The organism is Rhizobium leguminosarum (genome assembly GCF_010668065.1).
GTDB lineage: Bacteria > Pseudomonadota > Alphaproteobacteria > Rhizobiales > Rhizobiaceae > Rhizobium > Rhizobium leguminosarum_S.
On sequence record NZ_WUEN01000011.1, the window covers coordinates 1 to 57,671 of the forward strand.

The following is a 57,671-nucleotide window of genomic DNA, read 5'->3' on the forward strand; positions in this document are numbered from 1 at the left end:
CATTCTGTTGGCTCAAACGGAGTCGGATGGTCGACCGGCCGGCGCGCGTCGTAGCCCAGTTCTACGGCCAAGCCGGCCGGTCGATCAGCCGGCCCGTTTCAGCCAACCCGAAGGGCCGGGCATCTTTCCGTCAGGGCAAAGGCGATCGGCTCGGACGTACCAAGGGGTATGCCCGTCGCCAATCGCCTTTGCCCTGACGAAAACCTGCTCCGGCAGAATGCTTCAAGCTAACCCGGAAAGGCTCTAAGGCCTGCCGAGAGGCGGTCCGGGCGTTCTTTGCCCGGGCCGCCTTCAGCATTTGCAAGGAAAAACACATGAATTCCTTTGTTTCCACCACGGCGATCGAGGCAGAGCCGCAAACGGCGACCGAAGAGGTGGTGAGGCTTACCGGTGTGAAGCGGCGGTTCGGAGCCACTGCAGCCCTCGACGGCGTTTCGCTGACGGTGCAGAGAGGCGAGATCCTCGGCATCATCGGCCGCAGCGGCGCCGGCAAATCGACGCTGATCCGCTGCCTGAACGGCCTGGAACGCGCCGATAGCGGCGAGATCCTCATCGAAGGCCGAGATATCACCGGACTTTCAGAACAGGAATTACAGCCGCTGCGGCGCCGCATCGGCATGATCTTCCAGCATTTCAATCTGCTTTCTGCCAAAACCGTCGAAGAAAACGTCGCGCTGCCTCTGAAGATCGAGGGTCTTGCAAAGAGCGAGCGCCTGAAACGGGCGCACGAGCTGCTCGAACTCGTCGGCCTTGCCGACAAAGCGAAGGCTTATCCCGTATCGCTATCCGGCGGCCAGAAACAACGCGTCGGCATTGCCCGGGCGCTGGCGGCACGCCCGGCACTGCTGTTGTCCGACGAGGCGACATCGGCGCTCGATCCGGAAACGACCCGGTCGATCCTGGCATTGCTGAAGGACATCAACCGTAAGCTCGGACTGACCATTCTGCTCATCACCCACGAGATGGAAGTGGTACGCGGCATTGCCGATCGCGTCGCGGTCATCGATGCCGGGCGGATCGTCGAGGAAGGGCAGGTCTGGTCGGTCTTCGCCAATCCGCAGGCTGAAATCACCGGGAGCCTGCTTGGCGGTATCCGCCCGCAGCTTCCTGAGCATATCGCCGGCCGGCTGTCGGCGACGGCGGGCAGCGAAGCGATCCTCAGCGTCGATCTCGCCGGGCCACAGGCGCAGGGCGCGCTATTTGCCGAACTCTCGGCAGCATTGCCGCATTCCTTCCGCCTCGTCCATGGCGGCATCGACCATATCCAGAACCAGCCGGTGGCGCGGTTCTTCATCGCCGTTCCCGCGCGCGACCCCGCGCTTGCCGGAAAAGTCGAACAATTCCTGACGGCCCGGTCCGCCCGGGTGGAGGTGCTTGGTTATGACACCGATCATGCTTGAACTGCTTATTCGCTCCCTTTGGGAGACGGTCCTGATGACCCTCGCCTCGGGATTGATCTCGCTCGTCGCCGGCCTGCCGCTCGGCCTTGCTCTGGTCGCGACAGCGCGCGGCGGCATCGCCGAAAACCTCTGGATCAATCGCATGCTCGGGTCAGTCATCAACGGTTTCCGCTCGGTGCCTTTCATCATCCTGCTGGTGGCGCTGATCCCGCTGACGCGGCTGATCGTCGGCACCGCGCTCGGCACCTGGGCGGCCATCGTGCCGCTCGCCATCGCTGCAACGCCCTACTACGCCCGCATCGCCGAAGTATCGCTGCGCGAGGTCGACCGCGGGCTGATCGACGCCGTGCGCGCCATGGGCGGCAACCGCTGGACGATCATCCGCGAGGTGCTGGTGCCTGAAGCGCTGCCGGGCATCGTCGCCGGTTTCACCGTCACGCTGGTAACGCTGATCGGCGCCTCGGCCATGGCCGGCGCGATCGGCGCCGGCGGCCTCGGCGACCTCGCCATCCGCTATGGCTATCAACGTTTTGAAACCAGTGTGATGATCGCGGTGGTGGCCGTCCTCATCGTGCTCGTCTGCGGTATCCAGTGGCTTGGCGACCGGCTGGTCGCCAGGTTGGACCACCGATAAGTCAGCGCCGGAACTGGGCAGCGGGATGAGCGGCGGGCAACCTGCCGTTCCCGCCGCCGAAAAGCTTCTGCCGCAAGGGTCCTGCAGCATAGTCCGCCTTGAAGACGCCGCGCTCCTGCAGCACCGGGACGACCAAGTCGACAAAATCGCGCAGGCTTTCCGGCGCCACTGTCCGCGCCAGATTGAAGCCGTCGATGCCACCCTCGTCGATCCATGCCGTGAGATGATCGGCGATCTGTTCCGGCGAACCCACTATCGGCTTCATCCGGCTGCCGAGCACCATCTGGTCGATGATGTTACGCAGCGTCACCGGCTTTGGCGCCTGTTTCGTGATGGCCGCAAGCGCCGACTGATTGGCGTTGGTCGAGCTCTGGTCGATGACGTCGTCCAATCCATACTTCGAAAAGTCGATGCCTGTCGAAGCGGAGTAATGCGCAAGCGAAGCCTCAACGCTCGCATGGCGGCGATAGTCCTCCAGTCTGTCCCGTGCTTCCTTCTCCGTCCGCCCGACGACGACGGTGATCAGGCTCAGGATCTTCAATGCGTCGGCGCCGCGGCCGAATTCCTTCGCCTTGGCCCGCAGCGCATCGATGGTCGGCTTGGCCGCCTTGGGATTCGGGCCGGCAATGAAGACGCATTCGGCGTGACGTGCGGCGAAATCCTGCCCGCGTGCGGAGGCGCCGGCCTGGAAGAGCAGGGGCGTGCGCTGCGGCGAGGGCTCGGAAAGATGGATGCCTTCCATCCGGTAATATTTGCCGTCGTGACGGACAGAGCGCACTTTGGAGGGATCAGCATAGACGCCTCCCGCCTTGTCATGCAGCACCGCATCGTCGTCCCAACTCCCTTCCCAGAGCTTGTAGAGAATTTCGAGATATTCTTCGGCTGCGTCGTAACGCGCATCATGTTCCGGCAGCTTGTCGAAACCCATGCTGCGAGCCGCACTATCGAGATAACCGGTGACGATGTTCCAGCCGATCCGTCCCTTGGTCAGGTGGTCGAGCGTCGACAAGCGCCGCGCCAGCAGGAAGGGTGGCTCATAGGTCGTGTTGACGGTCACGCCGAAACCCAGATGTTTGGTGACATAGGCCATCGCCGAAATCGGGATCATCGGATCATTGACCGGGATCTGCGCGCCCGTCTCGATCACCGGCGACGGGCTACCCCTGTAGACATCGTAGACACCGACGATGTCGGCCAGGAAAATGCCGTCCAGCTTGCCGCGTTCGGCGGTCTTGGCAAACTCCGTCCAGTAGTCGAGATCGGTATAGTGCGCTGAGCGGTCGCGCGGATGCGTCCACAGACCGTGGTTGATGTGCCCGACACAGTTCATGTCGAAGGCATAGATCTGCATTGTCTTCATTAGGCGGGTCCCAAAGTCGGCAATAGAAATCAAGGATTTGCCGCATTAATTATCCAAAAGCATGATGCCGAAAAGTGTGAGCGGTTTTCGGACGACATCATGCTCTAACTATATAATGTAGAACAGGATTCAGATTTTGGGCCAGCTTCGGCCTAAAATCGTCCTGTTCGGGCTCTATCGCACGATGAGCCTGTGAAATGGTAGGGTGGGGATGAAAAAAGCCGGAGGAACCACATGACGAAGAAGACGCTGTCGGATTGGGCGGAGCTTGCGCAAAAGGAGCTGCGCACCTCGCCCGAAACGCTGACCTGGCAGACGCCGGAAGGCATTGCCGTCAAGCCGCTCTATACGGCCGAGGATCTCGACGGCGCCGGGCACCTTGGTTCGCTTCCTGGTTTTTCGCCTTTCACCCGCGGCCCGCGCGCGACGATGTATGCCGGCCGGCCTTGGACGATCCGCCAATATGCCGGCTTCTCGACGGCAGAGGAATCGAACGCCTTTTATCGCCGCAATCTCGCCGCCGGCCAAAAGGGCCTGTCGGTCGCCTTCGATCTTGCCACCCACCGTGGTTATGACAGCGACCATCCGCGCGTCGAGGGCGATGTCGGCAAGGCGGGCGTGGCAATCGACAGCGTCGAAGACATGAAGATCCTGTTCGACGGCATTCCGCTCGGCGAAATGTCGGTGTCGATGACCATGAACGGCGCCGTCATCCCGATCCTTGCCTCCTTCATCGTGGCCGGCGAGGAGCAGGGCGTTCCACGGACCGAGCTCTCGGGGACCATCCAAAACGACATCCTCAAGGAATTCATGGTCCGCAACACCTATATCTATCCGCCCGAACCATCGATGCGGATCGTTGCCGACATCATCGAATATACGGCCAAGGAGATGCCGAAATTCAACTCGATCTCGATCTCCGGCTATCACATGCAGGAAGCCGGCGCGACGCTGGTGCAGGAACTTGCCTTCACGCTGGCCGACGGTCGCGAATATGTCAGGGCGGCGATCGCCAAGGGCCTCAATGTCGATGATTTCGCCGGCAGGCTCTCCTTCTTCTTTGCGATCGGCATGAACTTCTTCATGGAGGCGGCCAAGCTTCGCGCCGCCCGGCTGCTCTGGACCCGCATCATGGAGGAGTTCGAGCCGAAGAAGGCTTCCTCGCTGATGCTGCGCACCCATTGCCAGACCTCCGGCGTCTCGCTGCAGGAACAGGATCCCTATAACAACATCATCCGCACCGCTTTCGAGGCCATGTCGGCCGTGCTCGGCGGCACGCAGTCGCTGCATACCAACTCCTTCGACGAGGCAATCGCGCTGCCGACGGAATTTTCCGCCCGCATCGCCCGCAACACGCAGTTGATCCTGAGCCACGAAACCGGCGTCACCAAGGTGGTCGATCCGCTGGCGGGCTCCTATTACGTCGAGAGCCTGACGAAGGAGCTTTCTGACAAAGCCTGGGCGTTGATCGAGGAGGTGGAAGCACTCGGCGGCATGACGAAGGCCGTCAATGACGGCCTGCCGAAACGGCTGATCGAGGAAGCGGCCGCACGCCGCCAGGCAGCCGTCGACAAGGGCGAAGAGGTCATCGTCGGCGTCAACCGCTACCGGCTCGACAACGAGCAGCCGATCGACATTCTGGAGATCGACAATAGCGCGGTGCGCAAAGCGCAGATCAGACGCATCGAGGAAACCAAGCGGCGGCGCGATGGCGGAGCCGTGCGCGAGACCCTGGCGGCCCTGGCGGAGATCGCACAGAGCGGCGAGGGCAACCTGCTGGAAGCTGCCATCGCGGCGGCGCGGGCCCGCGCCACCGTCGGCGAGATATCGGATGTCATGCGCGATGCCTTCGGCGATCATGCCGCAACCCCTGTGGTGATCAAGGGCGTCTATGGCCAAGCGTATGAAAATGAGCCCGAGCTCGCCGTGCTCAAGACTCGCATGACGGAGGTGACGGAAGCCATGGGGCACCGGCCGAAGATCATGGTCGCCAAGCTCGGTCAGGACGGACACGACCGAGGCGCCAAGGTGATCGCCTCGGCCTTCGGCGATATCGGCTTCGACGTGCTCGCCGGTCCCCTGTTCCAGACACCGGAGGAAGCTGCCGGTGTCGCGCTCAGCGAAAAGGTCAACGTCGTCGGCGTCTCGTCGCTGGCGGCCGGCCACAGGACGCTGCTACCGCAACTGATCGACAGGCTGAGGGAACAGGGCGGTGGCGATATCATCGTCGTCTGCGGCGGCGTCATCCCGCGGCAGGACTATGAATTCCTGCATGAACACGGCGTTGCAGCCGTATTCGGCCCGGGGACAAACGTTCTCGAGGCGGCAAACTCCGTCCTCGATCTGCTGCAGGGCAGGCGGCGAAACCAGTAGTTTAGAGCAGTCCGCGCTTTGCCAGATTGCTCATCAGCGCCGAAATGCCGAAGGTCCAGGGCGGGCATTCGGTGGAAAGGCGCACGGTGTTGACGAGGGCGCCGAGGCCTGCCGAGGAAATCTCGACGACATCGCCGATCTTGTGGGTGAAGCCTTGCTTCGGCGCGTCGCGGTCCTGCGTCGGCGCAAACAGCGTGCCGAGGAAAAGCATGAAACCGTCAGGATATTGATGATGGGCGCCGACCGTCTGCTTGACGAGATCGGTCGGGTCGCGGCTGATCTGTGACATCGAACTCTTGCCATGCAGCACGAAACCGTCCTGGCCGGTGACTTTTAGGTCGAGTTCGGCCTTGCGTACGTCATCCAGGCTGTAATCGGCTTCGAACAGGCGGATGAAAGGACCGATCGAGCAGGAGGCGTTGTTATCCTTGGCCTTGCCGAGCAACAGTGCCGAGCGGCCCTCGACGTCGCGCAGATTGACGTCGTTGCCGAGCGTCGCGCCCTTGATTTCGCCGCGGCTATTGACCGCGAGCACGACTTCCGGCTCGGGATTGTTCCAGGTCGAGATCGGATGCAGGCCGACATCGGCACCCCAGCCGACGGAGGAGAGCACCGGCGCCTTGGTGAAGACTTCGGCATCAGGCCCGATGCCCACCTCGAGATATTGCGACCACATGCCCTCGTCGATCAATGCCTGCTTGACCTTGGCGGCCTCCGGCGAACCGGCCTTCAGATTGGTGAGGCTGCCGCCGATCAGCGTGCTAACACGCTCGCGGATCGATGCGGCGCGTTCCGGACTGCCGGCGGCCTTCTCCTCAATGACGCGCTCGATCATCGACTGCGCAAAGGTAACGCCGCAGGCCTTGACTGCCTGCAGGTCGACGGGCGCAAGGAGATAAGGGCGCGTTTGATCCGGAGCTCCGGTACTGTTAGCGGCGATGTCCGCCAGCGAGCCGATCGCCTTGCCACTTGCGGCACGGACGAAGGCGGCGGCATCCTGCAGCTCGAGCAGGGCGCTCAGCGTCGGCGCCTCGCGCGACGTGATGTCGACCAGCATACCCTCGCGTAACATCACAATGCTCGGTCCCTGCACTTCGGGATTCCAGATGCGACCGACAAAAAGACCATCCGAAGCGGCGACATCGAGCAGAGGTTGAGACATGGTGATCTTCCGTCACAGGCGAGCGGGGAGCGCTCTTCAAAACATTGCGGGGTGTTGCCGCCCTCCAGCCCGGCGGCAGCCGAAATCGATCACATTCACGGAGAAGGGGCAAGATGCGTCGGGGAAAAAGACTTTCGCCTGATCGGCTCGGGCGGCTGACTTCCTCGGAAATCCAATTGCAAAAGCTCACAAAATAACTATTTAGATACAAAATAACTGTTATATTTCAGATATTTAAATACAGGCTGTGACGATTTTGCCCTTCATCTCGCCTTGACAGGAGCCGGCTTTCGTTATCTGTTTTGCCCAACATGGAGGAGGCTGGCATCAGCCGGCCACACGAAAATCCCAGGAGGATATTGCAGCGATGTTGAGATTTGCCGTCGTCGGAATCGACCATGGGCACACGTTCGATCACGTGAAGGGATTGCTGGCCGCAGGTGGCGAGTTCGTCGGCTATTGCCCGCAGACCTCGGTGCCGGCGTTGCGCGAGGCCTTCGAGAAGACCTATCCTGACGCGCCGCAGATCGACAGGCAAAAGCTGTTCGACGATCCGTCGATCGATGTCATCTGCATTTCCGCGATTCCGCGTGATCGTGCCGGGCTTGCCATCCGCGCAATGAGGTCGGGCAAGGATGTGATGACCGACAAGCCGGGCGTGACGACCTTCGCCCAACTCGAGGACGTCAGGCGTACCGTTGCCGAGACCGGCAAGATCTTCTCGATCTGCTTTTCCGAGCGCCACTGCGTCCGCTCCGCCGTCAAGGCCGGCAAGCTCGTCGCTGAAGGCGCGATCGGCAAGGTGATCCAGACGCTCGGCGTCGGTCCACACCGGCTGCAACTGCCGACCCGGCCGGACTGGTTCTTCGATCCCGAAGCCTTCGGCGGCATCATCGTCGATATCGCTTCGCACCAGGTCGACCAGTTCCTGTTTTATACCGGCTCGACCACAGGCGAGGTCATCGCAAGCTCGATCGGCAATTTCGGCATGCCCGACAAGCCCGCTTTCGAGGATTTCGGCGAGGTGCTTCTGCGCTCCGACAAGGCGGCGGGCTATGTGCGAGTCGACTGGTTCACGCCGGAGGCGCTGCCGACCTGGGGTGACGGGCGCCTGACCATCCTCGGCACCGAAGGCTACATCGAACTGCGCAAATATATCGATATCGCCGGCCGGCCGGGCAAGGATCACCTCTTCCTGGTCAACGGCAAGGAAATGACCCATATCGATTGCAGTGGCGAAAAACTCGACTATTTCGACGCTTTCACCGCCGACGTCGGCAACCGCACACAGACGGCGATGACCCAGGATCACGTTTTTGAAGTCTGCCGTCTTTCGCTCGAAGCCCAGGCGAAAGCCGCGCGCATCGGCGCTCGCTGAGGAGGAAATCATGACCAGGAAATTGCGCGTCGGCGTCATCGGCGCAGGCATCGCTGCGCGGCATCTGGCCGGCTTCGGTTGGAACAAGGAGCTTTTCGAAGTTCCCGTGCTCTGCTCGCTCGATGAGGAGCGCGGCAGAGCGCTGTGCGAGGAGTTCGGCATTGCCGAATACACGCAGGATGCGGATTCGCTGTTTGCCCGCGACGATCTCGACATCATCGACATTTCGACGCCGCCGAGTTCGCATTTCGAACTGTGCCGCAAAGGTATCGAGTCAGGCAAGCACGTGATCTGCGAGAAGCCGCTCTTCGGCTCGATCGCCGAGGTCGACGAGATGGGGCGCATCCTTGCCCGCTTCCCCAGCAAGAAGCTGATGCCGATCTTCCAGTATCGCTATGGTTCCGGCCTGCAGAAGCTGAAGCTGCTGATCGAACGTGGCCTAGCCGGCAAGCCGTTCCTGACCACGATCGAAACCCATTGGTGGCGCGGGCCGGATTATTATGCCGTGCCGTGGCGCGGCAAATGGGCGAGCGAACTCGGCGGTGGCCTTCTCGGCCACGCCATCCACGCCCATGACATGCTGAACTATGTGCATGGCCCCTGCGCCGAGGTGTTTTCCTATGGGGCGACGCTGGTCAATCCGATCGAGGTCGAGGATACGGCAGCCCTTTCGGTGAAGATGCAGAATGGCTCGCTGGCGACGCTGTCGATGACGCTGGGTTCGCGCAAGGAGATCTCGCGGTTGCGCTTCTGCTTCAACGACCTCGTCGCCGAAAGCATCATCGAACCCTACACGATGGGCCGTGATCCGTGGACGTTCGTCGCCGGGACAGAGGAACATCAGGCGCGGATCGACGAAGTGCTCGCCGCCCATGTGCCTGGCGAGGATGGCTACACCCGTCAGTTCGAGCTCTTCCATAAGGCGATCGTCGAAGACACCGACCCACCGGTGACGCTGCAGGATGCCCGCAATTCGCTGGAACTGGTAACGGCCGCTTATTTCTCGCAGCGAACCGGACAACCGACGCCGATGCCGATCGCCGCCGATCATCCGCTCTATCGCTCCTGGCTTCCGGCAGGGGAATGGCGGGCTGCGGCCACGGTCTGAACCGGGAAGGGCTCTCCGATGCTGAAATCCTTCGAGCATGTCGGCATGACGGTCGGCGACATGGACCGCACCGTCGATTTCTACTGTGGCCTGCTCGGCCTCAGCCTCGTGCTGCGCAAGACGATGGCGAATGGCATGCAGGTCGCGTTCCTCGATGCAGGCGGCGGCATGCTGGAGGTCTTTGCGCCGCCCGGCGGCGCTTCCAGGGCGGTCGACGTGCCTGAAGATACGGCCGGCGTCCGGCACCTCACCTTCTATTTCGACAATGTCGACGAGGCCTTCGCCCGCCTTGAACAGGCGGGCGTCGAGATCAAGGAGCCGCCGCGCTTCGCCGTCCACTCCGAGATGCTGAACAAGATCGCCTTCGTTCGCGATCCCGACGGCATCATCGTCGAGCTTGCCGAACGCTCTCAGAGCCGCCAGGGCTGACACAGGTGCTGCCGATCGCTTCGCTGCGGGCGGTCAGACCGTCCCGCAGCAGATCGATCAGGCGCCGGATGAGTTTTGCCGCCATGCAAGACTCTCCTCAGCTCGCCAGCTTGGCGCTGATATAGTTGCGCCAGCCGCCAAGCGCGGTGATTTCATCGGCACCTTTCACCGCATGGGCCTCGCAGACGAAGCCGGAGACGCTGGAACCGTCTTCGAGCGTGAGCTTACCGATGCCGAGCGGTGCCGGAATCTTCTGGACGAACCTGCCGAAAGCATCGGCCGGCAGTGCCCAGACCTCGACCTCCAGCCCCTGACCCTTATGGCCGGGTTCGCGCAGCAGTCCCGGTTTCGGCGGCGTGGTATTGGGCAGAACGAAGAGGCGATAATCGCCGGCCGTGCGGCAGGTCTTGACCAGACGCCCGCCGGAGCCTGCCAATTCGTGATTGAGCGGCATGCCGGTCAGATGCGCACCAACGACCGCGATTTCGATGAAACCGTCATCGCCAGGCGCAATGCGGCTCGCTTCCGGTATTGCCGCCTGCCGGTCGATGCCCATGCCGGAACCTGCTGCGCGATGCAGCGCATCGGCAAGTGGTGCCAGCGCATCGTCGGTGAAGGCAGGCGCGATGACGGTGACGCCGCCCGGCAAGCCGCCCTTGCCGAAGCCGGCCGGAACGGCGATCGCCGCGCAATCGAGCAGGTTGACGAAATTGGTGTAGCGACCGAGGCGGCCGTTGAGCACGACGGGATTGGCCAGCATGTCGGCGACCGTGTAGGTGGTGGGCGCGGTCGGCAGCAGAAGCACGTCCGCCTTTTCCCATTCGGCTTCGGTCTTGCGGCGCAGCTCCTCCAGCCGGTATCGGCCGTTAAAGGCCTCGACCGCGGTCTTGCCCTTGGCGCCTTCGATAATCCCTCTGACCGTCGGGTCGAAATCGGCGGCGTTGGTGGCGAGGAAGGTTTCGACCGCCGCCAGACGTTCGGCGACCCACGGCCCGTCATAGAGAAGGGCGGCCGCCTCGCGGAATGGCGCGTAATCGAAAGGCACGATGGTGGCGCCGAGCCCTCTGGCCCGCTCGATCGTCTGGTCGTAGAGCGCCTCCACCTCCTTGTCGCCGAAGAACTCCCGCTCGGCGTCAGTCAGGACGCCGATGCGCAAGCCCGACACAGGCAGGTTCGCCGGCTTGGCGCGACGCGAGAACGGATCGGCGGCATCGAAGCCTTCGGCGACCTTGCGGATCGCAACACCGTCGCCGACGGTCGCAGCAAAGATCGTGATGCAATCGACGCTCTTGCAGGCCGGTATGGCGCCGGTATTCGGCAGGAGACCCGGCGTCGGCTTGATGCCGACCAGATTGTTGAAGGCAGCCGGCACCCGGCCGGAACCCGCCGTATCGGTGCCGAGTGCGAAGGCCGCCAGGCCTGAAGCAACCGTGACTGATGATCCGGAACTCGATCCGCCGGAGATATAGGCCGCATCGAATACCGAACGCGGCGCGCCATAGGGCGAGCGCGTGCCGTTGAGGCCGGTCGCGAACTGGTCGAGATTGGTCTTGCCGATGATGATGGCGCCGGCCGCCTTCAACCGGGCAACGACGGTGGAGTCCGCTTCCGGCCGATACGCATAGGCCGGGCAGGCGGCAGTCGTCGGCAGGCCGGCGGCATCGATATTGTCTTTGACAGCGAAGGGAACGCCCCAGAGCGGCAGGCTGTTTGCCTCAGGCGCGCGTGCCATCAGCGCTCTCGCGGCAGCGCGCAGCTCGTCATCCGGCACCGGCGTGATGAAGATTGCCGGATCTTTCGAGGCGGCACGCCGCGCGATCACCTCTTCGAGGGCGTCGAGCGGCGTCAGGCCGGATTGATAGGCGGCGCGAAGGCTTGAGAGATCGAGGATGGTCGGCAGCATGTCAGCATTCCTCCAGAACGACGATGATATCGCCGGCTTTGACGTTTCTTCCCGGCCCGGCGCGCAGGTCGCGGACGCGGCCTGCCGCATGGGCGGTGACGTTGATTTCCATTTTCATCGATTCGATGATGGCGAGTGTATCGCCGGCCGCAACCGAGGCGCCCGGCTCGACCAGCAATTTCCAGATATTGCCGGGCACGGCGCTGGCAACACCGAAGCAGCCGTCGGGAATATCCCCATCCGGGCTTTCGCCCGTGCCTTCATCAGTGACGAAGCTGTCCAGCCCGGCTTCCTTCCAACGCCGGCGTTCGGCATCGAAGGCGGCCTGCTGTGTCGCTTTGAAGCGGCCGATCGAGGCCGAATTCGCCTGCAATTCTTTCTCATAGGCGGCATAGGAGAATTCCGTCTCCTCGATCCTGATCGGATAGCCCCCATGCGGAAAGGCGTCGCGCGCCTCCGTCAATTCCTGGTTACTAACAGGGAAGAAACGGATCTGGTCAAAGAAGTTCAGCAGCCAGGGTTTGCCCCTGGCAAAGGCGGGTGTCTCCCGCCAGGTGTTCCAGACCTGGATGGTGCGGCCGAAGAGCTGGTAGCCGCCCGGTCCTTCCATGCCGTAGATGCACATATAGGCGCCGCCGATGCCGACGGCATTCTCCGGCGTCCAGGTGCGGGCGGGATTATACTTCGTCGTGACCAGGCGATGGCGCGGATCAACAGGGGTCGCAACCGGCGCGCCGAGATAAACATCGCCGAGACCGAGCACCAGGTAGCTGGCATCAAAGACGATATCGCGGACGGCCTGTTCGTCGGGAAGACCGTTGATGCGGCGGATGAACTCGATGTTCGATGGGCACCAGGGTGCGTTCGGGCGAACGAGTTCCTGATATTTGCGCATCGCAAGCTCCGCATCCGGATCGCTCCAGGAAAGCGGCAGATGCACGATGCGGCTGGGCACCGTGACCTCCTGTGCCGCCGGCAGCGTCGCCTCGATCTCGGAGAGCAGCCCCAGCAGGCGCTTTCGCGTCAGCTGCGTGCCGTCATAATGGATCTGCAGCGAACGGATGCCGGGGGTAAGGTCGACGATGCCCGGAAGGCGAGCCTCGACAACGGCCTGCATCAGCAGATGCACCCGCAGTCGGAGCGCGATATCAAGCGTCATCGGCCCGTATTCGACGAGCAGGTTGTCGTCGCCTTGGCGGCGATAGACGACCGAAACCGGTCCGTCCTCGCTGGTGCCGACGATCGGCGAACCCGTCTCTTCCGCAACCCGCCGCACCGCTGGACCAGCGACCGGGTCTTCCGGCCGCGCCATGGCATGAAAACGGATGCGGTCGCCGGGCTTGAACTGACCCATCTTCCACTGCTCGTCGCGGGCAATCACCGCCGGGCAGACGAAGCCGCCAAGGCTCGGGCCGTCAGGGCCGAGGATGATCGGCATGTCGCCGGTGAAATCGATCGCCCCGATCGCATAGGCATTGTCGTGCAGGTTGGAAGGGTGCAGCCCCGCCTCGCCGCCGTCGCTACGTGCCCATTGCGGGGCCGGGCCGATCAGGCGCACACCGGTGCGGGCGCTGTTGAAATGCACCTCGTAAGCCGTCGAAAACAGCGTTTCGATATCGCCATCCTCGAAAAAATCAGGCGCGCCGTGCGGGCCGTAGACGACGCCGACATCCCATTCGCGCGTCAAGGTGGCCGGCTCCGTTGCGGGCGTCGCCGGTTCAGCCGGTACTTGGCGGGCAAAGTGCAGCACATGCCCTGTCTTCAGGGTGCCGGTGGCGTTGCCGCCGAATTGGCCAAGGCCGAAGGTCGCGCGCGAGCCGAGCACAACGGGAGCGGCAAAACCACCGGCGACCGCGAGGTAGGCGCGCTGCCCCGGTCCTTCGATCGTACCGATCGACAGAACCTGACCGGCACGGATCAATACCGGGGTGTCATGCGGCAATCTTGCGCCGTCGCATGTCATAGGCATCCGGGCGCCGGCAAGCGCGATCGTCTGGTCGGCATAGAACCGCAATGTCGGACCGGAAACGGTCAGTTCCAGCGCAGCCGTCGCATCGTCATTGCCGACCAGCCGGTTGGCATGGCGGAAGGAGCGTTCGTCCATCGGACCACTCGGCGGCACACCGACATGCCAGAGGCCGAGCCGGCCCGGCAGTTCCTGCATGCTCGACTGGGCGCCGGGCGCGAGAACCTCAACGACATCGGGAACGAAGGCGAAGTCGCGTAGAGCCGTCGTTGCCACCTTGGCGCTGGCCAGCAATTCGGAAGCGGCGATCGTTCTCAGATAATCGAGATTGGTATCGATGCCTGATATCGACGTTTCGGCGAGCGCTGTCTTCAGCTTCTCGATTGCCGCCGGCCGGTCTTCCGCCGCCACGATCAGCTTGGCAAGCATCGGGTCATAGAAGGGCGTGACCTCGGTTCCCGTCTCGATCCAGCCGTCGACGCGGGCACTTTCCGGAAAAATCACCTCGGTCAAAAGGCCGGCGCTCGGTCGGAAATCGGCATGCGGCATCTCGGCATAGATCCGCATCTCGATCGCCGCACCTTTCGGTGTCAGGCTTCTGGCGCCCGAGAGCACGTCTTCGCCGGCCGCCTGCCGGATCATCCATTCGACGAGATCGATACCGAAGACGGCTTCCGTGACGGGATGCTCGACCTGCAGGCGGGTATTAACCTCGAGGAAATAGAATTCCTCGCGCAGGGGATCATAGATAAATTCGACAGTGCCGGCCGATTCATAGGAGACCGAGCTTCCCAAATCGACCGCCGCCTTGTGCAGCCGCGCCCTTGTCTCCGCAGAAAGGCCCGGCGCAGGCGTCTCTTCGACGACCTTCTGGTTTCGGCGCTGCAGCGAGCAGTCGCGTTCGCCAAGCGCGATGACGCCGCCCTTGCCGTCGCCGAAGATCTGCACCTCGACATGGCGGGCTTCGGCAACGAAGCGCTCGATATAGACGCGCGCATCGCCGAAGCTGGCCCGCGCCGTCCGCTGCACGCTTTCGAAAGAGGCCTTGAGGCTTGCCGCATCGGCGCAGAGCTGCATGCCGATGCCGCCGCCGCCGGCCGTGCTTTTCAGCATGATGGGATAACCGACGGTCTCTGCGGCAGAAAGCGCCTCGTCGACGCTCTGTAAGAGATCGGTGCCGGGCAGCAGCGGCACGCCGCTCGCCTTTGCCAGTTCGCGCGCCGTGTGCTTCAGGCCGAAGGCCGACAGATGTTCCGGCCGTGGGCCGATGAAGGCGATACCCTCGGCGGCGAGCCGCTCGGCAAAGCCGATATTCTCGGACAGGAACCCGTAGCCCGGATGTACGGCCTGGGCTCCCGTCGCCTTGCAGGCGGCGATGACGGCATCGACGTTGAGATAGCTTTCGGCAGCGGGCGCCGGTCCGAGGCGGATGGCCTCGTCGGCGGTCAGCGCCGGCATCGAGAACCGGTCGGCATCGGAATAGACGGCGACCGAGGCGATGCCCATCCTCTTCAATGTCCGGATAACCCGGACGGCGATTTCGCCGCGATTGGCGATAAGGACCTTGGTGAACATCGATCAGTCCTCGCCGTCCCAAATCAGCACCCGGATCGGCGTCGGATCGAAGCCGTTGCAGGGATTGTTGATCTGCGGGCAATTGGAGATGACGCAGAGCACGTCCATTTCCGCCACCAGCTCGACATAGTCGCCGGGCGCGGAAATGCCGTCGACGATGGTCATCTCGCCATTCGGCTTGATCGGCACGTTCATGAAGAAATTGATGTTCGGCACGATGTCGCGCTTGCTCATGCCGTGTTTGGTCACTTCGATCACGAAGTTGTCGCGGCAGGCATGCAGGTATTTGGTGCCGTGGCCAAAGCGCACCGTGTTGCTCTCGCAGGAGCAGGCGCCGGCGGATGTATCGTGCCGGCCGCAGCTGTCGGCCGTCATGACCAGCATGACATTGCCTTCGTTCGAGATGATCTTCGTGCCGGTGCCGATATAGGCGCCACCCTGCGCCCGCATCGTATCCTGGTTGGAATAACGCTCGGCAAAGTCGTCGGCACGATAAAACAGCGTGTCGATCGCCTGCTGGCCGTAACTATCCTCGATGCGGATGGTCTGGCCCTTGCGCACGATGCCGGACCATGGCGCTTCGGCCGGGATGAAATGATCCTGCACGGCGTTTTCGAGGCTGTGCGAAGCTGAAGTCTTGATGAAATCGGTCATCGTCATTCTCCTCAGGCCAGCATCGAGGCGTTGTTCTCGAAGCCGCGAAGGGCTTCGGCGGTTGCCGTGTGCGAGAGGTCGTCGGCTGCGGGCGCGGCTGCGTGAAAGCGCGTGACGATGACCGGCTTCGGCGCATAGACCGGATCGGGATCGAGCGGATGCGGGCAATTGGAGAAGCCGACGATCATGTCCATCTCGGCGCGCAGCTCGGCATAGTCGCCGCTGTTGGAGAGCTTGCCGCGCCAGTGGAAGCCGCCGTCATCGTCGACGCGGACGGGAGCGAAAAGATTGAGAATCGCAGGAATGTCGCGTCGTTCGAGACCAAGCTTGCCGGCGACGAGCACGAGATTGTCGCGGGTGTTGCGGGTCCTCGCGCCAGGATATTTTGCGGCGTTCGAAGCTGCCGTCGAGCCGCCCATCAGGCAGTCATGGGCGCCGGAACTATCCTCGATCAGCGAAAACATCACCCGGCCCATATCCGAGAAGATGACGCGGCCCTTGCCGAGGCCGGTCGTCCACTGCACCTTGACCGTATCGACGAGATTGAGCCGTTCACTCGTGTCGGCAGCGTTCCAGGCAACCAGCGCCACGGTCGATCCGCCCTCGCCCTGGTCGATGCGGAGAGCCTCGCCGCGCTTCAGCGCGGTCGACCAGTACCAGCCGCCGGGGATGGTTTCCTGATGGATGATCGCGGCAGCATCGACGGCAGGGGCGGGAAGGGGGCTCGGCGCCGGCAGGGCCTTCGGGGCAAATTCCAGCCCCTTCTTCTGATGTTCCTCGTAGCGCTGCCGGTTGGCAGCGATCTCCTCGGGCGAACGTCTGACATGCATCATGGTTTTTCTCCTGACGGACTGGAAGCCGGGTCGTCCCGGCGAAGGCCCAGAGAAATGACCGGGCCGTCCCGGTCGGGGCTGAAGATGGAGGGCGCGCCGGCAAGCCTGGGCGGCCAGATCGAAATATCCTTGGTGATCGTCGCGCCGTAGCGCTCCTTTTCCTCCGGGCGGTCACGCTTGCGCTCAAAAGCGACGACGCGCGTCGCCAGCGTGAAGGCCTCGCGCATGTCGTGCGTCACCATGACGACGGTCATCTGTGTTTCGTGCCAGAGCCGCTTCATCAAGGTGTGGATCTCGGCGCGGATGCCGGGATCGAGTGCGCCGAAGGGCTCGTCGAGCAGCAGCACCTTCGGCTTCATGATCAGGGCCTGCGCCAGCGCCAGGCGCTGCTGCATGCCGCCTGATAGTTGTGCTGGATATTTGTCCTCGGCGCCGGAAAGGCCGACTTCGGCAATCAGCCGCCGGGCTTCGTCGATGGCGCTGCGGCGGGCGGCGCCGAAAAGCTTGGCCTTGTAGCGGGACGCCGAGAGTTCCCGTCCGAGCAGCACATTTCCGAGTACGGTCAGATGCGGGAAGACGGAGTAGCGTTGGAAGACGACGCCGCGATCCGGCCCCGGCTCCTGCGGCAGGGCTCGCCCGTCGAGCAGGATCGTTCCTCGCGTCGGCCGCTCCTGGCCGAGCAGCATACGCAGGAACGTCGACTTGCCGCAGCCGGATGGGCCGACGAGAGCGACGAAGGCGCGCGAAGCGACCGTCAGCGACACGTCTTCGAGGACGATCTGGTCGCCATACTCTTTCCAGACCCTTTCGATCACCAGCTCGCTCATGCCTGCTTCTCCAGCTCAGACCAGGGGAAGACAGCAATGCGAATGCGATCGAGGATATAATTCATGATCACGGCGAGCAGCGTGATCCAGACGACATAGGGAAAGATGATGTCCATCGAGAGATAACGGCGGACGAGGAAGATGCGGTAGCCGAGGCCGGAATCCGACGAGATCGCCTCGGCCGCGATCAGGAACAGCCAGGCCGGACCGAGCTGAAGCCTGAGGCAGGTGATCAGCCGCGGCAGGATCTGCGGCAGCACGACGCGAAGGCCGATCTGCCAGGAAGAGCCGCCGAGCGTTTCAGCCTTGACGATCTGCTCGCGCGGTAGTTCCAGCGCCTTCAGCGCAAGGTCGCGGATCATCGTCGGCGCAACGCCGATGACGATAAGCGCGATCTTCGAGGCTTCGCCAAGCCCCATGACGATGAAGAGGATCGGCAGCAGCGCCAGCGGCGGCACCATCGAGATGACGGCGACGAAGGGCGAGAGCAGGGCTCTCAGATAGGGCAACATGCCGATCAGCATGCCGATGACGAGCGCGGTAAGCGTCGAGATGCCGAGGCCGGCAAACAGCCGGACCAGGCTCGCCCCGGTATCGGACCAGAGCAGATATTGTCCGGTGCGCGGATCGGCGATGAAGGCAAAGCGGTCGATCGCATCGGCAAAACCGGCAAGACCGGGCAGCAGCTTGTCGTTGGCGTTTTCCGCCAGCCGTGCTGCCGAGCCGAACGTGTAGGCAACGATCAGCAGCACGAAGGGCAGCAGCGTCAAGGCAAGCAGCGCGCCCCGGCTCGGCCTCGTGTTGATCCAGCGCATGAGGAAAGCTCCGCTGATGAAGAGTGGGCGGCGCGGTCAGGACCGCACCGCTGCTTTGACATCGCTCAGAGCGAACCGTCGGCGGCTGCCTTCATGTAGGTCTCGGTGAAGCGCAGCTTGACGTTGCCGCTATCGCCGAGGACCTTGCCATCCGGCATTTCGATGCCGATGACGTCAGCAGACGGCGCACCATTGCCGAGCAGGCCCTTCTCGAACAGGAAGTTGCGGACGAGATCCATCGTTTTCGGCAGGCCGTCCGAGGCTGTGAAGGCAACGGCATCGACCGGCTTGTCGAACAGCTTGGTGACGGCAAGCTGGGACTCGTAGCCCTTGAGATCGGTGCCCGATGCCTGGCCCATCGCCTCGCGGGCGGCCTTGCCGTCGGCGCTGTCGGCGGTCAGCAGCGCCGCAGTTTCATACCAGATGCCGGCGAGCGCCTTGCCGAAATTCGGATTGTCCTTCAGCACGCCTGTGTTGGCGACCATCAGGTCGATGATCTCGCCCGGCACCTGCGAGCTGTCGAAGACCTTCTTGGCCGTGGGATCTTCGAGAATGGTCGAGACCAGCGGATTCCAGGTGACGACGGCGGTGACATCTGCCGTCTTGTAGGCGGCAACCATATCGGCGTCGGAGGTGTTGACCACCTTGACGTCGCGCTCGGTCAGCTTGATGCTTTCGAGCGCGCGGGCCAGCAGATAATGCGAGACGGAAAATTCGACGAGATTGACGTTCTGCCCCTTGATGTCGGCAAGGCTCGCCTTGTCCTTCAGGATGACCGCATCATTGCCGTTCGAGAAGTCGCCGACGATGACGGCTGTCGTATCGACGCCGCCGGCGGCCGGGATCGACAGGCCGTCCATATTGGTGAGCGTCACGGCGTCGAAGGCGCCGGCCGTGTACTGGTTCATCGATTCGACGTAGTCGTTGAACTGGGTGACCTCGATCTTGATGCCGTATTTGTCGGCCCATTTCTTGACGATGCCGTGATCAGCAGCATAACCCCAGGGCATCCAGCCGACATAGATCGACCAGGCGACCTTGAAATCGGTCTTCTGTTCGGCCTTGGCGATGGAGCCGAGCCCGAGCGCCAGGGACGCCGTCAGTGCGGTCATCGATAGAATCTTCGAAAAAGTCTGCATTGAAATTCCCCTTTTGCTTTTCTTCAAAAGGGATCGGCAATGACCATCGTGCCGCCAATCCCTTGGCTTACGAGGTCTCCCGGGCTTTTGTCCCGCCGTGCACCCGGCAGGATGTCTCCCCTGCCGGTGGCAGCTCTCGGACCAGCCACGTCTTGCGACGCCGGAACCCTAGCCACCAACTCTGCAACTATCGAAGCAAAGTGCGTGCCAAATTATAAATCATTGATTTTATTGAGAGTGAGATGGCATCAATTCCCTGGCAAATGCAATAGTGCATGCACTTGCACAGAAAATGTGCGCATTCTGCCGCCACCTTAGGCGTTGGTTTTTTTGCCCAGTGAAAAAGCAGCAGGCACACCACGCAGAACGCCGCGTTGCAACTCTATCTGAGCTAGTTCCGGAAGGCCCCGGCCGGGACCGTCGTCACCAGCCGGATATCACGGCGGAAGTCCGACGGCGACATGCCGGCGATATGGCGGAAGGATTTGTTGAAGGCGCTGATCGAGCCGAAGCCGCTGTCCATCGCCACCTGCAGCACGTTGGCGCCCTCGCTCATCAGCATCGCCTGGGCGCGCGACAGCCGCAGCAGCGTCACGTATTTGCTGAGCGTCATGCCGGTCGATCGCTTGAACAGGTTCATCGCATATTTCGGATGTAGGTCGGCGGCGCGGGCGATATCGACCGAATCGATGTCATGCAGGAAATTGGCGGCGATGAAATCACACATGCGCGCCACGCTGCGCGAGGAATGCGGGTGCGGGTGATCGCCTTCGAGACTGATGACGGCCTGCGACGTCATCGAATAGGGTTCGAGCGCGATCCGTTCGATGCGCAGCAGCAGCTCGTCTACAGCATGCTGGGCCTTGGCGGCATCGCCGGAGTTGGCGTAGCGGAACCAGCGGGTGAAGTTTTCGTTGTCGGCGGCATCCGTTGCCGAGGTCAGTAGCGTCTCACCCTTCATAAGCCGGCTGGAAACGCTGATCGGCAGGCGCAGCCGAAAGAAATAGACGAGCGGCAGATGGGCGCCGGCATAGAGCGAATCGTCTGAGGATTCGTCCATCTGATGCGGCTGACCACCCCAGAAGAGGCACATTTCGCCGGCGTTCAGCCGGAATTCGTGATCGCTCATCCGGTAGTGCACGGTGCCGCGCATCACGTAGTTGACTTCGACCTGCGCGTGCCAGTGTGGCATGGCCATAACAGGCGGATGGGCATGAAACATCTGCAGCGCTGTCGGCAAACCCTCGATGCTGCTCGCGCCGGGCTGATAGATTGCACGTGTGCCGACCTTACTTTCCGCCAAATTCATGTTCCCTTTTTAGGAGACACCCGCTCCCTTACAGATAGTCTAACCGGGTTCGTGAAAGATCGGCAATTGAAAAGGGAGGATTTTCAATGCGCTTCAAATTTCTCGCTGCGACCGCAGCTGTCGCAGTGCTTGCTTCCGGCTCCGCATACGCGCAGTCGGCCAATCTCACCATCTGGAGCTGGAATGTCGCCGCGTCGGCATTGAAGTCCACGCTTCCAGGCTTCAACAAACAGTTTCCCGATATCAAGATCACCGTCGAGGATCTTGGCAACAGTCAGGTCTTCGATAAGACGCTGGCTGCCTGCGCCGCTGGCGGCGACGGCTTGCCCGACATCGTCACCATCGAAAACTTCGAGGCCGAGATCTTCTGGAGCCGTTTCCCGGATTGCTTCGCCAATCTGAAGGAGCTCGGTTACACGGCCGACATTCAGGCGAAATTCCCTGAATTCAAGCGCACCGAGCTTGAGGTCGGCGACGTCGCCTATGCCATGCCGTGGGATTCCGGCCCTGTCGCCGTCTTCTATCGCCGCGATTTCTACGAAAAGGCCGGCGTCGACCCGAGCACGATCAATACCTGGGACGACTTTATTGCCGCCGGCAAGAAGATTTCCGCCGCCAACCCCGGCACCGTGATGGCGCAGGCGGACTTCAATGGCGACAGCGAATGGTTTCGCATGATCGCCAATGAACAGGGCTGCGGCTATTACTCGGCCGACGGCCAGAATATCACCATCAACCAGCCGGCCTGCGTTTCCTCACTGCAAAAGGTGAAGGAAATGAAGGATGCCGGCACGCTGACGGCGGCCAATTGGGACGAAAAGATCCAGGCCAATACCGCCGGCAAGGCCGCGAGCCAGCTGTATGGCGGTTGGTACGAGGGCACCGTCCGCTCGACCTCGCCCGATCTCAAGGGCAAGTGGGGCGTCTACAAAATGCCGAGCCTGACGGCCGATGGCCCGCATGCCGCCAATCTCGGCGGTTCGTCGCTCGCTATTTCGGCGACCTCCGCAAATAAGGAAGCCGCCTGGAAATTCGTCAACTACGCCCTCGGCACGAATGAGGGTCAGGTTACGATGCTGAAGGAATTCGGTCTGGTGCCATCGTTGCTCTCGGCCGTACAAGATCCCTTCGTCAACGAACCGCAGCCTTATTGGGGCGGTCAGAAGGTCTGGGCCGATATCCTGGCGACGCTGCCGAAGATCGTGCCGAGCCGCGGCACCGCCTTCCAGAGCGATGCCGAAGCCATCTTCAAGGCGACGCAGACGAAGTTCTTCTCCGGCGGCTATCCCGATGCGAAGGCGGCTCTTGACGATGCCGCCAACCAGATCGCTTCGGCGACCGGCCTTCCGATCGCGCAATGAATGACGATGCCGGGCGCTTCAGGCGCCCGGCTTTCCCCCGGCTTGCAAAGCGGCCGGTCATTCGTTTGTGAGGAGGAGGCTTGATGCCGTTCAGAACCCGGAGCGCTTATGCGTTCCTCGCCCCTTATCTGCTGATCTTTGCCACCTTCTGGGTCTGGCCGATCATCAATTCGTTCCTGATTTCCTTTCAGAACACCCGCATCAACCCGTGGAAATATAGTTTCCAGGCCAATTGGGGCCGGCTCTTCTACGACCCGGCCTTCTACAATGCCCTCTACAACACGCTGATCATCCTGGTGATCCAGGTGCCTGTCATGATCGCGCTTGCGACCGTTATGGCCGTCATGCTCAATTCGCCGCTGCTGAAAGCGCGGCCGCTCTTCCGCTTTGCCTTCTTTGCGCCTGTCGTCGTCGGCGAGGTCGCCTATGCCGCCGTCTTCCGGCTGATGTTCAGCCTCGATTTCGGCATCATCAACAAGCTGATCTCGGCCGTCGGTCTCAGCCCGGTCTCCTGGTTCGACAATGCCAATGCCGCCATGGCGCTGATCATCCTCGCCGTCACATGGCGCTGGGCAGGCTACAACGCCATCATCATTCTCGCCGGCCTGCAGTCGATTCCCGATGATGTCTACGAGGCGGCGACGCTCGACCGGGTGAGCAAGGTCCAGCAGTTCTTCCACATCACCCTGCCGCTCCTGAAACCGATCATCCTATTTTGCGTGGTGCTCTCGGTGATCGGCACCATGCAGCTCTTCACCGAGCCCTTCTTGATCACCAATCGCGGCGGTCCCGGCGGCGGCACCGAGACCCTCGGCCTGCTGCTTTATCGCCAGGGCTTCACCTCGCTGAACTTCGGCTATGCCTCGGCGATCGCCTATACGATGGCTGCCCTTGCCGTGTCGATCTCGCTTCTCAATCTCTGGGTCGGGAGGGATCCGAAATGAAATCCAAATCCCAATCGCTTCTGCTGCGCCAGATCGCGTTGCACGCTGCACTGGCGCCCCTTGCTCTCATCTGGTTGTTTCCGCTCTGGATGATGTTTGTCTTCTCGACCATGCCCGACAACGGCATCTTCAGCCCTGACATCGTGCTCTGGCCATCGACCAACTTCGTCGAGAATTTCAAAAACCTGCAGGCCGATACCGATTTCATCGGGGCAATGGTGATCTCCATCGGCGTGGCGCTGATCTATACAGTGCTCTCGGTACTGCTGACTTCGATGGCCGGCTGGGCACTGGCACGTTACCGTTTCGTCGGCCGCTCCGTCGTCATCGCCATCATTCTCGGCACGATCACGCTTCCCTTCTCCGTGGTCGTCATCCCGCAATTCATCATGGTGGCGCGCGAGTTCAAGCTGGCAAACACCTGGGTAGCTCTGATCGTGCCGCCGCTGTTCAATTCGCTCGGCGTGCTGTTCATGCGGCAATCCTTCTCGATGATGCCGGGCGAGCTCTTCGATGCGGCCCGGGTCGAGGGCGTCAAGGAATGGCAGATCTTCCTGCGCATCGCCTTGCCGCTGGCGCGCCCGACCATGGCGGCATTGGCGATCATTCTCTTCCTGCACTCGTGGAACAATTACCTCTGGCCGCTGCTGATCAATTCCAGACCGGGGATGATGACGGCGCCTGTGGCATTGGGAACGCTTATCGGCCTCACCAAGGTCTCCTGGGGCGGCATCATGGCCGGCGCGGTACTGCTGACGGCGCCGATCCTCGTCATCTTCGTGGCTCTTCAGCGCCATTTCATCGCCGGCATCGCGGCCGGCGCAATTAAATAATCGGGAGGCTGCATGGCAGAGCTTTCACTCAGCAACATCGTCAAGCGCTTCGGCGGCTTTGAGATCATCCACGGCGCCAATCTGGAGGTGAAGGACGGCGAATTCGTTGTCTTCGTCGGCCCCTCCGGCTGCGGCAAGTCCACGCTGCTCAGGATGATCGCCGGCCTCGAGGACATTACGTCAGGCGAGCTTCAGATTGGCGGCAGGGTCGTTAACGACGTCGAGCCGGCCGATCGCGGCATTGCCATGGTCTTCCAGTCCTATGCGCTCTATCCGCACCTGACCGTCGAGGAAAATTTGAGCTTCGGCCTACGCATGAACGGCAATCCGAAGGCCGACACCGAGCGGCGCGTGCGCCATGTCGCCGAGATCCTGCAGATCACTGAGTTGATGAAGCGCCGGCCGAAGCAGCTTTCTGGCGGCCAGCGCCAGCGTGTCGCGATCGGCCGCGCCATCGTCCGCGAACCACAGGTCTTCCTGTTCGACGAACCTTTGTCGAACCTCGATGCGGAACTGCGCGTGCAGATGCGCGTCGAAATCTCCAGGCTGCACAAACAGCTCGGCACGACGATGATCTACGTCACCCACGACCAGACGGAAGCGATGACGCTCGCCGACAGGATCGTCGTGCTGCGCGCCGGCAATATCGAGCAGATCGGCGCACCGCTCGACCTCTATGACGATCCCGCCAATCAGTTCGTCGCCGGCTTCGTCGGCTCGCCGAAGATGAATTTCCTCAAGGCCGTGGTGGTCGAGACGCAGCCGGGCAGGGCGGTGATCGCGCTGGAAAGTGACGCCAATACCCGTCTGACGCTGCCGGTCGCCGATCCCATCGAAGCCGGCGCAAAAGTGACGCTCGGCATCCGTCCCGAACATTTCGTCGATGCGGGCACCGGCGATGCCGACCTCACCGTCACCATCGACGTCGCCGAACATCTCGGCAATACAAGTTACATCTACGCCACCATTGGCCCCGAGCAACTGATCATCGAGCGGCCGGAATCGCGCGTCGCCGGCAATCGCGAAACGCTGACGGTCGGCCTTCCCGCCAACCGCACATTCCTTTTCGACGGCGCCGGTAAACGGCTTCGCTGAACCAAATCCCAGGACAGAAAGACGAAAGAGGATTTTCCATGACTTCAGATCAACCGATCCGCTGGGGCATCATCGGCCCCGGCACCATCGCCCGCACCTTTGCAGACGGCGTCGCTCATTCACGCACGGGGAAGCTGGTGGCAATTGCCACCCGCAATCCGGCAAAGCCGGGCCTTGCCGACGGGTTCCCCGGCGCCCGCATCGTCGATGGTTACGAGGCGCTGCTCTCCGACAAGGAGATCGATGCGATCTATATCGCCGTCCCTCACACCGGCCACGCCGAATGGGCAATCAAGGCGGCACGCGCCGGCAAGCACATCCTGGTGGAAAAGCCGATCGCGCTCTCGGCCTATGATGCCGAAGCGGTTTATTACGAGGCGAAAAAAGCCGGCGTCTTCGCCGGGGAAGCTTTCATGTACCGCGTGCATCCGCAGACGGAGAAGCTGGTCGAACTCGTCAAAAGCGGCGTCATCGGCACCGTTCGCATCATCCGCTCGAGCTTCGGCTTCAACATGGGCAGCTACAAGCCGGAACACCGGCTTTTCGCTAACGACACCGCCGGCGGCGGCATTCTCGATGTCGGCGGTTATCCGGTCTCGATGGCCAGACTGATATCAGGCGCCGCGGAGGGCAAGGCCTTCCTCGAACCGGAGAAGGTCTCGGGCGTCGCCCATCTCGGCCAGAGTGGCGTCGACGAATGGGCATCTGCCGTGCTCAAATTCCCGAACGAGATCATCGCCGAAGTCTCCTGCTCGATCATGGCGCAGCAGGACAATGTGCTGCGCATCATCGGCTCCGAGGGCCGAATCGAGGTCCAGGACTTCTGGTTTGCCTCCGGTCACAAGGGCGGCGTCGGCAAGATCGAGATCGTCAAGGGCGGCAAGCAGGAGACCGTCGAACTCAGGGAGGATCGCTGGCTCTATTCCTTCGAGGCGGATGCGGCAGGCGATGCCATCCGCGCCGGCAAGACCGAATTCAGCTCTCCCGGCATGAGCTGGGCAGATTCGATCGGAAACCTGCGTGTGCTCGACCAGTGGCGCGCCTCGGTCGGCCTCGAATACGGCGTTGAAAAAGCCAGCAAACGCACGACAAACATTGCCGGCGGCGCGATCGCGCGCGGCAACAGCGTTCCGCAGCGTCAGATCCCCGGCATTTCCAAGCCGGCTTCGGTCGTCACACTCGGCTTCGAGTTCTTCCCGAACTTCGCTGCCGCCTCGCTGACGCTCGACGCATTCTACGAGGCCGGCGGCAATGCCTTCGACACCGCCTATGTCTATGGCGGCGGCAAGACGGAGGCGATCTTCGGCGACTGGCACACGAGCCGCAAGGTACCGCGCGAGGAGATCGTGCTGATCGGCAAGGGCGCGCATTCGCCGCTCTGCTATCCCGATATGATCGCAAAGCAGCTCGACCAGTCGCTTTCCCGGCTGAAGACCGACTATGTCGACATCTATTTCATGCATCGTGACAATACCGACGTGCCGGTCGGCGAATTCGTCGATGCCATGGATGCCGAGGTCAAGCGCGGACGCATCCGCGGCATATTCGGTGGCTCGAACTGGACGCGGGCCCGCTTCGACGAGGCGATCGCCTATGCCGAAAAGACCGGCAAGACGGCGCCGGCAGCACTTTCCAACAACTTCTCGCTCGCCGAGATGCTCGATCCGATCTGGGCCGGCTGCGTTGCCGCCTCCGACGACGACTGGAAGAAATGGCTGAACGAGAAGCAGATCCCGAACTTTGCCTGGTCGAGTCAGGGCCGCGGCTTCTTTACCGACCGCGCCGGCCGCGACAAGCGAGACGATGAGGAGATCGTCCGGGTCTGGTATTCCGAGCGCAACTTCGGACGCCGCGACCGCGCCATCGAGCTTGCCAACAAGCTCGGCCGCAATCCGATCCATATCGCGCTCGCCTATGTGATCGCCCAGCCTTTCCCGGTCATTCCGCTGATCGGGCCGCGCACTGTCGCCGAATTGGAAGACAGCCTCTCGGCACTCGACATCAGGCTGACGCCTGAGCAGGTGAAGTGGCTGGAAGGCTGACGAGACGCGCAAAGGGCGCGGCGCGAGCCGCGCCCTTTGCTTTTTCTACTTGCGCGGCTCGGAAGCTTTCTTCCTGGCCGCGTCGTCCATCAGCTCATACCACATGGCGTTGAGGACGGCGAAGGCGGCGGCCAGCGGCAGGCCGAGCATCCATGCAAAATACCACATCGTTTGGTCTCCATCAGAGCAATTCCAGGAAAAGTGCGAAGCGGTTTTCCGTCCGGAATTGCGTAAAAACAAAAGGCTAGAGCGGTTCTGCCGAACCGCTCTAGTAGGCGTGGCTATTTTTGTCGGTGATGGACTTCTCATCGACCTTGCCCCACAGAACCTTGTAGACCCAGGCCGTGTAGGCGAAGATGATCGGCAGGAAGATCACCGTCACCACCAGCATGATGAACAGCGTCATGTGGCTGGAGGATGCATCCCAGACCGTCAGGCTCGATCGCGGATCGAGCGAAGAGGGCAGGATGAACGGGAACATCGACAGGCCGACCGTCGAGATGATGCCAAAGATCGCCACCTTGCTGAAGAGCAGCGTCATGACCTCGCGCCTTGCCCGCATGGCAATGAAGGCCAGTGCCGCGCCGACGAAGCCGAGGACGGGCGCGATGATCATCCACGAATGGGCGGCATAGTTGGTAAGCCACGCGCCTTTCTCCAGCGCCACGGTTTTCAACAGCGGATTGGAGGGGCCGATTGGGCTGATATCGCTGGTGATGCGATAGCCACCGACGCCGATCCACAGGAAGAGACCGCCGAGTGCGAAAAGCAGAATGACGGCAAGGGCGGCGACGCTGCCATAGCTTCTGGCACGCTCGGCGACCGGGCCACTCGACTTCAACACCAGCCAGGCCGCACCATGCATCGTCAGCATGGCCAGGGAAAGCAGGCCACAGAGCAGCGCATAGGGGTTGAGCAGGGCGAAGAACGAACCTTCGTAGAAGATCCGCATATCGTCGGCAAAGCGGAAGGGAACGCCCTGCAGCACATTGCCGACGGCAACGCCGAAGATCAGTGACGGCACGAAGCCGCCAATGAACAGCGCCCAGTCCCAGCCATTGCGCCAACTGGCGCTTTCCCGCTTCGACCTGTATTTGAAACCGACCGGGCGCAGGATGAGCGCGAAGAGGATCGCGAACATCGCCAGGTAGAAGCCCGAGAAGGACACTGCATAAAGCGGCGGCCAGGCGGCGAAGATGGCGCCGCCGCCGAGGATCAGCCAGACCTGGTTGCCCTCCCAGGTGGCGCCAATGGTGTTGATCGCCACGCGACGTTCCGTATCGGTCCGGGCAACGAAAGGCAGAAGCGTGCCCACGCCGAGATCGAAGCCGCCGGTCGTCGCAAAAGCGATCAGCAGGACGCCGAGCAGCAGCCACCAGATGAGACGCAGGGTTTCATAGTCGATGAGTTCGTGAAGGATCATGGCAGTCACTCCGCGGCCGGGACGAGGGTTTCGGAAATCAGATGGGCTTCCGGCTCGTCGTCCGGCTCCGGCCCTTGCTTGATCGCCTTGATCATCAGGCCCATCTCGATGACGATCAGCGTCGTGTAGAGTGCCGCAAAACCGATGATGGTCAGAAGCACGGTGCCGGCGCCGAGGCTGGAGACGGCGGCCGCCGTCGGCAGCACGCCTTCGATCACCCAGGGCTGGCGGCCGAACTCGGCGACGATCCAGCCGAATTCGATTGCGACCCAGGGCAGCGGAATGGCAAACACCGCGACCTTCAGAAGCAGAGGATACTTGTCGAGATGGCGCCGCGCCGACAGCCAGAAGAAGGTCGCCGTCAGCAGGATGAAGAAGATGCCGAGGCCGACCATAATGCGGAAGGACCAGAAGAGGGTCGGCACATGCGGGATCGTGTCGCGCGCGGCCTGGACGATCTGCTCTTCGGTCGCCTGACGCGGGTCGTCGACATAGCGCTTCAGCAGAAGAGCATAGCCGAGATCATGGCCGAGATCCTCGAAGGAGCTGCGCACTTCCTGCGCAACCTGATCCTGCGCCGGCGCCGCACGGATCTGCATCAGCGCGTCGTAGGCCTTGATGCCATCGCGGATCCGGGTTTCGGCCTGCTGTTCGAGCTTGTCGATGCCGGGGATCTCAGTCGTCAGCGACCGCGTGCCGATCAGGCCCATGACCCAGGGAATGTGCACGGCAAAATGCGTCTCGCGCGCCTCCTGGTCGGGGAAACCGAAGGCGGTGAATGCCGCCGGCGCCGGTTCCGTCTTCCACATGCCCTCGATTGCCGCGAGCTTCATCTTCTGGTTCTCGGTGGCGAGATAACCGCTCTCGTCGCCAAGCACGACGACCGAAAGCGCCGAAGCAAGGCCGAAGGAGGCCGCAACCGTCATCGATCGCTTGGCAAGCTCGATGTGCCGGCCCTTGAGGATATACCAGGCCGAAACGCCGAGCACGAAGATCGAGGCGCAGACATAGCCTGCCGACACCGTATGGACGAATTTCGCCTGGGCGACGGGATTGAAGACCACGTCGAAGAAGCTTGTGATTTCCATGCGCATCGTCTGCGGGTTAAGCGCCGATCCCACAGGGTTCTGCATCCAGCCATTGGCGATCAGGATCCAGAGTGCGGAAAAGTTCGATCCCAGCGCCACCGCCCAGGTGGCGACGAGATGCCCGACCTTTGACAGCTTGTCCCAGCCGAAGAAGAACAGGCCGACGAAGGTCGCCTCGAGGAAGAAGGCCATCAGACCTTCGATCGCCAGCGGCGCACCGAAGATGTCGCCGACATAATAGCTGTAATAGCTCCAGTTCATGCCGAACTGGAATTCCATGACGATGCCGGTGGCGACGCCGAGCACGAAATTGATGCCGAACAGCCCGCCCCAGAATTTGGTCATCTGCCGCCAGATCTGGCGGCCGGTCATGACATAGACGGTTTCCATGATCGCCAGCAGCACGGACAGGCCGAGCGTCAGAGGCACGAACAGGAAGTGGTAAAGCGCCGTCAGCGCGAATTGGAAGCGCGATAACGCGACGATATCTAGTTCCATTGTTTTTCTCCCACGGTCCCACGGGGTACAGGGCGTTCCTCAGCACCGGCCGGCGCGTGAGGGTATGCAATCTTGCTCTAGTCCGGCCGAAGCCGGTCGAGCGCCTTTTCGAACGCCGCCTCTCCGCGGCGCGAAATTTCTGTGATGCGACCGCCTTCGATGACGGCGATGCGGTCTGCGATCGCCGCCTCGCGGCGGATATGCGTGGCGATCACCAGCGAATGGCCTGCCGCCATTGCCGACAGCCGGCAGAGCACGTCGCGGGCGGTGGCGCCGTCAAGTCCCTCGGTCGGCTCATCGAGCAGCCAGAGCGGCGTGTCGCGCAGGAAGAGCCGGGCAAGCGCCAACCGGCGCGACTGACCACCGGAAAGACCGAGCCCGCCTTCGCCGAGCCGGGTATCGATCCCCCGCGGCATGGCGTCGATATCGGCAAGCAGGCCGGCCGCAGCGAGCGCTTCGCGAAGACGGGCCTCGTTCTCATCCGGGTTTGCAAGGAGCAGGTTGCCGCGCAGGCTGTCCTCGAAGAGCTCCGTCCGTTGCGTCAGCAAGGTCGTCGCCATCACGGCAACACTTCCCGTCCGCGCCGGCAATTCGCCGGAAAGCAGGGCAAGCAGGCTCGATTTGCCGGCGCCGCTGCTGCCGATGACGGCCAGTCGTTCACCCTGCTGAAGCGCGAGCTCGATGCCTTGGAGCGCCGGCACATTGGAATTTTCATGAAAGGCGGAAACCTTCGCTACCGAGAAAGCGTATCCCGGCAGCGCCGCCGCTAGGGGTTCTTGTGCTGCGACTGCGACAAGCCGCGGTGCGATACGCCTTGCCGCAAGCAATGTCCTGCCGACTTCCAGCGCGCCGCGGCGGAGCGCTGCGAAGGGTTCGGTCGCGGCGAAGGCGACGAGCAGGCCGAGTGCGGCGACAGGCGCGGTGATCGCCTTCGTTTCCGCAAGTGCTGCGACGGCGAGTAGCGATGCCGTCAGCAGCAAGGTTGAGACAAGGCCGAAGCCGAATGTCAGGCCGGTCTCAACGCGGTTCAACTGGTCGTCGGCACGGGCGGAGTAATGGTCTGCCGCGGCAATCGTCTCTCGCTGCGCGGCAAGACGGCCGGCCATCAGCAGATCGGTCTGGCCGGCGACGAGATCGATCGTCCGCGACCGCAGTGCCTCGATGCCATGGGCGCGTCTGCGGGCATGCTTGCGCGCCGCCCGCCCGGCGATGACAGGCAGGCCGAGGCCGGCACCGGCGAGAAAAAGGCCGAAACACAGGCCGAACACGGGATGCATCAGCCCCAGCACGAGGCTTGCCGCCAGTGCTGCACCGATCGCGACCGCAGCCGGCACGAGGATGCGCAGGTAGAGGGAATCGAGCGCATCGATATCGGCTGTCAGCCGGAAAAGCAGCCGTGCGGGACGATGCAACAGGGTGCGAGCCGCACCCGGTTCGGCAAAGCCGCGAAATAGCTTTTCGCGCAGCGCGGCGAGCACGCCGAGCGTTGCGTCATGGGTCGCAAGCCTTTCGCCGTAGCGCGCGGCCGTACGGACGATAGCGAGCAGGCGGATGCCGGCTGACGGCGCAAAGACGTCGAAGGTGATGGCGGCAGCGGCCGAAAGGCCGGCGAGCGAGGTGGCGGTGATGAACCAGCCGGACAGGCCGAGCAGGGCGATGCCGGCGGTCACCGTCGCCGCCGAAAGTGCTGCGCCGAGCAACAGCGCACGCCGGCGCTCGGCAAGGAACAGACGCAAGATCGGCTTGAGGTCGGCAGCAAATCCGCTCATTCGGCGGCCTCCCTGATAACGATGTCGGCATCGACGCGCATGGCGCGATGCATGCGGGCGGCAAGCAGCGGATCGTGTGTCGCAACAATAAGGGTGCGGCCCCTGGCGAGCAAAAGCAGGCTCTCGGTCACCTCGGCTGCGGTGGCGGCGTCGAGATGTGCGGTCGGCTCGTCGGCCAGGATGATCCGGAGATGCGGATTGCAGGCCGCCCGCGCGATCGCCAGCCGCAGCGCCTCGCCGCCGGAAAGCCCGATCCCGCCTTCGCCGAGCGGCCGGTCGCCATAGGCGGCGGCGACTTTTCCGAGGCTGGCGGCATCGAGCGCATCCGTCACGTCGCCGCGCGCGATACCGGGCCTGCCGAGCGCGATATTGCCGGCGATGGTGCCGGCAAAAATATGCGGTCTTTGGCCGATCCATGCCATGCTGGCGCGCAAGGCGTGGGCGCTGTCATCGGCAAGTTCGATGCCGCCGATGACGATGCGGCCACCGGTGCAGGGCGCCAGCCCTGAAATCAGCGAAAGAAGCGTCGACTTGCCGGAACCGCTGGCGCCGAGAAGCGCCAGATGTTCGCCGGCCGCGATATCGAGGTTGAAACCGTCGAGGATCAACGGTTCGTCGGCGTCGTAGCGGAAATCGACATTCTCAAGACGAATGGCCGGTGCCTCGGCGACGGCAGATGCCGCTGGCGCGACGTCGGCTGCTCCTCGGATGGACAGGCCGCCGGCAGCGAGGGTGTCCAGGGCCTTCAGCGCCGCTTCGCCGGCCGCCCGATCGTGCCAGACAGCCGAGAGTTCGCGCAGCGGTTCGAAGAAGGCCGGTGCCAGCAGCAGGATGAACAGTCCCTCGGTCAGGTCGAGCCGGCCTACCCAAGTGCCGAAGCGGATCTCACCGAGCAGGCTGAAGCCGACATAGACCGCAATCATCGCCACGCCGAGCGCGGCGAAAAGCTCGAGCACCGCCGAGGACAGAAAGGCGATCTTCAGCACCGCCATGGTGCGTGCTCGCAGCGACTCCGCCTCGCGACGCAGCCGTAGCGCGGTTGCATCCACGGCGTCGAGCGCGCGGATGGTCGCCAGTCCGCGCAGCCGATCGAGCAGGAAGCCGTTGAGGCCGCCGGTCGCGACGAGTTGCCTTTCGCTGGCCGCCTGGGCGCGCCAGCCGATCAGCGCCATGAAGATCGGGATCAGCGGCGCGGCGAACAGCAGAACCAGCGCGGCGATCCAGGAGACCGGAAGGATGAAGGCAAGGATGACGAGTGGCACGAGACTCGCCTTCATCCGTGCCGGCTGGAAACGGGCGAGATAAGGCACGATCAGTTCGGCCTGTTCGCCAATGACACTTGCGGCTTTGCCGGAGGCAGGCCGGCCGCGATCGACCGGCGACGACATGGAAAGTGCCGCGGCGGCGATCTGCCGCCTGCGGCTGAGCTCGGCGCGGGCGGCTTGAAAAGCCAGGCGGCCGCCGGCCGCGTCGAGACAGCTTCTTGCAAATCCGAGGGCGAGGATGCCGAGGGCTGGCCAGACAACGTCATGCAATCCGCCGCTGTCGGCGATGCGGCCGACCGAGACGGCCAGCAATGCGGCCTGCGGGATCCAGATGGCGACGGCCAGCGCCTGCAGCATTGCCGCTCTGCGCAGCCCGCCTTTGACATCATCGGGGCCGATGACAGGCGAGACCGTATCACCGTCCGGCGCCGGCTCGGCGCCCCGTCCGTCCCTCGCGTCGAAGAAAGCAGTGCCCATGGCGCTAACTCTTGTTCGCAGGATTTGACCGGCGGCTGCGGCCGAGCGAAACAACCCGGTCCTTGGCCTCCAGAAGCTTGGTCACTTTCGCGCCAAGCGAGAGTAACGTTGCGAGCCTTTCTGTTTCAAGTTGTTTTACGTCTTCATACCAATGCGTCAGTTGCTCGATCAGCGTGTGCATCTCGCTCATGCGCTGCTGCGCATGCCGCTCGGCGTCGCTGGCCGGCCGCTGCATCAGGATCTCTCTCAGAACCGACAGCGTCGGATCGACTTCGCGCTTCTTTCGCTCCTCGGCAAGCGTCCTCAATATCTGCCAGACATCATCCGGCGTGGTGAAGAAATCGCGGCGGTCGTCCGGCTTGTGTTTCAAGATGACGAGGTTCCAGGCCTGCAGTTCGCGCAGGCTCATCGACACATTGGAGCGCGAGATGCCGAGCGAATCGGCGATCTCCTCGGCGCAGACCGGCGCGGGCGAGACGAAGAGCAGGGCATAAATCTGGCCGACCGTGCGGTTGATTCCCCAGCGCGACCCCATTTCGCCGAAGTGGAGAACGAAGGACTGGACGAGAGGCGGAAGGTTCATGGTCGTTTCCGTTGCGTCTGTGATTTCAGAAATTTCTGAAATTACTATACTGACTTTCGCGTCTCGCCGGCAATCGGCAAGGCAGTCCTGCGTCAATTTGGATGTCCGTTCGTTGATCGTTGGCTAGATATAGCCGGGTGCGACGTCGCTGGATTTGACCTGAGTCAAGTCCGTAGCGGTTTGCAGCGATGACGCAGAAACGCCCGGCGATGCGTTACGCATGCCGGGCGTTCTGTCGGATTGAGATGTCTAGGCCGCCGCTGCTGCCCAGTTTTCGTTCAAGAATGCCGCCAGGCTTAGATCAAGCCGGTCAGGATGCCGACGCCGGCAATCGTCGCAATGCCGCCGGCCGTACGCGTCACGAAAACGCCCTGACGTTCACCAGCGCGGCCGATGACGTAACCAAGGGCGAGGCCGGCGAGATGCAGCAGTGCGGTCCCGACCACGAAGCCGGCGGCATAGGCGGCACGGGCGGCATTTTCCGGCATTTCGGAGCCATGTGCGTGACCGTGGAAGATGGCGAAGACGCCGATGACACCAAGTGCTGCGGCCAGCGGCGCCTTGACGTTGAGTGCGACGACGGCGCCGAGAACGACGACGGAAAGCGCGATGCCGATTTCAACGAAGGGAACATTGATGCCGGCAACGCCGAGGGCACCGCCGAGCGCCATCACCAGAACGAAGGTCGTCGGCACGAGCCAGGTGGCGCGGCCGCCGAGCTGAAATGCGAAAACACCAACCATCACCATGGCGAGAACATGATCGAGGCCAGAGATCGGATGGGTAAAGCCATGGCTGAAGCCGGCAGCTTCGCCGATGGCGGGATGGGCGGAGGCGACGGCTGGAAGCGCTGCGGCAGCCAAGGCAAGCAGGCCGCTCTTGAGTGCTGATTTCATTGCTCATTCCCCTCGTGAGTTTTCGAATATCCTGCGGCCGCCGAACACAGGCACGGTTCCAAGTCGCGCGCATCACGCTAATTCAAAGAATTCGCGCCGTCAACGAAAATGCCATGAAATACCGAGCCAATTCAACTGCTTATCTGATAGGCAGATGCCACTTTCGATAGCTTCTCCCGACGCGCCGCGCCTCAAGATCGAACTGGAAACAACTCCGTACAGAGGCTATCAATCGTCCGGCAAAGACGGCGCAGGCCGCCGCGATGGAGGAGACGCCATGATGAATACCGAACGGCCGCTGGCGATCAGCGCGCCAGAGCCGCGCACGCTCGATCTGATCTTCAGCGACAGTGCGCGCGCCGAACTGCAGGCGAAATATGAGATCGTCGAGGCCGATCCCGAGAACATCGCCGGTCTCGGCGACGAAATCCTCGGCAAGGCGCGCTACATCATCGGCCAGCCGCCACTTTCGGCGGAAACGCTGGCCAGAATGCCGGGCTTGCGCTCGATCCTCAATGTCGAAAGCAATCTGCTCAACAACATGCCTTATGAGGTGCTCTTCCAGCGCGGTATCCACGTCGTGACGACAGGGCAGGTCTTTGCCGAGCCGGTTGCCGAAATCGGCCTCGGTTTCGCCCTGGCCTTGGCGCGCGGCATCGTCGACGCGGATGTGGCTTTTCGCCAAGGCAACGAACTCTGGGGAGGGGAGGGGAATGCAAGTGCGCGGCTGCTCGCCGGTTCCGAGATCGGCATCGTCGGCTTCGGCGATCTCGGCAAGGCGCTGCGCCGGGTGCTGTCCGGCTTCAGGGCGCGCATCCGGGTATTCGACCCCTGGCTGCCGCAATCGATCCTTGAGGAAAACGGTGTCGAGCCGGCAAGCATGGAGGACGTCCTGACGAAGAGTGATTTCGTCTTCGTCGTCGCCGCCGTCACCAGCGAGAACAGGGGATTTCTCGGCGCTGAGGCCTTCGCCAGTATGCGCAGGGGCGCGGCCTTCATCCTGCTCAGCCGCGCCGATGTCGTCGATTTCGATGCGCTGATGACGGCCGTCTCGTCAGGCCATATCGTCGCGGCGAGCGACGTCTACCCTGAGGAACCGCTGCCGCCCGATCATCCGGTGCGGAGCCTGAAAGGTTTCATCCGCTCGGCGCATAGGGCTGGCGCCCTCGACAGCGCCTTCAAGAAAATGGGCGACATGGTGCTCGAAGACATGGATCTGATGGATCTCGGCCTGCCGCCGATGCGCTGCAAGCGGGCGGAACGCGAGACCGTCTCCCGCATGCGTTCCAAACCGGTGGCGGTGAATTAGAACAGAATGCCGACGTGACGCGTCGCCTCAGGCGGCGCGTTGCTCGGCACCCTGGATCGCCGCAAGCTTCCAGTCGGCGCCGGACTTGCGCACGAAGGTCCAAACCTCGGTGCTTTCGCTCGGACGGCGGTCGTCGCCGGAAACGACGCGGCCGCTGTCACGTTCAACCATCGCGTCGATCGAGGAATAACGCATGGCGAGCGTCGCATATTCCTGGCCTTCCTCGCGCCAGGCCTCGGCGATATCGCCCTGCAGCAGCTTGACGTCGGAGACGCTGTTGCGCACGCCGTTGGTGGCGTTTTCGCCAAGCTCCTCGGCGAGATAGGACATCGCCTCGGGCGTCGTCAGCCGGCGCAAGGTGCCGTAATCCTCGGCACCGTAAGCGGTCTGCACTTGGGTCAGCAGTTCCTCGAACTGATCGAGATCGGCCTGCGCCAGCCCGATCTCGTCGCTCGGCCGATTGCCGCGCGACTGCCCGCCGAAACCGCCCCCCGAACCGATCGTCGGGATCTGGAAGGACGAATTATTCGTGGGCGACATGTTATAGGACCGGCTCTGGCCTCCGACGCCGTAGGAAGGCTGGCGGCGGTTGGCGAAATAACGCATGGCGAGCATGACGGCGCCGCCGATCAGCGCGATCTGCAACAGCATGCCGAGCAAGCCGAAGCCGCCGCCGAAACCGTGACCGAGCAGCATGCCGAGAAGGCCGCCGGCAATCAGGCCGCCGATCATCGAACGGCCGAAGCCGCCGAAGAAGCCGGGGCGCTGAGCGCCGAGGGGCTGTTGCGCGGCAGCAGGTGCCGTGGTCTGCGAACGCGGCGTCATCGACCGTTCGATCGGTGCTGCAGTCCCAGGTGCGGTGCTTGTGACCGGCGGAGCCTGGAAGGTGCGCGTGCCGCGGCTTCCGAAACCGCCGCTGCCGGCGCGGCGCGCCTCGGCATCGTCAAGGGAAGCAAAAACGGTAGCGCTCGTCAGAGCGGCAATGGCCGCGATCTTGGCAAAACGCGAAACGGCACTCGGCATTCCTGATCTCCTGTCATGCGCAATCACGGCATGTTGAGATGTAATATAGGGACTCTTTCCGCCGTGTGAAGCTCTTCGCCGCCATTACTGGCAGACATCGACCCAGCTGGCGCCGGTCAGCTCCGCCAGCCGTCCGGTTTCGATGCGCACGGCCGAGTTTGTCGAGCCGGCGGCCGGCACAACTTCATCGAAGCGTTTCAGCGAGATATCGCAATAGATGGGCAACGGCGAGGGCAGGCCGAAGGGGCAGACGCCGCCGACCGGATGGCTGGTGACGGCCACAACCTCTTCGGCATCGAGCATTCGGCCCTTGGCTCCGAACGTGTCCTTGAACTTGCGATTGTCGAGCCGTGCCGTGCCGCCGGCAACGACCAGCATCATCTGCTCGCCGACACGCAGGCAGATCGTCTTGGCGATCTGGGCCGGCTCGACGCCATGGGCTTCGGCGGCAAGCGCCACCGTCGAGGAGCTCTCGGCGGTTTCGATGATTTCGATATCGGGTGCGTGGGCGCTGAGGAAGGCGCGGACGGATTCAAGGCTCATGACGCGATGCTAGCCCAGGAAATACGCAATTTGAAGCGTAAAAGACGCCTGTCAAAAACCGCCGCTTGCAAGTCGTGCGGACATCGTCATAATAATTTTGCACACGTGCTCAATTTTGTCATTCGGCCGTTACGTTCAACCCCTAGAGCGGGATACGCCACGTTTTCGTGGGGTTTTCGGAACGGCCGTCACGCAACAGTGATGACCCGTCAAGAGGCCTCACACTGCTCTTCCAGGGAGATGAAGAAGATGACCATTTTGCCGACATTGAAATCGCTTGCCGTCGCCGCCGCCATCCTGGCTTCGACCTCCGCAATTGCACTCGCTAAGGACGTTCACATCAGCGTCTGGGCCGGCGGTACCGGCCCGAACGACGTCTATCGCCTCGACGCCATCGAGATCGCAGCCCAGCAGCTGCAGCGCGAAGCCGCCCTCAAGGGCGAAGAGCTGAAGATCACCGTCGAGAAGAAGCCCTATTCGGCCTGGGAGGACTTCAAGCAGGCGCTGACCCTCGCCGCCGAAGCCAAGACCGCTCCGAATATCGTCGTCAGCGGCCATGAAGACATCGCACCCTGGTCGCAGGCCGGGCTGATCGTTCCGATCGAGGATTATGTCGATCTCGACTCTTGGCCGCTCAGCGACATCTATGAAAACCTGTTGCAGATCGCGTCCTATAACGGCACCGTCTACGGCGTCCCGCAGGACGCCGAATCCCGTCCGATGTTCTTCTGGAAGCCTTACATGAAGGCGATCGGCTACAGCGACGCCGATCTGGATGCGCTGCCGCAGAGCGTCCAGGACGGCAAGTACACCATGAAGAACCTGCTCGAAGACGCCAAGAAGATGCAGGACAAGGGCCTCGTCCAGGCCGGCTACGGTTTTTATCCGCGCACCAGCAACGGCCCTGATTACTGGCAGTTCTACACCAGCTTCGGCGGCACGATGGAAGAAGGCGGCAAGCTCGTTTTCGACAAGGCCGCGATGACCCGCACCTATCAGTTCTTCGCCGACGCCGTGAAGACCGGCGTTACCAAGAAGAACCACATCGGCATGCCGGGCGACCAGTGGTGGAAGGAAGTCGCCACCGGCAAGGCCGGCATCTGGGACGGCGGCACCTGGCACTATGCCCGCCTCGTCAACCAGGAAGGCCTGAAGGACTTCTTCGGCAACGTGATCTTCACGCTGATCCCCGCCGGCGAAGGCGGCAAGGCCAACACGCTGACCCATCCGCTCGTCTACCTGCTGACCGCAGGTCACGACCAGGAAGACACCGAGATTGCCGCCCAACTGGTCAAGATCGCCTCCGAGCCGCGCACTAACGCGCTGCATGCGGTTAAATCAGCCCATCTCGGCATCTCCAAGTCGGAATCCACCGTCGAATTCTACTCGGCCGACCGCTGGACCCGCGAAGCCACCGAGCGCCTGCTGCCGCATGCCAATGCGATGCCGAACAATTCCGATTTCGGCAAATATTGGAACATCATGTGGAAGAACCTCGAGGCATCCTGGACCGGCGCCAAGACCGTCGATGCCGCGGTCGGTGATGCAGAGAGCGAGCTGAAGAGCACGCTCGGCGACAAGATCGTCATCCGCTAAGATGGAAGCACTCTTCCGGGCGGCGGTAACCCGCTGCCCGGTCGGTCCGCGATGAGGGGGCTTTCATGAAATCGTCCAGAACGCTCGGACTGGTGATGATCGCGCCTGCGGCGATCATGATCGTCCTGTTCTTCCTGATGCCGGTGGTTCTGACGGCGGTCTTCTCGATGACCAACATGACGACGGCGACCGGCATTTCCGGCGGTGTCTACCAGATCGCGCCCAATTCCCTGATCGCGCTAAAATCGGCAATACCGGACATTGCAGCCGAGATGGCCGAACCGCGCTACACGATCGACGATGCGGGCCTCAAGGCCGTCGAAGGCCTCGGGCTTGCGCCTGGGATTGCCGCGGAATTGCGCGCCAAACATACAGGTGAGGTCTTCCCGACACGCCGCGACGTCGAGCGCATGCTCAAGGATCTTTCCGAGCGACCTTCGACACGCGACGTCAAACAGATCTCCGAACAGTTCAACCGCTCCGTCCTCAACACCCGTTTCGACAGCAAGGAGCAGCTCTTTTCGTCGCTGGACAGTCTGGGTTTCAAGCTGACGCCGGAACAGAAGGAAACCGTCGCCAGGGTCACCTATACTGGCTGGACCTGGACGACCGACAATTTCTCACGCATGGCCACCTCGCCCGACATGGCGCGTGTGCTTTTCAATACCGTGCTCTACGTCGCGTTGGTGCTGATGCTCTTCAATGTCGGTTATGCGCTGTTGCTCGCCATCTTGACGCATTACATGCCGCCGACGCCAGCCTCGATCTTCCGCGGCATCTGGCTCCTGCCGCGCATCACGCCCGTCGTCATTTACGTCATGCTATGGAAGTGGCTCGCCTGGGACAGCGGATTCATCTCTATCCTGATGGGCAAGTTCGGCTATCCGCCGAAGAACTATCTTCTCGACAACGCCTATAACGCCTGGTTGTTCGTCGTGCTGATCAACGGCTTCATCGGCGCCTCGATGGGCATGCTGGTGTTTTCCTCGGCGATGAAGGCCATTCCGAAAAGCCAGTTCTATGCGAGCGAGGTCGACGGCGCCTCCCGCTGGCAGCAGATTCGCTACATCATCCTGCCGCAGATGCGCTGGCCAATCCTTTTCGTCACCTGCTATCAGACGCTGTCGCTGCTTGCCTCCTTCAATGAAATCCTGCTTGCGACCAATGGCGGACCGGGCAATGCGACTGAGGTCTGGGCGCTGTCGGCCTATCACACTGCGCTGAGGAACTATGCCGGCAACCTCGAATACGGCTTGGGTGCCGCCATGGCCTTGGTGCTCGTCGTCATCGGCGTGATGCTGTCGCTCCTCTATCTGCGCGTCTTCAGTTACGGCACGCTAGTCGCCAAGCCCTTGATCGAGGATTGACCATGGCCGAACGATCGCAGCCCTCGGCAAATTACCGCAACTGGCCTGTCATAACGGCGTTGACGATCGTCAGCCTGCCGCTGCTCCTCATGTATCTCTATCTCTTCCTCGACACCGTGACGGTGAAGCAGGCGGACGCGCTGCTGCCTTCGGGCTTGACGATCAATCACTGGCGCTTCCTCTGGCAGACGACAGAGGGCAAGGCGAACATCTGGCAGGTGACTGTGAATACGCTGCTCTTTGCGGCCTGCACCACCAGCCTCGTGCTTATCGTCTCGTCGATGGCCGGCTATGTTTTGTCACGACTGAACCTGCCGGCGCGCGGCTTCTTCCTTGCTGGCGTCATGGTGCTACATGCCTTCCCCTCTGTGACGCTGATCATCGCCATCTTCATCGTGCTACAGATGATCGGCCTCTACAATTCGCTGATCGGCGTCATTCTGGTGAAGGCGGCAATCGATCTGCCGCTCGGCATTTGGTTGATGAAGGGCTTCTACGACACAGTGCCGTGGGAAATCGAAATGGCCGGCGTCGTCGACGGCGCCTCGCGCTTCCGGGTCTGGCGCAGCCTCGTGCTGCCGCAGGTCAAGCCCGGGATCATGGCGCTCGGCCTCTTCTCTTTCCTCTCCGGCTGGGGCGAGTTCATTCTGCCGCAAGTGCTGGCGCCCGGTAATCAGGTGCAGGTGCTTTCGGTCTATCTCGCGGCATTCCTCGCCGACGACAACAACTATGATTTCAACATGTTCAAAGCGGTCGGCGTCTTCTATCTCGTTCCGGTGCTGATCGTTTACGCGCTCTTCAACAAATATCTCATGAACATCTATGGCGGCGGGAGCAAAGGCTGATGCGCATCCTCCTCGACAATTTTTCGAAGAGCTTCGGCTCCACCAAGGTCATCGAGAACATGACGCTCGAAGTCGGCAACGGCGAGATGCTGGCGCTGCTCGGCCCTTCCGGCTGCGGCAAATCGACGACGCTGTTTTCCGTCTGCGGCATCCACCGGCCGAGCGGCGGGCGCATCCTCTTCGGCGACCGCGACGTCACGGACCTGCCGAGCCAGGCCCGCAATGTCGGCGTCGTTTTCCAGTCCTATGCGCTCTATCCGCACATGACGGTTACCGAGAACATCGGCTTTCCGCTGAAGGTGAAGGGCATGCCGGCCGCCGAGATCCGCAAGGAAGTCGACCGCATCGCCGCCCTCGTTCAGATCGGCAACCTGATGGGCCGCAGGCCGGCCGAGCTTTCCGGCGGCCAGCAGCAGCGCGTGGCCCTGGCCCGCGCGCTGATCCGCAAGCCCGATGTGCTGCTTCTCGACGAGCCGCTCGCCAATCTCGACGCCAAGCTGCGCCTCGAAATGCGCTCGGAAATCCGCCGCCTGCAACGCGAAACCGGCATCACCGCCATTCTCGTCACCCACGACCAGGTGGAGGCGATGAGCATGTGCGACCGCATCGCCATCATGAAGGAAGGCGAGATCGTCCAGATCGCCACGCCGGCCGAAATGTACAATGATCCGAAGACCGCCTTCGTCGCCGGCTTTCTCGGCAATCCGCCGATCACCTTCCTGCGCGGCGTCGTGGACAAGGGCGCCTTCATCATCCCGCAAAGCGAGATCCGCGTGCCGCTGCCGGATTCTGTCGGTGCCGCCGAGGGCACGAAGCTGATGCTCGGCGTCCGGCCGGAGCATTTTACGCCGGCAGGCGACATCGCCGTGCCGGGCAAGGTCACCTTTGCCGAAACACAGGGTCGCGAGAACCTCTACGACGTGGCTCTTGCCGGCGGACCGCTGCTGCGCTCGATCCAGCCGGTGCGCAGCGATATCCATGTGGGCGACGACGTCCGCTGGGCGATCGACAGCCGCGGCGTGTTCATCTTCGACGAAAATGGCAGGAGGCTCTGATGACCCGCGATTTCTCGGCATTTTTCGAGCATTACGGCTGGCCATCGGGCAAGGGCCGGCTTCCCTTCTGCATCGGCCATCGCGGCGCCAGCGGCCATGAACGCGAGAACACGATCGCCGCCTTCCGCCGCGCCGCGGAACTCGGCGCCGAAATGTGGGAGCTCGACACGCAGCTGACCAAGGACGGCGTGGTCGTCGTCTCGCATGACGATCACCTCGAGCGCGTCTTCGGCATCGACCGCCGCATTTCCGAGATGACGGCGGCGGAACTCGCCGCCCTCGACGACGTCGACATACCGAGTTTTTCGGAGGTGGCCGCGCTCGGCCGCGCGACCGGGACCGGTCTCTATGTCGAACTGAAGGCGCCTGGGACAGGCCTGCGCTGCTGGCAGCATCTTGCCGAGATGAACCAGCGTTTCGCCTGTCTCGGCTCCTTCGACACGGCTCAGGTGCGCGAGCTCCGCGACGCGGCCTGCGATTTTCCGCTTTCGGTGCTGATCCGGGTCGGCCACGATCCGCACACGCTCGGCGACGAGGCCGGCGCCGATATCCTGCATCTATGCTGGGAGAGGGCCGGCGAACGTCCGCAGGATCTGGTGAGCGACGCGCTGTTGCGCCGCGCCTTCGATGCGGGCCGCGAGATCGTGCTCTGGCATGAGGAACGGCCGGCCATTCTCGATGACCTCATGAAGCTTCCGGTTCTCGGCATCTGCACGGATCTGCCCGATCTGATGCGGCCATCGGCGGTCAAGGAAAAAGCAGTTGGCAGACAAGGATAAGGGACCGCGCAAGGTAACCTCCTTCGACGTGGCGCGTGTGGCCGGCGTCTCGCGCGCGGCCGTGTCGCGCGCCTTCACGCCGGATGCCAGTGTCTCGCCGAAGACGCGCGAGAAGGTCTATCAGGCGGCCAAGGAACTCGGCTACCGGGTGAATTATCTTGCCCGAAGCCTCACCAACAAACGTTCCGATCTTGTCGGCCTGGTCGCCGCCGGCCTCGACAATCCGTTCCGCACGCTGCAGATCGAGAATCTGGCAAGAGTGCTGCTTGCCCGCAATTTCCGCCCCATCCTGCTGCCGACCTCGCCGGAGGCCGATACCTCGACGGTCATCGGCCAGTTGCTGCATTACGCCGTTTCAGGCGTCATCGTCACCTCGGACGCGCCGCCGACCGAGATCTGCGAGCAATGCGCCGCCGAGGGCGTGCCGATCGTGCTGATCAACAAGGGCAATGACATTCCCTTCGTCGACCGCATCATCTCCGATGATCGCATGGCCGGCCATCTCGCCGCCACCCACCTGATCGACAGCGGCGCGCGAAGGCCCGCCGTGATGGCCGCCCCTGCCATATCTTACACGGCTCGACGGCGCAGCGAGGCCTTCATCGCGCGCTGCAAGCAGCTCGGCGTCGAGGCGCAGTTCCTGCAGGTCAGAATCAACGACTACCGGAGCGGCTATGATGCGGCAGCCGACCTTGCCGCATCCGGCATAGACGGGCTGTTTTGCGCCAACGACTACATGGCCTGCGGCGTCATCGACCGCGTCATGCAGGGCCGCGGCCGCGATGATGCGCCGCCGCTCTCCATCATCGGCCATGACGACATTCCTCAGGCGAGCTGGACCGCCTACGATCTCACGACCATCCGCCAACCCTGCGACCTCCAGGCCGAAAAGACGGTCGACCTGCTGATGAGCCGCATCGTCGAGCCGGACCTGACGGCGCGTGTCGAATTCACGCCTGTGACACTGATCAGAAGAAGGACTTCCTGATGAATTCCGCATTCGATGCCGCCGCCATCCGCGCACGGGCGGAGGCCGCGATCACCGTTGCCCTCGAGGTCGGGCGGGAAACGGCCCGGTTTCGGCGCGACTCTGCCCCCGGCTCGCTTGCCGTCGAGAACAAGGGATTGCAGGATTTCGTCACCATCGCCGACAGGAGGGCCGAGCAGGCGATCCGCGAGGGGCTGCTCTCGCGCTTTCCGGATGACACTTTCATGGGCGAGGAGAGCGGCGGACGATCGGGCGAGGGCGGCACCTGGGTCGTCGATCCGATCGACGGCACGACCAACTATATCAGAGGCTTCCGGCACTGGGGCGTCTCGATCGCCTTCGTCGTCGGCGGCAAGGTCGAGATCGGCGTGGTCTACGACGCCGCCGGAGACAAAGTCTTTCACGCCGTCCGCGGCGGTGGCGCCTTCAAGGACGGGCTTTCGGTGCATGCGGCTGCGACCGTCGATCCGGCCAATGCGCTTGTCATTCTCGGCCATTCCCGCAAGACGAGCTTCGACGACTATCTCGCGCTCTCCAAACGGCTTCATGAACGCGGCATGGACTATCGCCGCATGGGTGCGGCCGCGATCGACCTTGTTCGCGTCGCCGAGGGTGCTGCCGATCTCTATTACGAACGCCAACTCAATGCCTGGGACATGCTCGCCGGTGCGCTGATCGCCAAAGAGGCCGGCGCGATGGTGGCGATGCCGCCGGTCGACAGGCTGCTTGCGCAGGGCGGACCCGTCATCGCTTACTCGCCGGGGCTTGCCGGCGAATTCGCGTTCATCCTCGACATCGAGGGGTTATAGATACACCGTCCCGGAGACGCGATCCGCCCGATTGGCGAAGCTGCGAGCGTTACGCAACAACGCGATTGCGACCGGTCTTTTTCGCCGCATAGAGATTCTGATCGGCGATCGCCAAAATCTCGTTCGGAGACTTGGCAGACAGGGTACCTGCGACACCTATACTGATCGTCACGTGCAGCCCGTTGCAGATCTCGGACCAATCCCATCGTTCAATGGCTGAACGCAGCCTCTCGCAGAGATCTGCGGCGCCTCGGGGAGCGCCGGCGAACAGGACGACAAATTCCTCGCCGCCAAAGCGAATTGCCTGATCGGCAATGCGCAGCTGGCTGCGCAGTATGGTTCCAATGGCACTCAGGACCCGGTCACCGATCATGTGAGAGAAGTCGTCGTTGATCGATTTGAAGTGATCGACATCCAGCATCGCGATGGAATATGGACGCTTCTCAGATGCCAGCGCTTTAAAGCGGCTGTCGAGATATTTTCGGTTATAGAGCCCGGTCAGTGCGTCCAGATAGACGGCATTGGCAAGGATATCGGTTTGCTCCTGCAGTTTCTGATAGGAGGCCTCCAGCGTTTCTGCGCGCTTCGACTCCGTTTCGGCAACTTCCTTGAACCGTTTGGTTTCATAGTAGATTTCAGCGAGACGTGCGCGTCGCTGCGTACTCTCGGCACTATTGCGCAGATAGGCTTGGTGGTATTTCTTATGTGCCTCCAGTGCCGGATCGAACTGCCCCAGCCCCTCATAGGCCTGCGACAGGTAAAGATAGATCTGAACATAGGAATCGAAACTGCCGCCGGCGTCGATCAGCTCCACCGCCTCGAGCAGCGGCGACAGGGCTTCGGTGAATTTTCCGGAATTGTTGTAGATCTGGCCCAAAGTGTAGAGATATTGCTGCCTGTCCCTGACATAGCTGTTCTCTTGAAACAGCCGATAGCGGGCCATGCACTGGAGCGCCTTCTCATGCTCGCCCAGGTGGCTGTAGAACTCGGCTTGGTTGCCGAGACAGAGGCGAGCGGCCCAGCTGTCGCCGATCTCGATTGCAATGTCGAGCGCCTGTTCGGTCAGTTCCAGCGCTCTGACCAGCATCTGGTGTTCTTCCTCCGGCTGGCCGAGCGCCCGCGCGATATATCCGCCTTCCGAATGAGCGCCGCCGAGATTGATGAGCCACCAGCATTCATAGTTCTTATTGCCAATCGATCTGGCGAGTGCGACAGATCTCTCGCTCATCAAGATGGCCCGGTCGGGCTGTTTGTTGCACCAGAAGATAATTCCTATGACGTTGGTGGCCAGGCTTTGTGCTTTCGGATCCGCGGCCTTGTCGGCCAGATCCAACGCGCGGGTCGCTTCTTCGATCGCTTCCTCCGGCAAGCCTAGTTCCAAGAGCAACCATCCGAAATAAGCCCGGGCACAGGCTTCCTCTTTGCGCTCCCCGGTCAATTTCCAAAAGTCTACCGCCCGCCGGACATGCGTCAGTCCAAGTTCGGCCTTGCCGATCTGAAAACAATACCAGGCAATGTCGGTGTCGCATTGCGCGGCGAGCCGATCGTCGCCCCGCGCTTTGGCATCCGCAAGAGTTTCGCCGGCGAGTGTGAGCGCATCAACCGATCGGCCCGTACACCCAAGATGCCACGCTTCCTGCAAGCTGGAATTTGTTTGTTGCGCAATTGCTTTAGTATCAACAACTTGCATATCGGACACCAACATTTGTCTGCTGGTTATGGATAGCATCAGAAGTTTAAAATGATGCAAACTGCAAAAGACAGGCGACAAACCTAGAAACAGGGTCTCGAAAGCCTCTCACACCTTTCTGCATCATGCTCCAATGACCGCTGGTTACTCGGCCATGCGGCGGCGCCAGGCGCGTTCTGTCGCCGGTGCCTCGTCGGTGGTGATCTGATCCGGCTTCAGGGCCATCAGCGTCGAAAAGCCTCGCCATTCCTCCTCGCTGAAACCGGCCTCCGGATCCTTCAGGGTGAAGGTCCAGGCATCGACGCGTTTGCCTTCGTCCTGGCAGAGCGCGATCATGTCGAGACCTTGATTGGCGGCATCAAGGATCAGCGGCCAGTGGAGATAGATCGTGTCCGGTTCGGTCGGGCCGCGCAGGTCGGCACGCAATTCCGCCTCGACCGCCTTCCAGCCGTTCGCCTTCCTGATGTCGTAGAGCTTGTCGGTGGGATCGATGCCGCGCAAGAGATGGGGAAGCTTCTCCTTGACCGCGACGATGAGACCGAGGCTGCCGCCGCTGACGATCACCGAGGCGGCGATATCCTGGAAATGCGCGGCCAGATGCGCGATGCCCCTGGCGCCGATCACTTCAAAGTCATCCTTCATGTCGAATTGCAGCAATGCGGTTGGATGCGTCGATTGCATCATGGCGGCGAGATCCTCGCTGAAAATCAGCGGCCGGTCGCCCTCTTGCATCCTGATATCGCTGAGATCGCCGATGCTCTTTTCGGCGACCGGCCCATGCCCTGTCGTCTCGCCTTCGAGATCCTCGTCGTGCAGCACCACGAAACCGCCGTCGGCACGTACGCGCAGATCGAGCTCCATCGAAGCGCCCGCCGCAAAGCCCTCCGCCATCACTTCGGCGGAAAACAGCGGATCGGCAAACTGCTTGCGCAAGCGGTGCCATTTCAGGCGGGTACGATGCCCCTCATGCGAAATCTCCAAGCCCTGTGCATCCAGCAATCTCGTCATCTGCACCAAGTCTCCGCGATGCCACTTTCCTGCCTTGACGAGCCGTGATTATCAAGGGCCGAATACGGCTTTCATCGAGGTTCCGGAAAGTTTTCGTCAGGCCGGGCCTAAATCGGGTTGGCGGCCTTATGGTCGCCGAGCGCCAGATACCTGTCGAACATCTGGCTGTCGGCCAGCAAGGGCGCGCTCTCGCCGGCGTAGCTGACAAGGCCACGCTCCAGAACCACGGTGCGATCGGTCAGCGGCAGGATCTTGCGCGCCTTCTGCTCGATGATGATTGCCGACATGCCTTCGCCGTCGATGATCTTCCGGAGCGCCGCCAGCAGTTCGTCGACGATGATCGGCGCCAGTCCTTCGAGCGGCTCGTCGAGCAGCAGAAGCCTCGGATTGAGCATCAGCGCCCGTCCGAGCGCCAGCATCTGCTGCTCGCCGCCGGAAAGCTGGTTGCCGCGATTGAAGCGCCGCTCCTTCAACCGTGGGAACATCGAATAGACGCGCTCGACCGACCATGGACCGGGGCGGGCAATCGCCGTCAGGTTCTCTTCGACGGTGAGCGACCTGAAGATGTTGCGCTCCTGCGGTACCCAGCCGATGCCGGCGGCGGCCCGTCGTTCCGGCCGCGTGCGCGTCAGATCGGCGCCGGCAAAGCTGATCGTTCCGGAATGATGGGTGGTGACGCCGATGATCGTGTCGACCAGCGTCGTCTTGCCCGCACCATTGCGGCCGAGCAGCGACAGGGACCGGCCTTCATCGAGCTCGAAACTCACTCCGCCGAGAACCCGGGCCTCGCCGTAGCCGGAAACGAGCCTGTCGATCCGCAAAAGCGCCGTCATGCCCCATCCTCCCCGAGATAGACCGCCTTGACGCGCGGATCGGCGGCGATCTCGCCGACCGTTCCCTCGACCATCACAGCACCTGCGACCAGAACCGAAATGCGGTCGGCAAAGGAGAAGACGAGATCCATGTCATGTTCGATGAGCACCACCGTCACCTCGGCGGGCAGGCTGCGGACAATGGCGAGCACCTCGCTGCGCTCTTCTTCGGCGACGCCGGCCGCCGGCTCGTCGAGCAGCAGCACCCGCGGCCGGCTCGCGAAGGCAAGCGCGATTTCAAGAAGCCGCTGCTTGCCATAGGCAATCCGGCCGGTCTTCTCGCCCATGACGCCGGAAAGGCCAAAACGCTCCAAGAGGTCCACTGCCTCATCGGTCGCATCCAGATGGGCTGCCAGCGGGCGCCAGGCGGAGCGGCCAAAACCGTCCCGCTCATTGATCGCCAGCAGAACCGATTCCAGCGGCGTAAAGCCCGAAAAGAGCTGGTTGATCTGGAACGTGCGGGCGATACCGCGCCGCACGCGCCTGTGCGAGGAAAGGCCAGTGATATCCTCGCCGTCGACGATCACCTGTCCGGAGGTCGGCTTCAATGCCCCAGTCAGCAGATTGATCAGTGTGGTCTTGCCGGCACCGTTCGGGCCGATCAGCGCATGACGTGCGCCGCTTTCGATCGTCAGCGAGACATCGTTGGTGGCGGTGAAGCCGCCGAAACGCTTGACGAGGTTGCGCGTTTCAAGGGCGACGGTCATCGGCTTTCTTTCAGCTTCACGCCAGGCCGCCATGTCGCCAGCCGCTTGATGCCGGCCTGCAGCGAGGCCGGCAAAAATGTGTGCCAGCGGGCGATGCGCTCGCGGCCAACGAGCACGATGGCGATCAGGATCAAGCCGATCCAGAACATCCAGTATTGCGGCGTGGAGACGGAGAGCCAGTCGCGCAGCACGGTGAAGATGACCGCGCCGATGATGCCGCCATAGAGATAACCGACGCCGCCGATGACCAGGACCAGAAGCACATCCGCCGAACGATGGAAGGCGAGGACATCGGGCGAAACGAAACTCGTCGTATGCGTCAACAGTGCGCCGGCAATGCCGGCATAAGCGGCGGCGATCGTATAGATGGCGATGATCCGGTTCCTCGCCGGAATGGCGACCATCGCGGCACGCATCGGATTGGCCTTGATCGCCCTCAGCGACAGGCCGAAGGAGGAATTCACCAGATGCCGTGCAACAAATGTCAGGATGAAGAGTGCAGCAAGGCTGTAGACATAGCCGGTGCGGCCCCAGAGGTCGAACTCGAAAAGGCCTAGGATCGGCCCGATGGTGACGCCGCTGAGGCCATCCGCGCCGCCCGTCACCCATGCCATCTGGTTGGCGAGTTCGGCGAGCATCAAGGCAATGCCGAGCGTCGTCATCAGCCGCGTGAGATCCGAGCCGCGAAGGACGAGGAAGCTCGCTCCGAAGCCGGCAAGGCCGGAGACCGCGGCTGCGGCGAAGAGGCCGGTGACGGGTTCGGCGATGGCATATTTGGCAAAGAGACCTGCAGCATAGGCGCCGAGGCCGAAGAAGGCGGCATGACCGAGCGAAACGATGCCGGCGTAGCCGAGCACCAGATCGAGGGATAAGGCAAATAGCGCGGTGATGGCGATTTCGGTGAGCAGCAGCATCTTCGAAGGCAGCACGAAGATGGCAGCGACCGCCGCAATCCAGAGGACGATCTCATAGAGCCGCCAGGCATTGCCGCGGCGAAGCTGTTCGACGGCGCGCTTTCTCGCCTCGCTGCGCGCGTCGCTCATCGGCCACCCTCCCGCGAGAACAGCCCATGCGGACGCAGGAGTAGCACGGCGACCATGACGCCGTAGATGACGAAGGCGCCGATCTCAGGCACGTAATATTTGCCCGCAACATCGGCGACGCCGAGTAGGAGGGCGGCAAGAAATGGCCCAGTTATCGAGGACGTGCCGCCGACGGTCACCACGATCAGGAAGTAGATCATGAATTTCAGCGGAAAATTCGGATCGAGCCCGAGAATCTCGGTGCCCATCGCGCCGCCGAGGCCGGCAAGGCCCGAGCCGACGGCGAAGGTCAGCGCGAAGACCGCCGAGACATTGATGCCGAGCCCGCGGGCGACCCTTCCGTCATCGACAGCGGCACGCAGCTGGCTGCCGAAACGGGTTTTCGTCAGCAGGAACTGCAGCGTGATCGTCAGAAGGATGCAGACAAGGATGATGAAGAGCCGGTAGCGGCCGATGCCGACGCCGTAGAAATCCCAGCGGCCGGAGAGCTCCTGCGGCAGCTGGATCATCTGCTGCTGGCCGCCCATGAAATAATAAGCGCCGGCAATCGACATGAAGACCAGGCCGACGGAAAACAGCACCTGATCGAGATGCGGCTTGGAATAGAGATGCCGGTAGAGCAGGCGCTCCAGAACCAGGCCGGCAAGCGCGACTGCGAGGAAGGCGATCGGCAAACACCAATAGAAGGAAACGCCATAGCTGTTCATCAGGACGACTGTGATGTAGCCGCCCGCCATGGCGAAAGCGCCATGGGCGAGGTTGATGAAATTCATCAATCCAAGCGTGATGGTCAATCCGCAGGCGAGAATGAACAGCAGCATTCCATAAGCGATGCCGTCGAACAGAATAGTCAGCATGACAAACCCGACTTTCCAGGAGCAAAGCGGCGGAGCTGGCTCCGCCGCATCTTATCGTAAAGCTTACTGACCGGCCTTGACCGGGTCCTTCACATCCTTGTAGGTCGCAAATTCGACGTTCTGCAGTTCGCCGTTGACGTCCTTGACTTCGCGCATATAGATATTCTGGATGATATCGCGGGTCTGCGGATCGATGGAGATCGGTCCGCGCGGGCTCGTCCAGGCAAGGCCCTTCATCGCCTTGATCAGCGCCGCACCGTCCGCATCGCCCTTGGTGGCTTCGAGCGCGGCATAGATGGCATGCATGCCATCATAACCGCCCATCGCCATGAAGTTCGGGCGCATATTGTTGTTGGCGGCCTTGAAGGCCTTGACGAATTCGGCGTTCTCAGGGCTGTCGTGTGCAGCCGCGTAGAAATGCGCGGTGATGGTGCCCAGCGCAGGCTTGCCCATGCCGTTCAGGATGTCGTCGTCGGTAATGTCACCGGTTCCGATCAGCTTGATGCCCGCTTCGGCAAGGCCGCGGTCGACGAACTGCTTCATGAACAGCGAGCCGACGCCGGATGGCAGGAACACGAAGACCGCATCCGGCTTGGCGTCGCGCACACGCTGCAGGAAAGGCGCGAAATCCGGATTCTGCAGAGGAATACGCACGGCCTCGACGACCTCACCGCCCTTTGCCTTGAACTCCTTGGTGAACCAGGTTTCCGCATCGATGCCCGGGCCGTAGTCGGTCACCAGGGTTACGACCTTCTTGATATTGTTTTCATGCGCCCAGCGCGCGACCGGCACCGAATATTGCGGCAGGGTGCCGCTGGTGCGAATGAAATATTCCGATGCCTGGGTGATCGACGAGGTAGCGGCGGCCATGACGACGGCGGGCACCTTGGCCTGCGTGATCACGGGCGCGACGGAAAGCGCCAGCGGCGTCAGCCCGAAGCCGGCAAGCGTATTGACCTTGTCGTTGACGATCAGTTCCTGGGCGATACGGCGGGTCTGGTCGGCGGTGCCGGCATCGTCGCGCACCACGAGTTCGATCTTCTTGCCGGCGACGGTGTCGCCATGCGCAGCGATATAGGCTTTGGCGCCGGCCTCCACCTGGCGGCCGGTCGATGCGAAGGGGCCGGTCATCGGCAGGATGAGACCTACCTTGAATGTATCCTCGGCATAGGACGGCAGGCCAAGGCCGGCCGACATGACAAGCCCCGCGGACAGGGCGATCAGACTTCTTCTGGCAATCACGGCTTTCTCCTCCTTTTACCGGCGATCTGCGCGATCCGCCGGCCTCCTCTTTCAATTCTCGTCGGTCAGCCGGGGGCCTCCTCGCCCTCGATCGCCGGCCGCGTCTCACGTCGATATCAGTGTCAATCCCGGAACGCGGGTGATCAGGCTGCGATCCTCTTCCATGACGAATTCCAGATTGTGCCGCGCAAGGCGCGCATGTTCCCGCGCCAGCGCCTCGGCGCGGGTGCCTTCACGCATCTCGATTGCCGAAACGATGTCGCGGTGCTGACGCTGCGCATGCACGAGCGACAGGCGGAAGGCGAGCACATCCTCCTGCTTTTCCAGAAACGCGCTCGGCGAGGCAAAGGGCAGTTGCGTCGCCCGTTCCACCTCTCGCCGCATCATCTCGCTGCCCGCAAGGCCGGCGAGCATGGAATGGAATTCCGCATTGAGCTCGACATACTGGGCAAACAGCATGTCCTCTGGCCGATCGCGAAAGCATTTGTCGAGCTCGAGGATCAGACCCTTGATCGCCTTGAGCTTGGCTGGCGTGACACCGCGTTCGGCGGCGAGACGCGCTGCCGTGCCTTCAAGCACGCCACGCAGCTCGATGGCGTCGAAAACATCCGCGGTGGTGAAACCGCGCACGGCGTAACCGCCGGAGGGGATCTGCTCGAGCAGGCCTTCCTGTTCGAGACGCGCAAGCGCGGCGCGCAGCGGTGTGCGCGAAATGCCGAGCTTTTCGGCGAGCCAGACTTCCGAAAGACGTTCGCCCGGCGAGACCCCGCCACCGAGCACGAGATCACGCACGCCAAGAAGGCCTTTCAAGGCCTGGCTGTCGCGCTTGCGATCCACGGTTCCCTTTTCCGCAACCATCTCCCGTTCCATCCCGAAATTTGCGGTCCGCGGCCTATTCGGGCGCTTGGGCCTTCACGTGTCGCGGACGATATTCCCCATTCCTTTTCGAAAAGAGTACGACGTGTATACCAACGCCTGTCAAGTGATTATTACATGATCAATGCCACATCATTTCATATCCATATGGTTATCGATATGACTACATTTTGGTATTTTTTCGCAATATTCGTTATGTCACTTGATGGCGGCACAAATTTCGGCCTATCATTGTATACAACCTGGACACATATAAATCCCACAGGGTGAGGAGAGAGGCTTATGATGATTGCGCCGCAAAGCGAGAGCCGGCAGGAGGCGCCGCTTGCCGATCTTCTCTCGCATTATTCAATCGAGGTGACGTCGCGGGACCTCCAGTCGCTGGAGAGCATGACGGCCACCCTGCCGCAGGGTTGCGAGGTTTTCATCGCCCATCTTCCGAAGGAAGATGTCGGCCTTCTGGTAAGGGCCGCGGCGGGGCTGAGAGATGCCGGTTTCGTGCCGATTCCCCACATCGTCGCCCGCAACATCCGAAACCGCCTGGAACTCGACACCATGCTTGCCCGGCTTTCTGAGGAGGCCGGCGTCCGCCATGCGCTCGTCCTCGGCGGTGATCGCGACGATGCCGCCGGAGCCTTCGGCTCCAGCCTGGAACTGATCGAAACAGGGCTCTTTCAGGCATATGGCATCGACCGGATCGCCATCGCCTGTTACCCGGAAGGGCATCCCCGGATCGCCGGCGCCATCCTCGATGCGGCACTGACGGCAAAGATCGATGCGGCTGCACGTGCGGGGCTCGATGTGTTATTGGTGAGCCAGTTCCTGTTCGATCCGAAACCGCTCCTGAACTTTGCAAGGCGGCTTCGCGAACGGGGCGTGACGGCGCCGCTGAGCGTCGGCATCGCCGGGCCGGCCAGCCGCACAAAGCTTCTCAAATACGCGCTTCGCTGCGGCGTCGGCGCATCCTTGCGGGCGCTGCGCGAAAGAAGCGAGATCGCCCGCAACGTACTTTCGGGCGAAACGCCGGAAGAGTTGCTGATGGAGATTGCCGCAGCACAGGCCACCGAACCGGATCTCGGCATCAGCGGCGTGCATTTCTTCACCTTCGGCGATCCGGCCCAATCCATCCGCTGGGCAGAGCAGCAGGTGGATCGCTGACTGAAACCGGCTGCAAGGCCTCGACAAGCATCTTTTCAATGGGAGGAATATCATGACGAAACAGAGCCTCGAGCAGAAGCTGAATGCCGCCGACAACACGGTGGATATGCTCCGCAATTCGCAGATCGGCGCCTATATCTATCCTGTCGTACCGCCGGAATTCAGCAACTGGCGCGACGAGCAGCGCGCTTGGCGCGAAACCGCCGTGCTCTTCGACCAGTCGCACCATATGGCCGAACTGATGATCGAGGGGCCGGATGCGCTGAAGCTCATCTCGCATCTCGGCATCAACAGCTTTGCCAATTTCCCGGTCAATCGCGCCAAGCAGTTCGTGCCGGTCAGCCATAGCGGCCATGTCATCGGCGATGTCATTCTCTTCCATCTGGCCGAAAGCCAGTATCTCATCGTCGGCCGCGCACCGACGATCAACTGGGTAGAGTTCCACGGGCAGACCGGCGGCTACGTCGTGAAGCTCGACCGCGACGACCGGTCACCATCGCGCCCCGGCGGCAAACCGGTCGTGCGCCGGCGGTACCGCTACCAGATACAGGGACCAAACGCCTGGAAGATCCTCGAAAGGGTCAACGGCGGACCGCTCGCCGATGTCAAGTTCTTCAACATGGATACGATGAACATTGGCGGACGCCGCGTGCGCACGCTGCGCCACGGCATGTCAGGCGCCCCGGGCCTCGAGATTTTCGGACCCTATGAAGAAGGTGACGAAATCCGCAACGTCATCCTGGAAGCGGGCGAAGAATTCGGCCTGCGCCAGGTCGGTGCCCGTGCCTATGCGACCAACACGCTGGAATCCGGCTGGATTCCGTCGCCGCTGCCGGCAGTGTATACCGACGAGCGCATGAAACCCTTCCGCGAATGGCTGGGCGCCGACAGCTATGAAGCGACCGGCTCGATCGGCGGCAGCTTCGTCTCCGACAATATCGAGGACTATTATCTGACCCCGTACGAACTCGGCTATGGCCCGTTCGTCAAGTTCGATCACGACTTCATCGGCCGCGCGGCGCTCGAAAAGATTGCCGACAAGCCGCATCGCAGGAAGGTGACATTTGCCTGGAACCAGGACGATGTCGCCAAAGTCTTCCAATCGCTGGTCGACCCCTCCGCGGATAACTACAAATATATCGACCTGCCCCTATCGAACTATGCTTCGTCCAACTACGACATGGTGCTGAAGAACGGCAGGACGATCGGCTTGTCGATGTTCTCAGGCTACAGCCACAACGAACGCACCATGCTTTCGCTCGGTACCGTCGAGCCTGATGTAGAGGTCGGCGACGTGCTGACCCTCGTCTGGGGTGAGCCGGATGGCGGGACCCGCAAGACCACCGTCGAACGTCACAAGCAGCTCGAGATCCGCGTCAAGGTCGCGCCGGTTCCTTATGCGCGCGATGCACGCGAGGCCTATGCCGATAGCTGGCGCACCCGGCAGACGGCGTAAGTAAGGGTGCCCTGAAAGCGGATTCGCCGATGCCGCTTTCCCGCTCCTGAGAGCATCCTCTCAGGAGCGGTAGGCTGCGGATATCGCCTCCGAAGCGGCTGCTATGTCCGAGGGATGGCCTGCCTGCCTGAGGGCCGCGCCATACGCCACGACATTCGAGAGCACCGTCTGGAACGCGGCGCGCGGGCCTGTGTGGTTGAGCCGCAGGAGGTGGGCCGACCCGGCTCCGACACCGGCCGTGATCTCAACCCCCAGCCACCCGGCGGCTTCGATCAGTGAAGCGGGCTCCAGCGTCTCCGGCACCGGCACCGCCGTCACCAGATTGGACGCCTTTGCTGCCGGCACCCAGACCGGGGCTCCGAGTGCAGCAAGCCCCGCCCGTGTCGCCGATGCCGCCAGCGCATGGCGGGCGACGACATTCTCCAGGCCTTCAGCCTCGATGCGGTCGAGCGCCGTCTCCAGCGCGAAGAATTCCAGCGGCGCCGGGGTTCCCGGCAGGCCACGCCTGTTGCCGTCGACCCACGTCTTCAGATCGGCCAGTGACAAGATCGAATCGCGCGGCGCGCCATCCCTCAGGATCAGATTCCAGGCACTAGGGCTGACCGAGAGCGCGGATACGCCGGCCGGCCCGCCGAGCGCCTTCTGCGGGCCGATCACCGCGATATCGATGCCGAGATCGTCGACGTCGAGTTCGTGGCCGCCGAGCGAGGCGACCGCATCGACGACGGTGACGATGCCGCCGGCACGCGCGAGCCCCAGTATGTCAGGCAGGGGATTGAGAATGCCGCTTGCGGATTCCGCGTGGACGAGAGCGAGCACATCGATCCGAGGACTTGCGTCGAGCGCTTTGACCACCGCTTCGATCTCGACCGGTCGGCCCGGTTCGGCGACGATATCGGCGACCGTCGCACCGCCCCGTCGCAGCCATTGCCCGAACCAGGTGCCATAGGGGCTGGTGACGATGTTGAGTGCTGTAAGGCCGGGGCGCGCAAGGCTGACCGCCGCCGCCTCCAGCGCCACCACCGCTTCTGCCTGCACCAGCAATATGTCGTTGCGACTGCGCAAGATACCGCCGATCCTGTCGGCAAGGACGGCGTAGCGCTCCGCGGGATAGGAGGGCACGCCATGCAGGGGATTCCAACCAAGATCGGACATGGATACTTCCTTCAGCAAGGATCGGTCACGAGACGGGGGACTGCGGCAACGAGTGCGCGGGCGGCCTCCGATTGCGGCGCGGCAACGACCGCCGCTGCCGGGCCGACCTCGACGATCCGCCCGCCATCCATGACGGCAATGCGGTGGGAGACGG

The 57,671-nt window shown here is 62.4% G+C and carries 50 protein-coding genes, 1 pseudogene and 1 riboswitch (1 of these 52 running past the window's edge); of the genes and pseudogenes, 21 read left to right on the forward strand and 30 right to left on the reverse strand.

The features are described 5' to 3' along the window. Positions 1-314: 314 nt before the first annotated feature. Positions 315-1,400: a methionine ABC transporter ATP-binding protein gene (locus tag GR198_RS25330; RefSeq protein ID WP_164069743.1), complete on the forward strand. Its 1,086-nt coding sequence runs from the start codon at positions 315-317 to the stop codon at positions 1,398-1,400. Next, entirely contained in the window at positions 1,381-2,034 is a 654-nt protein-coding gene (locus GR198_RS25335) for a methionine ABC transporter permease (RefSeq protein ID WP_029874964.1), read from the forward strand. Before GR198_RS25330 ends, GR198_RS25335 begins: the two co-directional genes overlap by 20 nt. A gap of 1 nt (position 2,035) precedes the next feature. Here the strand turns inward: GR198_RS25335 and GR198_RS25340 are convergent, their stop codons facing one another. Continuing rightward, positions 2,036-3,394 carry an LLM class flavin-dependent oxidoreductase gene (locus GR198_RS25340; protein ID WP_164069744.1) on the reverse strand — a complete coding sequence of 453 codons (1,359 nt, stop codon included), beginning with the start codon at positions 3,392-3,394 and terminating at the stop codon, positions 2,036-2,038. A 234-nt stretch (positions 3,395-3,628) separates the two neighbouring features. On the opposite strand from GR198_RS25340, the gene scpA reads away from it, so the two are divergent. Further along, positions 3,629-5,767: a methylmalonyl-CoA mutase gene (gene scpA / locus GR198_RS25345; protein ID WP_164069745.1), complete on the forward strand. Its 2,139-nt coding sequence runs from the start codon at positions 3,629-3,631 to the stop codon at positions 5,765-5,767. 1 nt (position 5,768) lies between these two features. Here scpA and GR198_RS25350 read toward each other — a convergent pair whose 3' ends face one another. Continuing rightward, positions 5,769-6,929 (reverse strand): fumarylacetoacetate hydrolase family protein, encoded by a 1,161-nt coding sequence (locus GR198_RS25350; protein WP_164047267.1) that lies wholly within the window; start codon positions 6,927-6,929, stop codon positions 5,769-5,771. A gap of 367 nt (positions 6,930-7,296) precedes the next feature. Between GR198_RS25350 and GR198_RS25355 the strand changes: the two genes are divergently transcribed. From GR198_RS25355 to GR198_RS25365, 3 genes are read left to right on the forward strand one after another with little or no spacing between them, the layout of a single operon-like run. After that, entirely contained in the window at positions 7,297-8,307 is a 1,011-nt protein-coding gene (locus tag GR198_RS25355; protein WP_003549180.1) for a Gfo/Idh/MocA family protein, read from the forward strand. Positions 8,308-8,317: 10 nt separating this feature from the next. Further along, entirely contained in the window at positions 8,318-9,415 is a 1,098-nt protein-coding gene (locus GR198_RS25360) for a Gfo/Idh/MocA family protein (RefSeq protein ID WP_164047269.1), read from the forward strand. 18 nt (positions 9,416-9,433) lie between these two features. Next, positions 9,434-9,844: a VOC family protein gene (locus tag GR198_RS25365; protein ID WP_128407582.1), complete on the forward strand. Its 411-nt coding sequence runs from the start codon at positions 9,434-9,436 to the stop codon at positions 9,842-9,844. Between the two features lie 97 nt (positions 9,845-9,941). Here the strand turns inward: GR198_RS25365 and atzF are convergent, their stop codons facing one another. The 9 genes and pseudogenes from atzF to GR198_RS25405 form a co-directional block, all read right to left on the reverse strand. Next, positions 9,942-11,747, reverse strand: coding sequence for an allophanate hydrolase (gene atzF, locus GR198_RS25370; RefSeq protein WP_164069746.1), 1,806 nt, complete (start codon positions 11,745-11,747; stop codon positions 9,942-9,944). A gap of 1 nt (position 11,748) precedes the next feature. Next, positions 11,749-15,288 carry an urea carboxylase gene (uca, locus tag GR198_RS25375; protein ID WP_164069747.1) on the reverse strand — a complete coding sequence of 1,180 codons (3,540 nt, stop codon included), beginning with the start codon at positions 15,286-15,288 and terminating at the stop codon, positions 11,749-11,751. A gap of 3 nt (positions 15,289-15,291) precedes the next feature. Next, entirely contained in the window at positions 15,292-15,942 is a 651-nt protein-coding gene (locus GR198_RS25380) for an urea amidolyase associated protein UAAP2 (protein WP_164024627.1), read from the reverse strand. 11 nt (positions 15,943-15,953) lie between these two features. Further along, a complete protein-coding gene (locus GR198_RS25385) occupies positions 15,954-16,775 on the reverse strand; it encodes an urea amidolyase associated protein UAAP1 (protein WP_164069748.1) in 822 nt (273 codons plus the stop codon). Beyond that, a complete protein-coding gene (locus GR198_RS25390) occupies positions 16,772-17,602 on the reverse strand; it encodes an ABC transporter ATP-binding protein (RefSeq protein WP_029874953.1) in 831 nt (276 codons plus the stop codon). Before GR198_RS25390 ends, GR198_RS25385 begins: the two co-directional genes overlap by 4 nt. Then, on the reverse strand, positions 17,599-18,417 hold the full coding sequence (locus tag GR198_RS25395) for an ABC transporter permease (protein ID WP_164069749.1): 819 nt from the start codon (positions 18,415-18,417) through the stop codon (positions 17,599-17,601). Before GR198_RS25395 ends, GR198_RS25390 begins: the two co-directional genes overlap by 4 nt. A gap of 65 nt (positions 18,418-18,482) precedes the next feature. Beyond that, the gene (locus GR198_RS25400; protein WP_164024623.1) at positions 18,483-19,556 is read right to left on the reverse strand and encodes a putative urea ABC transporter substrate-binding protein; all 1,074 of its coding nucleotides are present in this window, start codon (positions 19,554-19,556) and stop codon (positions 18,483-18,485) included. 74 nt (positions 19,557-19,630) lie between these two features. After that, positions 19,631-19,739: riboswitch (guanidine-I (ykkC/yxkD leader) on the reverse strand. A gap of 45 nt (positions 19,740-19,784) precedes the next feature. After that, positions 19,785-19,910: pseudogene (locus GR198_RS36375) on the reverse strand (hypothetical protein); the annotation flags it as partial. Positions 19,911-19,947: 37 nt separating this feature from the next. Continuing rightward, on the reverse strand, positions 19,948-20,865 hold the full coding sequence (locus tag GR198_RS25405; protein ID WP_025398518.1) for a helix-turn-helix domain-containing protein: 918 nt from the start codon (positions 20,863-20,865) through the stop codon (positions 19,948-19,950). An 86-nt stretch (positions 20,866-20,951) separates the two neighbouring features. On the opposite strand from GR198_RS25405, the gene GR198_RS25410 reads away from it, so the two are divergent. The 5 genes from GR198_RS25410 to GR198_RS25430 all read left to right on the forward strand — a co-directional run bounded on the left by GR198_RS25410 (position 20,952) and on the right by GR198_RS25430 (position 27,140). Continuing rightward, positions 20,952-22,226 (forward strand): extracellular solute-binding protein, encoded by a 1,275-nt coding sequence (locus GR198_RS25410; RefSeq protein ID WP_164069750.1) that lies wholly within the window; start codon positions 20,952-20,954, stop codon positions 22,224-22,226. 83 nt (positions 22,227-22,309) lie between these two features. After that, positions 22,310-23,170, forward strand: a complete 861-nt coding sequence (locus GR198_RS25415) for a carbohydrate ABC transporter permease (protein WP_011649801.1) — start codon at positions 22,310-22,312, stop codon at positions 23,168-23,170. Further along, on the forward strand, positions 23,167-24,003 hold the full coding sequence (locus GR198_RS25420) for a carbohydrate ABC transporter permease (protein ID WP_011649800.1): 837 nt from the start codon (positions 23,167-23,169) through the stop codon (positions 24,001-24,003). The genes GR198_RS25415 and GR198_RS25420 overlap by 4 nt, the downstream gene beginning before the upstream one ends. Before the next feature lie 12 nt (positions 24,004-24,015). Then, complete coding sequence (locus GR198_RS25425; protein ID WP_062941848.1) at positions 24,016-25,098, forward strand: ABC transporter ATP-binding protein; 1,083 nt, start codon at positions 24,016-24,018, stop codon at positions 25,096-25,098. Positions 25,099-25,136: 38 nt separating this feature from the next. Continuing rightward, positions 25,137-27,140, forward strand: coding sequence for an aldo/keto reductase (locus GR198_RS25430; RefSeq protein ID WP_164069751.1), 2,004 nt, complete (start codon positions 25,137-25,139; stop codon positions 27,138-27,140). Between the two features lie 45 nt (positions 27,141-27,185). Here GR198_RS25430 and cydX read toward each other — a convergent pair whose 3' ends face one another. From cydX to GR198_RS25465, 7 genes are all read right to left on the reverse strand, one after another. Then, positions 27,186-27,308, reverse strand: a complete 123-nt coding sequence (cydX, locus tag GR198_RS25435; protein ID WP_024320108.1) for a cytochrome bd-I oxidase subunit CydX — start codon at positions 27,306-27,308, stop codon at positions 27,186-27,188. Positions 27,309-27,408: 100 nt separating this feature from the next. Next, on the reverse strand, positions 27,409-28,563 hold the full coding sequence (cydB, locus tag GR198_RS25440; RefSeq protein ID WP_029874946.1) for a cytochrome d ubiquinol oxidase subunit II: 1,155 nt from the start codon (positions 28,561-28,563) through the stop codon (positions 27,409-27,411). Between the two features lie 5 nt (positions 28,564-28,568). Beyond that, positions 28,569-30,149 (reverse strand): cytochrome ubiquinol oxidase subunit I, encoded by a 1,581-nt coding sequence (locus GR198_RS25445; RefSeq protein ID WP_029874945.1) that lies wholly within the window; start codon positions 30,147-30,149, stop codon positions 28,569-28,571. Positions 30,150-30,226: 77 nt separating this feature from the next. Continuing rightward, positions 30,227-31,918 (reverse strand): amino acid ABC transporter ATP-binding/permease protein, encoded by a 1,692-nt coding sequence (locus tag GR198_RS25450; protein WP_029874944.1) that lies wholly within the window; start codon positions 31,916-31,918, stop codon positions 30,227-30,229. Further along, positions 31,915-33,660 (reverse strand): thiol reductant ABC exporter subunit CydD, encoded by a 1,746-nt coding sequence (gene cydD / locus GR198_RS25455; RefSeq protein WP_029874943.1) that lies wholly within the window; start codon positions 33,658-33,660, stop codon positions 31,915-31,917. The genes GR198_RS25450 and cydD overlap by 4 nt, the downstream gene beginning before the upstream one ends. Positions 33,661-33,664: 4 nt before the next feature. Then, positions 33,665-34,243 carry a GbsR/MarR family transcriptional regulator gene (locus tag GR198_RS25460; RefSeq protein ID WP_029874942.1) on the reverse strand — a complete coding sequence of 193 codons (579 nt, stop codon included), beginning with the start codon at positions 34,241-34,243 and terminating at the stop codon, positions 33,665-33,667. A 296-nt stretch (positions 34,244-34,539) separates the two neighbouring features. Beyond that, positions 34,540-35,139, reverse strand: coding sequence for a HupE/UreJ family protein (locus GR198_RS25465; protein ID WP_029874941.1), 600 nt, complete (start codon positions 35,137-35,139; stop codon positions 34,540-34,542). Between the two features lie 277 nt (positions 35,140-35,416). Between GR198_RS25465 and GR198_RS25470 the strand changes: the two genes are divergently transcribed. After that, positions 35,417-36,448 carry a hydroxyacid dehydrogenase gene (locus GR198_RS25470; protein WP_029874940.1) on the forward strand — a complete coding sequence of 344 codons (1,032 nt, stop codon included), beginning with the start codon at positions 35,417-35,419 and terminating at the stop codon, positions 36,446-36,448. 27 nt (positions 36,449-36,475) lie between these two features. Here GR198_RS25470 and GR198_RS25475 read toward each other — a convergent pair whose 3' ends face one another. Together GR198_RS25475 and GR198_RS25480 are read right to left on the reverse strand one after the other, a co-directional pair. After that, positions 36,476-37,471, reverse strand: coding sequence for a Tim44 domain-containing protein (locus GR198_RS25475; protein ID WP_151519582.1), 996 nt, complete (start codon positions 37,469-37,471; stop codon positions 36,476-36,478). 84 nt (positions 37,472-37,555) lie between these two features. Further along, positions 37,556-38,014: a YbaK/EbsC family protein gene (locus tag GR198_RS25480; RefSeq protein ID WP_003549231.1), complete on the reverse strand. Its 459-nt coding sequence runs from the start codon at positions 38,012-38,014 to the stop codon at positions 37,556-37,558. Between the two features lie 249 nt (positions 38,015-38,263). Between GR198_RS25480 and GR198_RS25485 the strand changes: the two genes are divergently transcribed. The 7 genes from GR198_RS25485 (at position 38,264) to GR198_RS25515 (ending at position 45,453) form a co-directional block, all read left to right on the forward strand. Then, positions 38,264-39,610 carry an extracellular solute-binding protein gene (locus tag GR198_RS25485; RefSeq protein WP_164069752.1) on the forward strand — a complete coding sequence of 449 codons (1,347 nt, stop codon included), beginning with the start codon at positions 38,264-38,266 and terminating at the stop codon, positions 39,608-39,610. Between the two features lie 65 nt (positions 39,611-39,675). After that, complete coding sequence (locus GR198_RS25490; RefSeq protein ID WP_029874938.1) at positions 39,676-40,977, forward strand: carbohydrate ABC transporter permease; 1,302 nt, start codon at positions 39,676-39,678, stop codon at positions 40,975-40,977. A 2-nt stretch (positions 40,978-40,979) separates the two neighbouring features. Beyond that, entirely contained in the window at positions 40,980-41,822 is an 843-nt protein-coding gene (locus tag GR198_RS25495; protein ID WP_164069753.1) for a carbohydrate ABC transporter permease, read from the forward strand. Further along, positions 41,822-42,877, forward strand: a complete 1,056-nt coding sequence (locus GR198_RS25500; RefSeq protein ID WP_029874936.1) for an ABC transporter ATP-binding protein — start codon at positions 41,822-41,824, stop codon at positions 42,875-42,877. Before GR198_RS25495 ends, GR198_RS25500 begins: the two co-directional genes overlap by 1 nt. After that, positions 42,877-43,656, forward strand: a complete 780-nt coding sequence (locus tag GR198_RS25505; RefSeq protein ID WP_029874935.1) for a glycerophosphodiester phosphodiesterase — start codon at positions 42,877-42,879, stop codon at positions 43,654-43,656. The genes GR198_RS25500 and GR198_RS25505 overlap by 1 nt, the downstream gene beginning before the upstream one ends. Continuing rightward, positions 43,640-44,644 (forward strand): LacI family DNA-binding transcriptional regulator, encoded by a 1,005-nt coding sequence (locus GR198_RS25510; protein WP_029874934.1) that lies wholly within the window; start codon positions 43,640-43,642, stop codon positions 44,642-44,644. Before GR198_RS25505 ends, GR198_RS25510 begins: the two co-directional genes overlap by 17 nt. Then, a complete protein-coding gene (locus tag GR198_RS25515; protein ID WP_029874933.1) occupies positions 44,644-45,453 on the forward strand; it encodes an inositol monophosphatase family protein in 810 nt (269 codons plus the stop codon). Before GR198_RS25510 ends, GR198_RS25515 begins: the two co-directional genes overlap by 1 nt. Before the next feature lie 49 nt (positions 45,454-45,502). Here the strand turns inward: GR198_RS25515 and GR198_RS25520 are convergent, their stop codons facing one another. The 8 genes from GR198_RS25520 to GR198_RS25555 form a co-directional block, all read right to left on the reverse strand. Continuing rightward, the gene (locus GR198_RS25520; protein ID WP_164069754.1) at positions 45,503-47,158 is read right to left on the reverse strand and encodes a GGDEF domain-containing protein; all 1,656 of its coding nucleotides are present in this window, start codon (positions 47,156-47,158) and stop codon (positions 45,503-45,505) included. Positions 47,159-47,287: 129 nt separating this feature from the next. Then, complete coding sequence (locus tag GR198_RS25525; RefSeq protein ID WP_029875321.1) at positions 47,288-48,151, reverse strand: glycerophosphodiester phosphodiesterase; 864 nt, start codon at positions 48,149-48,151, stop codon at positions 47,288-47,290. Positions 48,152-48,258: 107 nt separating this feature from the next. Further along, complete coding sequence (locus GR198_RS25530) at positions 48,259-48,984, reverse strand: ABC transporter ATP-binding protein (RefSeq protein ID WP_029875322.1); 726 nt, start codon at positions 48,982-48,984, stop codon at positions 48,259-48,261. Then, the gene (locus tag GR198_RS25535; protein WP_029875323.1) at positions 48,981-49,730 is read right to left on the reverse strand and encodes an ABC transporter ATP-binding protein; all 750 of its coding nucleotides are present in this window, start codon (positions 49,728-49,730) and stop codon (positions 48,981-48,983) included. The genes GR198_RS25530 and GR198_RS25535 overlap by 4 nt, the downstream gene beginning before the upstream one ends. Continuing rightward, on the reverse strand, positions 49,727-50,773 hold the full coding sequence (locus GR198_RS25540) for a branched-chain amino acid ABC transporter permease (RefSeq protein ID WP_151519590.1): 1,047 nt from the start codon (positions 50,771-50,773) through the stop codon (positions 49,727-49,729). The genes GR198_RS25535 and GR198_RS25540 overlap by 4 nt, the downstream gene beginning before the upstream one ends. Beyond that, positions 50,770-51,630, reverse strand: a complete 861-nt coding sequence (locus GR198_RS25545; protein ID WP_029875325.1) for a branched-chain amino acid ABC transporter permease — start codon at positions 51,628-51,630, stop codon at positions 50,770-50,772. The genes GR198_RS25540 and GR198_RS25545 overlap by 4 nt, the downstream gene beginning before the upstream one ends. A gap of 63 nt (positions 51,631-51,693) precedes the next feature. Next, positions 51,694-52,872 (reverse strand): ABC transporter substrate-binding protein, encoded by a 1,179-nt coding sequence (locus GR198_RS25550; protein ID WP_003549244.1) that lies wholly within the window; start codon positions 52,870-52,872, stop codon positions 51,694-51,696. A gap of 105 nt (positions 52,873-52,977) precedes the next feature. Next, positions 52,978-53,730: a GntR family transcriptional regulator gene (locus GR198_RS25555; RefSeq protein ID WP_026158322.1), complete on the reverse strand. Its 753-nt coding sequence runs from the start codon at positions 53,728-53,730 to the stop codon at positions 52,978-52,980. Positions 53,731-54,030: 300 nt separating this feature from the next. Between GR198_RS25555 and GR198_RS25560 the strand changes: the two genes are divergently transcribed. Together GR198_RS25560 and ligM are read left to right on the forward strand one after the other, a co-directional pair. Next, positions 54,031-54,906, forward strand: a complete 876-nt coding sequence (locus GR198_RS25560; RefSeq protein ID WP_029875326.1) for a methylenetetrahydrofolate reductase — start codon at positions 54,031-54,033, stop codon at positions 54,904-54,906. 52 nt (positions 54,907-54,958) lie between these two features. Continuing rightward, entirely contained in the window at positions 54,959-56,362 is a 1,404-nt protein-coding gene (gene ligM / locus GR198_RS25565) for a vanillate/3-O-methylgallate O-demethylase (RefSeq protein ID WP_029875327.1), read from the forward strand. A 60-nt stretch (positions 56,363-56,422) separates the two neighbouring features. On the opposite strand, the gene GR198_RS25570 is transcribed toward ligM, so the two are convergent. Together GR198_RS25570 and GR198_RS25575 are read right to left on the reverse strand one after the other, a co-directional pair. Continuing rightward, complete coding sequence (locus GR198_RS25570; protein ID WP_029875328.1) at positions 56,423-57,517, reverse strand: pyridoxal-phosphate-dependent aminotransferase family protein; 1,095 nt, start codon at positions 57,515-57,517, stop codon at positions 56,423-56,425. An 11-nt stretch (positions 57,518-57,528) separates the two neighbouring features. Then, positions 57,529-57,671, reverse strand: the end of a protein-coding gene (locus GR198_RS25575; RefSeq protein ID WP_029875329.1) for an ABC transporter ATP-binding protein. The gene runs 637 nt beyond the window's last position; the window shows 143 of its 780 coding nt (coding positions 638-780); its start codon lies off the right edge, out of view — the gene reads right to left on this strand; its stop codon occupies positions 57,529-57,531.

Coding starts and splice junctions, on each gene's coding strand:
- GR198_RS25430 (WP_164069751.1), top strand. CDS start 25,137: ATGACTTCAGATCAACCGATCCGCTGGGGCATCATCGGCCCCGGCACC.
- GR198_RS25460 (WP_029874942.1), bottom strand. CDS start 34,243: ATGAACCTTCCGCCTCTCGTCCAGTCCTTCGTTCTCCACTTCGGCGAA.
- cydX (WP_024320108.1), bottom strand. CDS start 27,308: ATGTGGTATTTTGCATGGATGCTCGGCCTGCCGCTGGCCGCCGCCTTC.
- GR198_RS25490 (WP_029874938.1), top strand. CDS start 39,676: ATGAAATCGTCCAGAACGCTCGGACTGGTGATGATCGCGCCTGCGGCG.
- GR198_RS25505 (WP_029874935.1), top strand. CDS start 42,877: ATGACCCGCGATTTCTCGGCATTTTTCGAGCATTACGGCTGGCCATCG.
- scpA (WP_164069745.1), top strand. CDS start 3,629: ATGACGAAGAAGACGCTGTCGGATTGGGCGGAGCTTGCGCAAAAGGAG.
- uca (WP_164069747.1), bottom strand. CDS start 15,288: ATGTTCACCAAGGTCCTTATCGCCAATCGCGGCGAAATCGCCGTCCGG.
- GR198_RS25360 (WP_164047269.1), top strand. CDS start 8,318: ATGACCAGGAAATTGCGCGTCGGCGTCATCGGCGCAGGCATCGCTGCG.
- atzF (WP_164069746.1), bottom strand. CDS start 11,747: ATGCTGCCGACCATCCTCGATCTCTCAAGCCTTCGCGCCGCCTATCAA.
- GR198_RS25330 (WP_164069743.1), top strand. CDS start 315: ATGAATTCCTTTGTTTCCACCACGGCGATCGAGGCAGAGCCGCAAACG.
- GR198_RS25480 (WP_003549231.1), bottom strand. CDS start 38,014: ATGAGCCTTGAATCCGTCCGCGCCTTCCTCAGCGCCCACGCACCCGAT.
- GR198_RS25335 (WP_029874964.1), top strand. CDS start 1,381: ATGACACCGATCATGCTTGAACTGCTTATTCGCTCCCTTTGGGAGACG.
- GR198_RS25515 (WP_029874933.1), top strand. CDS start 44,644: ATGAATTCCGCATTCGATGCCGCCGCCATCCGCGCACGGGCGGAGGCC.
- GR198_RS25545 (WP_029875325.1), bottom strand. CDS start 51,630: ATGCTGACTATTCTGTTCGACGGCATCGCTTATGGAATGCTGCTGTTC.
- GR198_RS25500 (WP_029874936.1), top strand. CDS start 41,822: ATGCGCATCCTCCTCGACAATTTTTCGAAGAGCTTCGGCTCCACCAAG.
- GR198_RS25390 (WP_029874953.1), bottom strand. CDS start 17,602: ATGAGCGAGCTGGTGATCGAAAGGGTCTGGAAAGAGTATGGCGACCAG.
- ligM (WP_029875327.1), top strand. CDS start 54,959: ATGACGAAACAGAGCCTCGAGCAGAAGCTGAATGCCGCCGACAACACG.
- GR198_RS25400 (WP_164024623.1), bottom strand. CDS start 19,556: ATGCAGACTTTTTCGAAGATTCTATCGATGACCGCACTGACGGCGTCC.
- GR198_RS25520 (WP_164069754.1), bottom strand. CDS start 47,158: ATGTTGGTGTCCGATATGCAAGTTGTTGATACTAAAGCAATTGCGCAA.
- GR198_RS25395 (WP_164069749.1), bottom strand. CDS start 18,417: ATGCGCTGGATCAACACGAGGCCGAGCCGGGGCGCGCTGCTTGCCTTG.
- GR198_RS25530 (WP_029875322.1), bottom strand. CDS start 48,984: ATGACGGCGCTTTTGCGGATCGACAGGCTCGTTTCCGGCTACGGCGAG.
- GR198_RS25405 (WP_025398518.1), bottom strand. CDS start 20,865: ATGAATTTGGCGGAAAGTAAGGTCGGCACACGTGCAATCTATCAGCCC.
- GR198_RS25385 (WP_164069748.1), bottom strand. CDS start 16,775: ATGATGCATGTCAGACGTTCGCCCGAGGAGATCGCTGCCAACCGGCAG.
- GR198_RS25380 (WP_164024627.1), bottom strand. CDS start 15,942: ATGACCGATTTCATCAAGACTTCAGCTTCGCACAGCCTCGAAAACGCC.
- GR198_RS25365 (WP_128407582.1), top strand. CDS start 9,434: ATGCTGAAATCCTTCGAGCATGTCGGCATGACGGTCGGCGACATGGAC.
- GR198_RS25560 (WP_029875326.1), top strand. CDS start 54,031: ATGATGATTGCGCCGCAAAGCGAGAGCCGGCAGGAGGCGCCGCTTGCC.
- GR198_RS25495 (WP_164069753.1), top strand. CDS start 40,980: ATGGCCGAACGATCGCAGCCCTCGGCAAATTACCGCAACTGGCCTGTC.
- GR198_RS25525 (WP_029875321.1), bottom strand. CDS start 48,151: ATGACGAGATTGCTGGATGCACAGGGCTTGGAGATTTCGCATGAGGGG.
- GR198_RS25420 (WP_011649800.1), top strand. CDS start 23,167: ATGAAATCCAAATCCCAATCGCTTCTGCTGCGCCAGATCGCGTTGCAC.
- GR198_RS25535 (WP_029875323.1), bottom strand. CDS start 49,730: ATGACCGTCGCCCTTGAAACGCGCAACCTCGTCAAGCGTTTCGGCGGC.
- cydB (WP_029874946.1), bottom strand. CDS start 28,563: ATGATCCTTCACGAACTCATCGACTATGAAACCCTGCGTCTCATCTGG.
- GR198_RS25555 (WP_026158322.1), bottom strand. CDS start 53,730: ATGGTTGCGGAAAAGGGAACCGTGGATCGCAAGCGCGACAGCCAGGCC.
- GR198_RS25415 (WP_011649801.1), top strand. CDS start 22,310: ATGCCGTTCAGAACCCGGAGCGCTTATGCGTTCCTCGCCCCTTATCTG.
- GR198_RS25445 (WP_029874945.1), bottom strand. CDS start 30,149: ATGGAACTAGATATCGTCGCGTTATCGCGCTTCCAATTCGCGCTGACG.
- GR198_RS25355 (WP_003549180.1), top strand. CDS start 7,297: ATGTTGAGATTTGCCGTCGTCGGAATCGACCATGGGCACACGTTCGAT.
- GR198_RS25485 (WP_164069752.1), top strand. CDS start 38,264: ATGACCATTTTGCCGACATTGAAATCGCTTGCCGTCGCCGCCGCCATC.
- GR198_RS25470 (WP_029874940.1), top strand. CDS start 35,417: ATGATGAATACCGAACGGCCGCTGGCGATCAGCGCGCCAGAGCCGCGC.
- GR198_RS25410 (WP_164069750.1), top strand. CDS start 20,952: ATGCGCTTCAAATTTCTCGCTGCGACCGCAGCTGTCGCAGTGCTTGCT.
- GR198_RS25465 (WP_029874941.1), bottom strand. CDS start 35,139: ATGAAATCAGCACTCAAGAGCGGCCTGCTTGCCTTGGCTGCCGCAGCG.
- GR198_RS25350 (WP_164047267.1), bottom strand. CDS start 6,929: ATGTCTCAACCTCTGCTCGATGTCGCCGCTTCGGATGGTCTTTTTGTC.
- GR198_RS25450 (WP_029874944.1), bottom strand. CDS start 31,918: ATGAGCGGATTTGCTGCCGACCTCAAGCCGATCTTGCGTCTGTTCCTT.
- GR198_RS25570 (WP_029875328.1), bottom strand. CDS start 57,517: ATGTCCGATCTTGGTTGGAATCCCCTGCATGGCGTGCCCTCCTATCCC.
- GR198_RS25425 (WP_062941848.1), top strand. CDS start 24,016: ATGGCAGAGCTTTCACTCAGCAACATCGTCAAGCGCTTCGGCGGCTTT.
- GR198_RS25540 (WP_151519590.1), bottom strand. CDS start 50,773: ATGAGCGACGCGCGCAGCGAGGCGAGAAAGCGCGCCGTCGAACAGCTT.
- GR198_RS25340 (WP_164069744.1), bottom strand. CDS start 3,394: ATGAAGACAATGCAGATCTATGCCTTCGACATGAACTGTGTCGGGCAC.
- GR198_RS25475 (WP_151519582.1), bottom strand. CDS start 37,471: ATGCCGAGTGCCGTTTCGCGTTTTGCCAAGATCGCGGCCATTGCCGCT.
- cydD (WP_029874943.1), bottom strand. CDS start 33,660: ATGGGCACTGCTTTCTTCGACGCGAGGGACGGACGGGGCGCCGAGCCG.